45 protein-coding genes, 2 tRNA genes, 3 rRNA genes and 1 other RNA gene (2 of these 51 only partly in view) are annotated in these 57,671 nt (G+C 64.5%); 19 read left to right on the top strand and 32 right to left on the bottom strand.

The window, feature by feature from the left end; genetic code table 11:
• On the bottom strand, positions 1-1,451 hold the 5' portion of the coding sequence (acpA, locus tag BAU07_RS05930) for an acid phosphatase (RefSeq protein WP_066654948.1). The gene continues 253 nt to the left of window position 1, outside the view; the window shows 1,451 of its 1,704 coding nt (coding positions 1-1,451); the start codon lies at positions 1,449-1,451; the stop codon falls past the left edge of the window.
• Positions 1,452-1,711: 260 nt separating this feature from the next.
• On the opposite strand from acpA, the gene BAU07_RS05925 reads away from it, so the two are divergent.
• Entirely contained in the window at positions 1,712-3,040 is a 1,329-nt protein-coding gene (locus tag BAU07_RS05925) for a cytochrome-c peroxidase (RefSeq protein ID WP_084025397.1), read from the top strand.
• Between the two features lie 86 nt (positions 3,041-3,126).
• Positions 3,127-4,950: an ATP-binding cassette domain-containing protein gene (locus BAU07_RS05920; RefSeq protein ID WP_066654947.1), complete on the top strand. Its 1,824-nt coding sequence runs from the start codon at positions 3,127-3,129 to the stop codon at positions 4,948-4,950.
• 105 nt (positions 4,951-5,055) lie between these two features.
• Here BAU07_RS05920 and pyrC read toward each other — a convergent pair whose 3' ends face one another.
• On the bottom strand, positions 5,056-6,120 hold the full coding sequence (pyrC, locus tag BAU07_RS05915) for a dihydroorotase (protein WP_066654945.1): 1,065 nt from the start codon (positions 6,118-6,120) through the stop codon (positions 5,056-5,058).
• 40 nt (positions 6,121-6,160) lie between these two features.
• Entirely contained in the window at positions 6,161-7,354 is a 1,194-nt protein-coding gene (locus BAU07_RS05910; protein ID WP_066654942.1) for a M20 aminoacylase family protein, read from the bottom strand.
• A gap of 146 nt (positions 7,355-7,500) precedes the next feature.
• On the opposite strand from BAU07_RS05910, the gene BAU07_RS05905 reads away from it, so the two are divergent.
• Positions 7,501-7,779, top strand: coding sequence for an SWIB/MDM2 domain-containing protein (locus BAU07_RS05905; protein WP_066654940.1), 279 nt, complete (start codon positions 7,501-7,503; stop codon positions 7,777-7,779).
• Between the two features lie 312 nt (positions 7,780-8,091).
• On the opposite strand, the gene BAU07_RS05900 is transcribed toward BAU07_RS05905, so the two are convergent.
• The 7 genes from BAU07_RS05900 to BAU07_RS05870 all read right to left on the bottom strand — a co-directional run bounded on the left by BAU07_RS05900 (position 8,092) and on the right by BAU07_RS05870 (position 15,890).
• Positions 8,092-8,457: a DUF4870 family protein gene (locus BAU07_RS05900; protein WP_066654939.1), complete on the bottom strand. Its 366-nt coding sequence runs from the start codon at positions 8,455-8,457 to the stop codon at positions 8,092-8,094.
• A gap of 706 nt (positions 8,458-9,163) precedes the next feature.
• A 5S ribosomal RNA gene (gene rrf / locus BAU07_RS05895) occupies positions 9,164-9,276 on the bottom strand.
• 301 nt (positions 9,277-9,577) lie between these two features.
• A 23S ribosomal RNA gene (locus tag BAU07_RS05890) occupies positions 9,578-12,460 on the bottom strand.
• Positions 12,461-12,829: 369 nt separating this feature from the next.
• Positions 12,830-12,905 (bottom strand) — tRNA-Ala (locus tag BAU07_RS05885).
• A gap of 45 nt (positions 12,906-12,950) precedes the next feature.
• Positions 12,951-13,027 (bottom strand) — tRNA-Ile (locus BAU07_RS05880).
• 142 nt (positions 13,028-13,169) lie between these two features.
• Positions 13,170-14,700 (bottom strand): 16S ribosomal RNA (locus BAU07_RS05875).
• The 16S, 23S and 5S rRNA genes sit together here with 2 tRNA genes alongside, the layout of an rRNA operon.
• Before the next feature lie 713 nt (positions 14,701-15,413).
• On the bottom strand, positions 15,414-15,890 hold the full coding sequence (locus BAU07_RS05870; RefSeq protein ID WP_066654938.1) for an Lrp/AsnC family transcriptional regulator: 477 nt from the start codon (positions 15,888-15,890) through the stop codon (positions 15,414-15,416).
• 133 nt (positions 15,891-16,023) lie between these two features.
• Between BAU07_RS05870 and hppD the strand changes: the two genes are divergently transcribed.
• Positions 16,024-17,151 carry a 4-hydroxyphenylpyruvate dioxygenase gene (gene hppD / locus BAU07_RS05865; RefSeq protein WP_066654937.1) on the top strand — a complete coding sequence of 376 codons (1,128 nt, stop codon included), beginning with the start codon at positions 16,024-16,026 and terminating at the stop codon, positions 17,149-17,151.
• Between the two features lie 110 nt (positions 17,152-17,261).
• Here the strand turns inward: hppD and BAU07_RS05860 are convergent, their stop codons facing one another.
• On the bottom strand, positions 17,262-17,606 hold the full coding sequence (locus BAU07_RS05860) for a c-type cytochrome (protein ID WP_415830362.1): 345 nt from the start codon (positions 17,604-17,606) through the stop codon (positions 17,262-17,264).
• Complete coding sequence (gene ilvD / locus BAU07_RS05855) at positions 17,590-19,275, bottom strand: dihydroxy-acid dehydratase (RefSeq protein WP_066654935.1); 1,686 nt, start codon at positions 19,273-19,275, stop codon at positions 17,590-17,592. Before ilvD ends, BAU07_RS05860 begins: the two co-directional genes overlap by 17 nt.
• 86 nt (positions 19,276-19,361) lie before the next feature.
• Here ilvD and lgt point away from each other — a divergent pair, with 86 nt between their 5' ends.
• Entirely contained in the window at positions 19,362-20,153 is a 792-nt protein-coding gene (lgt, locus tag BAU07_RS05850; RefSeq protein WP_066654934.1) for a prolipoprotein diacylglyceryl transferase, read from the top strand.
• On the opposite strand, the gene BAU07_RS05845 is transcribed toward lgt, so the two are convergent.
• The 4 genes from BAU07_RS05845 to BAU07_RS05830 all read right to left on the bottom strand — a co-directional run bounded on the left by BAU07_RS05845 (position 20,128) and on the right by BAU07_RS05830 (position 22,305).
• Positions 20,128-20,904, bottom strand: a complete 777-nt coding sequence (locus tag BAU07_RS05845) for an SIMPL domain-containing protein (RefSeq protein ID WP_066654933.1) — start codon at positions 20,902-20,904, stop codon at positions 20,128-20,130. The genes lgt and BAU07_RS05845 overlap by 26 nt on opposite strands.
• Before the next feature lie 368 nt (positions 20,905-21,272).
• A non-coding RNA gene (gene ssrS / locus BAU07_RS05840) (6S RNA) lies at positions 21,273-21,458 on the bottom strand.
• Positions 21,459-21,543: 85 nt separating this feature from the next.
• Positions 21,544-21,855 (bottom strand): cell division protein ZapA, encoded by a 312-nt coding sequence (locus BAU07_RS05835; RefSeq protein WP_066654932.1) that lies wholly within the window; start codon positions 21,853-21,855, stop codon positions 21,544-21,546.
• Positions 21,856-21,858: 3 nt separating this feature from the next.
• Positions 21,859-22,305 carry a hypothetical protein gene (locus BAU07_RS05830; RefSeq protein ID WP_066664927.1) on the bottom strand — a complete coding sequence of 149 codons (447 nt, stop codon included), beginning with the start codon at positions 22,303-22,305 and terminating at the stop codon, positions 21,859-21,861.
• A 538-nt stretch (positions 22,306-22,843) separates the two neighbouring features.
• Here BAU07_RS05830 and BAU07_RS05825 point away from each other — a divergent pair.
• The 4 genes from BAU07_RS05825 to BAU07_RS05810 all read left to right on the top strand — a co-directional run bounded on the left by BAU07_RS05825 (position 22,844) and on the right by BAU07_RS05810 (position 27,618).
• Positions 22,844-23,308: a tripartite tricarboxylate transporter TctB family protein gene (locus BAU07_RS05825; RefSeq protein ID WP_066654930.1), complete on the top strand. Its 465-nt coding sequence runs from the start codon at positions 22,844-22,846 to the stop codon at positions 23,306-23,308.
• A 12-nt stretch (positions 23,309-23,320) separates the two neighbouring features.
• Positions 23,321-24,826, top strand: coding sequence for a tripartite tricarboxylate transporter permease (locus BAU07_RS05820; RefSeq protein ID WP_066654928.1), 1,506 nt, complete (start codon positions 23,321-23,323; stop codon positions 24,824-24,826).
• A gap of 200 nt (positions 24,827-25,026) precedes the next feature.
• Positions 25,027-26,631 (top strand): gamma-glutamyltransferase family protein, encoded by a 1,605-nt coding sequence (locus BAU07_RS05815; protein ID WP_066654926.1) that lies wholly within the window; start codon positions 25,027-25,029, stop codon positions 26,629-26,631.
• 81 nt (positions 26,632-26,712) lie between these two features.
• Positions 26,713-27,618 carry an NAD(P)-dependent oxidoreductase gene (locus tag BAU07_RS05810; protein ID WP_066654923.1) on the top strand — a complete coding sequence of 302 codons (906 nt, stop codon included), beginning with the start codon at positions 26,713-26,715 and terminating at the stop codon, positions 27,616-27,618.
• 93 nt (positions 27,619-27,711) lie between these two features.
• On the opposite strand, the gene BAU07_RS05805 is transcribed toward BAU07_RS05810, so the two are convergent.
• The 6 genes from BAU07_RS05805 to BAU07_RS05780 form a co-directional block, all read right to left on the bottom strand.
• Positions 27,712-28,641, bottom strand: coding sequence for a 2-hydroxyacid dehydrogenase (locus tag BAU07_RS05805; protein WP_066664925.1), 930 nt, complete (start codon positions 28,639-28,641; stop codon positions 27,712-27,714).
• 242 nt (positions 28,642-28,883) lie between these two features.
• Complete coding sequence (locus BAU07_RS05800) at positions 28,884-30,407, bottom strand: tripartite tricarboxylate transporter permease (protein WP_066654922.1); 1,524 nt, start codon at positions 30,405-30,407, stop codon at positions 28,884-28,886.
• A 6-nt stretch (positions 30,408-30,413) separates the two neighbouring features.
• Positions 30,414-30,848 carry a tripartite tricarboxylate transporter TctB family protein gene (locus BAU07_RS05795; RefSeq protein ID WP_066664923.1) on the bottom strand — a complete coding sequence of 145 codons (435 nt, stop codon included), beginning with the start codon at positions 30,846-30,848 and terminating at the stop codon, positions 30,414-30,416.
• Positions 30,849-31,008: 160 nt separating this feature from the next.
• A complete protein-coding gene (locus tag BAU07_RS05790; RefSeq protein ID WP_066664920.1) occupies positions 31,009-32,550 on the bottom strand; it encodes a sensor histidine kinase in 1,542 nt (513 codons plus the stop codon).
• A 52-nt stretch (positions 32,551-32,602) separates the two neighbouring features.
• Positions 32,603-33,289 carry a response regulator gene (locus tag BAU07_RS05785; RefSeq protein ID WP_066654920.1) on the bottom strand — a complete coding sequence of 229 codons (687 nt, stop codon included), beginning with the start codon at positions 33,287-33,289 and terminating at the stop codon, positions 32,603-32,605.
• A complete protein-coding gene (locus BAU07_RS05780) occupies positions 33,270-33,842 on the bottom strand; it encodes an RNA pyrophosphohydrolase (protein WP_066654918.1) in 573 nt (190 codons plus the stop codon). Before BAU07_RS05780 ends, BAU07_RS05785 begins: the two co-directional genes overlap by 20 nt.
• A gap of 66 nt (positions 33,843-33,908) precedes the next feature.
• Between BAU07_RS05780 and BAU07_RS05775 the strand changes: the two genes are divergently transcribed.
• From BAU07_RS05775 to BAU07_RS05730, 10 genes are all read left to right on the top strand, one after another.
• On the top strand, positions 33,909-35,642 hold the full coding sequence (locus BAU07_RS05775; protein ID WP_066654916.1) for a proline--tRNA ligase: 1,734 nt from the start codon (positions 33,909-33,911) through the stop codon (positions 35,640-35,642).
• Positions 35,643-35,644: 2 nt separating this feature from the next.
• Positions 35,645-36,061 carry a tol-pal system-associated acyl-CoA thioesterase gene (gene ybgC, locus BAU07_RS05770; protein WP_066664917.1) on the top strand — a complete coding sequence of 139 codons (417 nt, stop codon included), beginning with the start codon at positions 35,645-35,647 and terminating at the stop codon, positions 36,059-36,061.
• Between the two features lie 2 nt (positions 36,062-36,063).
• On the top strand, positions 36,064-36,741 hold the full coding sequence (gene tolQ, locus BAU07_RS05765) for a protein TolQ (RefSeq protein ID WP_066654914.1): 678 nt from the start codon (positions 36,064-36,066) through the stop codon (positions 36,739-36,741).
• Positions 36,741-37,232, top strand: coding sequence for an ExbD/TolR family protein (locus BAU07_RS05760; RefSeq protein WP_066654912.1), 492 nt, complete (start codon positions 36,741-36,743; stop codon positions 37,230-37,232). Before tolQ ends, BAU07_RS05760 begins: the two co-directional genes overlap by 1 nt.
• 27 nt (positions 37,233-37,259) lie before the next feature.
• Positions 37,260-38,429 carry a cell envelope integrity protein TolA gene (tolA, locus tag BAU07_RS05755; protein WP_066654910.1) on the top strand — a complete coding sequence of 390 codons (1,170 nt, stop codon included), beginning with the start codon at positions 37,260-37,262 and terminating at the stop codon, positions 38,427-38,429.
• 16 nt (positions 38,430-38,445) lie between these two features.
• The gene (gene tolB / locus BAU07_RS05750; protein ID WP_066654908.1) at positions 38,446-39,756 is read left to right on the top strand and encodes a Tol-Pal system beta propeller repeat protein TolB; all 1,311 of its coding nucleotides are present in this window, start codon (positions 38,446-38,448) and stop codon (positions 39,754-39,756) included.
• Between the two features lie 35 nt (positions 39,757-39,791).
• Positions 39,792-40,289, top strand: coding sequence for an OmpA family protein (locus BAU07_RS05745; protein WP_066654907.1), 498 nt, complete (start codon positions 39,792-39,794; stop codon positions 40,287-40,289).
• Between the two features lie 93 nt (positions 40,290-40,382).
• Entirely contained in the window at positions 40,383-41,069 is a 687-nt protein-coding gene (ybgF, locus tag BAU07_RS05740) for a tol-pal system protein YbgF (protein ID WP_066654906.1), read from the top strand.
• A 49-nt stretch (positions 41,070-41,118) separates the two neighbouring features.
• The gene (locus tag BAU07_RS05735) at positions 41,119-42,171 is read left to right on the top strand and encodes a FecCD family ABC transporter permease (RefSeq protein WP_066664914.1); all 1,053 of its coding nucleotides are present in this window, start codon (positions 41,119-41,121) and stop codon (positions 42,169-42,171) included.
• A 66-nt stretch (positions 42,172-42,237) separates the two neighbouring features.
• Entirely contained in the window at positions 42,238-43,071 is an 834-nt protein-coding gene (locus tag BAU07_RS05730) for an ABC transporter ATP-binding protein (protein WP_066654905.1), read from the top strand.
• Here the strand turns inward: BAU07_RS05730 and tssM are convergent.
• The 10 genes from tssM to tssG form a co-directional block, all read right to left on the bottom strand.
• Entirely contained in the window at positions 43,068-46,571 is a 3,504-nt protein-coding gene (gene tssM, locus BAU07_RS05725) for a type VI secretion system membrane subunit TssM (RefSeq protein WP_066654904.1), read from the bottom strand. The two genes, BAU07_RS05730 and tssM, sit on opposite strands and share 4 nt — an antisense overlap.
• A gap of 67 nt (positions 46,572-46,638) precedes the next feature.
• On the bottom strand, positions 46,639-47,940 hold the full coding sequence (icmH, locus tag BAU07_RS05720; RefSeq protein ID WP_066654902.1) for a type IVB secretion system protein IcmH/DotU: 1,302 nt from the start codon (positions 47,938-47,940) through the stop codon (positions 46,639-46,641).
• Complete coding sequence (gene tssK / locus BAU07_RS05715; protein ID WP_066654899.1) at positions 47,937-49,268, bottom strand: type VI secretion system baseplate subunit TssK; 1,332 nt, start codon at positions 49,266-49,268, stop codon at positions 47,937-47,939. The genes icmH and tssK overlap by 4 nt, the downstream gene beginning before the upstream one ends.
• Positions 49,252-49,890, bottom strand: a complete 639-nt coding sequence (gene tssJ, locus BAU07_RS05710) for a type VI secretion system lipoprotein TssJ (RefSeq protein WP_066654897.1) — start codon at positions 49,888-49,890, stop codon at positions 49,252-49,254. The genes tssK and tssJ overlap by 17 nt, the downstream gene beginning before the upstream one ends.
• A complete protein-coding gene (locus BAU07_RS27355) occupies positions 49,883-50,164 on the bottom strand; it encodes a hypothetical protein (RefSeq protein WP_198168876.1) in 282 nt (93 codons plus the stop codon). The genes tssJ and BAU07_RS27355 overlap by 8 nt, the downstream gene beginning before the upstream one ends.
• 86 nt (positions 50,165-50,250) lie before the next feature.
• The gene (locus BAU07_RS05700; protein ID WP_157122004.1) at positions 50,251-51,945 is read right to left on the bottom strand and encodes a hypothetical protein; all 1,695 of its coding nucleotides are present in this window, start codon (positions 51,943-51,945) and stop codon (positions 50,251-50,253) included.
• Between the two features lie 68 nt (positions 51,946-52,013).
• Positions 52,014-52,403: a DUF4280 domain-containing protein gene (locus BAU07_RS05695; protein ID WP_066654891.1), complete on the bottom strand. Its 390-nt coding sequence runs from the start codon at positions 52,401-52,403 to the stop codon at positions 52,014-52,016.
• Positions 52,404-52,658: 255 nt separating this feature from the next.
• Positions 52,659-54,716: a type VI secretion system Vgr family protein gene (locus BAU07_RS05690; RefSeq protein ID WP_084025393.1), complete on the bottom strand. Its 2,058-nt coding sequence runs from the start codon at positions 54,714-54,716 to the stop codon at positions 52,659-52,661.
• An 80-nt stretch (positions 54,717-54,796) separates the two neighbouring features.
• Positions 54,797-57,502: a type VI secretion system ATPase TssH gene (gene tssH, locus BAU07_RS05685; protein WP_066654889.1), complete on the bottom strand. Its 2,706-nt coding sequence runs from the start codon at positions 57,500-57,502 to the stop codon at positions 54,797-54,799.
• 14 nt (positions 57,503-57,516) lie between these two features.
• Positions 57,517-57,671: the 3' end of a type VI secretion system baseplate subunit TssG gene (gene tssG / locus BAU07_RS05680; RefSeq protein WP_066654887.1), read on the bottom strand. Its footprint extends 868 nt past the window's final position; the window shows 155 of its 1,023 coding nt (coding positions 869-1,023); its start codon lies off the right edge, out of view — the gene reads right to left on this strand; its stop codon occupies positions 57,517-57,519.

Genomic DNA, 57,671 nt, shown 5'->3' with positions numbered 1-57,671 from the left:
TGATCCCATATCCCGCCATTCTCGTCATAGGTGATGATCACCAGCATGTGCGGCCATTGCGGGCTTTTCTCCAGTTCTGCCATGACTTCGGCAATGTGCTGGTCGCCGCGCAGGACGTCGGCATAGCCGTTGTGCTCGTTGAGATTGCCCACCGGCTTGTAGAAGGACACAGGCGGCAGCGTGCCGGCGCGAACGTCCTGCACGAACTTTTCGCCATTCAGGCCGGCATCCCGCAGATGCGCCGCGCGTTCGGCCTGCCCCTGCGGCGTCGTGGGATCGTAGCGCTTGTAATAGTTGAAGGGCTGGTGATGAAACTGGAAGTTCACATAAGGCGTGCCGGCGTCCTGCATCCCGATATTCCCGTAGTCCGAGCCGGCCCAGCCGACGGCATTGGTGGCGCGCGCCGACTGAAACCCCCAACCGCCGGCGTACCAGGCCCATTGCACGCCCTTGGCGCTCAGGTAGTCCCCTATCGTGGCCTGCGTCTGCGGCGGCACGGTGGTCGGGTTGGCGGGATCGGCCAGCAGTCCGGCGACCACGCCCTGGGCATTGGGCCGCGGTTTGTTGGCGCTGGGCTGGTAAGGCGGCTGCATGGTATTCACCGCAAACCCGTCAGGCGTGAGCGTGGCGCCATTGGAGACGAAAATGGCGGTCGCCGGCCCCTGGAGGGCGGACTGCGCGCCGGGCGCGGACGGGTTCACCGCCAGATGAGAGCCGAGGGGGCCATCCGCGAGCACCGCGACCTTGGCCTTGTTGATGTCCGTGATCGCGACGCGCGGCGCCGCGGCGGCCACCAGATACTGGTGGTTCAGGAATGAGCCTCCGAAGGCGCCCATGAAGAAATGGTCGGCCATGGTGTACCGCCTGGCCACCTGCCACAAAGGCAGCACCTTGGCGTTTCCGGTGAAGCGGCCCATGACCAGGCCGCCCGCGTTGTCCGCCCAGGCGGCGAACATATCGTTGCGGCCGCCATTGATCTGCATCTGGTTCTGGTAGAAGTTGTGCCACAGGTCGGCGTTGACGGCCTTCAGGTCGACGCCGGGGTAGGTCTGGTTGATCGAGAAAGGTGCATTGGGCATCCCTTCGGTCATGGAGCGCGTGATGACGGGCACGTTGGGAGCGAACTGCGCGCGCGCCACCGTCAGGCCGCTCCATACGGGCGGCAGCGCTGCCAATACGGTCTTGCCATCACGGTCCACCTGCGGCGCGAACGACGCCTTGTCCAAGGGGTCGTCCTGGCCGGGGAAATCACTGTACAGGTTGTCGAAGCTGCGGTTCTCGGCGTAGATCACGACGACCGTCTGAATGTTCGCGACGGCGCGATCGACGGCCGCCGCGTGCACGGGCGCGGATTCCCGCGTGCCATCGCCGCCGCATGCGGCCAATCCGGCCAGCATCGCCAGCGCGAGCAGTGCGCGCAAGCCGCGCGTCGATCGATTGGGGTGCTTCATAACCGGCGGTTTCCTTTTGTGGGTTGTGGACGGACGCTGCCGACGCGCAAGCACGCGCCGCAATGACTCTGCCGCCATGGTCGGGGACAAGCATGTGAACTTCGTGAAGCTTCGCTGAAACCGACCTGAACTCCGCAATCCTCTATATCTAGTTCGTCTATATATAGGCACGCTTTATTCAGCCCGCCGTCAGCGCCGCGTCCCGGTGCTGACACATGCGGACGCTACGCTCGCCGCCATTCCGTCGCAGCGCCCCCGCCATGTCGCCTCCCGATCCCGCCGCCGATGCAAGCCGTATTCGCCTTTCGCGCCGGTGCCTGCCGGCCGTGGTGGTGTTGTTCCTGCTCATCGCCGTGCCGGCGCTTCAGAACGGCCAGGCAAGCGGACCGGCTGGCGCCGCAGACGCCCCGGCGCCACCGGCTTCCTACGACCGCGACCATGCCCGCCGCCGTGCGGCCGAGCTCGCCGCCCTCGGCCAGACATTGTTCATGGACCCGCGCCTGTCGGCCTCCGGCCGTCAGGCCTGCGCAAGTTGCCATAGCCCGGCCCACCACTTCGGTCCGCCGAACGACCTGGCTGTGCAACCGGGCGGCGCGAACATGACGCAAGCCGGCGTGCGCGCGGTGCCGTCCCTGATGTATCTGCAGGATGTCCCGCCGTTCGACGAGCACTTTGTCGATAGCGAGGAAGAAGGCGACAACAGCACCGACAACGGCCCCACCGGCGGACTGACGTGGGATGGCCGGGTCAATCGCGCGGACGCGCAGGCGCGCATTCCGCTGCTGGATCCCCGCGAGATGGGCAATGCCGATGCGGCAGCAGTCGTCGCACGTGTGCGGGCGGCGCCTTATGCCGACACGGTACGGCGCCTGTATGGCGGCCAGGTCTTCGACGACGTCGATCGTGCCTTCGACGCCATCGTACAGGCGCTGGCCTACTACCAGGACACGCCGGCGCTGTTCTTTCCCTATAGCAGCAAGTTCGACGCAGTCATGCAGGGACGGGCGCGCTTCAGCGAGCAGGAAGCGCGTGGCCTGCGCTTGTTTTCGGCGGAGGACAAGGGCAATTGCGCAAGCTGCCACCGCTTCGGCGTTCCAGGCACCCTGCCCGTCTTCAATGACTACGGGCTGATTGGGCTGGGTGTTCCACGCAACCCCGATATCCCCGCCAACGCGGATCCGCAGTATTTCGACCTGGGGCTGTGCGGCCCCTATCGCAAGGACCTGTCCGGACATGCCGAAGACTGCGGCCTGTTCCGTTCGCCCACGCTGCGCAACGTCGCCACGCGCCAAACGTTCTTCCACAACGGGGTATTCCACACACTGCGCCAGGTCGTCGATTTCTACGCCACGCGCGATGTCGAGCCGGAGCGCTGGTATCCGCGCGGCAAGGATGGCGGCGTCGAATCATTCGACGATGTGCCCGCGCAGTATCGCGGCAACATCAATATGGATCCCCCCTTCGGCGGCAAGCCCGGCGGCGTCCCGCCCCTGTCCCCGCGGGAAATCGACGATATCGTGGCGTTCCTTGGCACGCTGACCGACGGCTACTTCGATCCATCGTCGGCGCCGGCGCACGCCCAGCGCTGAGCAAGGGCCTCATATGCCGGCCGCGACGGCAGCCGGCGGGGCTTCCTGCGACAATACCGTTTTCCCCGGATCCGCACCGTCGCCTCATGGCCCCTGCCACCCTCATTACCTTCACCCGCGTTCAACTTGCCTATGGACATCATCCCTTGCTGGATGGCGCCGACTTCTCCATCCAGGGCGGCGAGCGCATCGGCCTGATCGGACGCAATGGAGCCGGCAAATCGTCCATGCTGCGGCTGCTGGACGGCCGCAGCGAACCGGACGACGGGGACATCTCCCGCGCCGCTGGACTCAAGGTTGCGACGGTGGAGCAGGAACCGGTGCTGGACGAAGACATGACGGTCTTCGACGCGGTATGCGGCCCGGATGACGGCGCGGAAGACTGGCAGCGGCCCGCACGAGTCCGGTCCCTGCTGGAGCGCTTGCGCCTGCCCACGGATGCGCGCGTCGCCGGCCTGTCCGGCGGCACCCGCAAGCGTGTCGCGCTGGCTCGCGCGCTGGCGGACCAGCCGGACCTGCTCCTGCTGGACGAACCGACCAACCATCTGGACTTCGAAGGCATCGCGTGGCTGGAAAAGCTGCTGGCCGACTGGAAGGGTAGCGCGGTAATCATCACCCACGACCGGCGCTTCCTGGACAACATTGCCACCCGCATCGTCGAACTGGACCGCGGCCGGCTGCTGAGCTTCCCCGGCAATTTTTCGCAATGGCAGGAACGCAAGGCCCAATGGCTGGAATCCGAGCGGCTGGACCAGGCGCGCTTCGACAAGCTGCTGGCGCAGGAAGAGGTGTGGATCCGCAAGGGCGTGGAAGCGCGCCGCACCCGCAACGAGGGCCGCGTGCGGCGCCTCGAACAGTTGCGTCGGGAACGCGCGGCACGGCGCGAGCGGCAAGGCAATGTCAACCTGGCGATCGCGGAAGGGCAGCGTTCCGGCAAGCTGGTTGCGGAGCTCGACCATGTGAGCAAGTCTTTTGGCGAACGCGTGGTGGTACGCGATTACTCCACCACGCTGCTGCGCGGCGATCGCATCGGGATCATCGGGCCCAACGGCGCCGGCAAGACCACGCTGCTGAGCCTGATCCTGGGCCGGCTCGAACCCGACACCGGCACGGTGCGCATGGGGACGAACGTCGCCGTGGCCTACTTCGACCAGATGCGCGCCCAGCTCAATGACACCGACACGCTGGCGGATGTGATCAGCCCGGGCAGCGAATGGGTGGAGATCGGCGGCACTCGCAAACACGTCATGAGCTACCTGGGAGACTTCCTGTTCTCGCCCGCCAGGGCCAATTCCCCGGTCAGCAGCCTTTCGGGTGGCGAGCGTGCCCGCCTGCTGCTTGCCCGCCTGTTCGCGCGTCCTGCCAACGTGTTGGTGCTGGATGAGCCCACCAACGACCTGGATATCGAAACCCTGGAATTGCTGGAATCGCTGCTCCAGGAGTATTCCGGGACGGTGTTATTGGTCAGCCACGACCGCGAATTCCTGAACAACGTGGTCACGCAAACCATCGCGAATGACGGTCCCGGGATCTGGAACGACTATGTGGGCGGCTATGACGACTGGCTGGCGCAGCGACCTGCCGCATCGGCGGCCCTGCCCGAACCGGGGCCCGACGTCGATGCTCCGGCCAAGCCCGCACAGACTCCCGTGCGCAGCAAGCCTGCCAAAGCCAGCCGCCTGAGCAGTTGGGAATTGCGCGAACTCGAGAGCCTGCCGGATGCCATTGCGGCGATCGAAGCGCAGCAGGCCGAATTATCGGCGCGGCTGGCTGACGGCAGCCTGTACCGTGAGGCGCCCGACGAAGTCGCCCGGATCAACGCTGAGCTGGCGTCCCTGGAGGCCGCCCTTCAGGAGAAATTCGCCCGCTGGGAGCAGATGGAAGCCCGCCGTGCCCAGGAAGGCGGCTAGGGCGCCTACGCCCCGGCGCGGTCCTGGCGATAGGCGGGCAGGCCTGGCTCGCTGGCCTGGAGCTCCCCTCGGGGCGTCTATGGCCACGCGGCGGGATGCCGGACGTCATGTGCGCACGCGCCACGCCAATGACTCGCCCGCGGCCAGCGGCACCAGGGTAGTCGAACCGTAGGGGATTTCCTCGGGGATCACATATTCCTGACGTACCAGCGTCAACGTATCGCGGTTGCGCGGCAGGCCGTAGAAATCCGGACCGTAATGGCTGGCAAAGCCCTCCAGCTTGTCCAGCGCCCCCACCTCTTCGAAAGCCTTGGCGTACAGCGACATCGCATGCAGCGCGGTATAGCACCCCGCGCAGCCGCACGCGTGCTCCTTCAGTCCGCGCGCGTGCGGCGCGCTGTCCGTACCGAGGAAGAAACGCGGGCTGCCACTGGTGGCGGCGGCGACCAGAGCCTGGCGGTGCACTTCGCGCTTGAGGATAGGCAGGCAATACATGTGCGGCCGCATGCCGCCTTGAAACAGCGCATTGCGGTTATAGAGAAGATGCTGCGGCGTGATGGTCGCTGCCACCGGGCCCTCCGCATCACGCACATACTCCGCTCCGTCCTTCGTCGTGATGTGCTCGAACACCACTTTCAGGGCGGGATAGGCTTTGCGCAATGGCCGCATGACGCGCTCGATGAACATCGCTTCGCGATCGAAGACGTCGACGTAGGGATCGGTCACCTCACCGTGCACGAGCAGCGGCATCCCGCAACGCTCGAGCGCGTCCAGCGCCGGCCGGCATTTTCCCAGGAGATCGGTGACCCCGGCATCCGAATTCGTCGTGGCGCCCGCGGGGTAAAGCTTAACCGCATGGACCCCGCCCGACTCGTGGGCCCGCTTGATCTCGTCGGCGGCCGTATTGTCGGTGAGATAAAGCGTCATCAGCGGCGAGAAGGCACCTGCCGGAACGCCGGCCGCCGCCAAGGCGGCCTCGATGCGCCCGCGGTACGCCAGCGCCTGCTCGGTCGTGGTGACGGGCGGCCGCAGGTTGGGCATGACGATGGCGCGCGCAAACTGGCGGGCCGTGTCGGCCGCGACCGCGGCAAGTGCCTCGCCATCACGCAAGTGCAGATGCCAATCGTCAGGCCGTGTGATGACCAGGGTATCGGAAGTTTGTGTGGACATGGGATGTACTGAAGGTGAATGGCCGGTGGTATGCGGCCGGCTATTCCGAAAGCGGCATACCGCGTTCCGCCAAGGCGCAGAACATCGCCGCCCCCAGTGGAATGACGGCATCGTTGAAGTCGAAATGACTGTTGTGGAGCGTGCAGCCGGACTCGGCGCCGCCCTGTCCCAGGCGGAAGTATGCACCGGGACGCGCCTGCAGCATGAATGAAAAATCCTCCGACCCCATCGAAGGCACCAGATCGCGAACGACGTTTTCCTTGCCGATCATTTCCGTCGCTATGTCCGCCACCAGGTTGGCATGTTGCGGGGTGTTCAGTGTGGCGGGGTAGATGCGTTCGTACTTCACCTCCGCCGTCGCGCCGAACGCACCGGCGATCGAGGTGGCCAGTTCGGTCATGCGCTTCTCCACCAGCTCCTGTACGGTCTTGCGAAATGTGCGGACGGTGCCCACCAGGCGTGCTTCGCGGGGGATGACGCTCATGCCCCCCGGATGACCGGCCTGCATGGAACCGATCGACACGACCGCCGAGTCCAGCGGGTTGACGTTGCGCGCCACGATGCTCTGGAGCGCCGTGATCAAATGGCCGGCCGTGAGTACCGGATCTATGGTCTGGTACGGATGCGCGCCGTGGCCGCCACGGCCGTTGATGACGATCTCGAAGCGATCTGCGGCGGCCATCATGGGACCGGGGTTGATGCCTATCGTGCCGGGCGGCAGGCCAGGCCAATTGTGCAAGGCATAGATCGCATCGCATGGGAAGGTGTCGAACAATCCATCTTCCATCATCGCCTTCGCGCCACCCCGCCCTTCTTCGGCCGGCTGGAATATCAGCACGGCCGTGCCGTCGAAGTTGCGCGTCTGCGCAAGATAGCGCGCAGCGCCCAGCAGCACGGCAGTGTGGCCATCGTGGCCACAGCCATGCATCAGTCCGGACTTGGTCGACTTGTGCGCGAAGGTGTTGTCCTCCGTCATGGGCAAGGCGTCCATGTCGGCGCGCAAACCTATCATGCGGCCGCTGTCTGTTCCGCGCCCGCGTATGACCCCCACGACGCCTGTCTTGCCGATGCCACGATGCACCTCGATGTCCAGGGCCTGCAATGCGCCGGCCACGATACCGGCGGTGCGCACCTCCTCGAAACCCAATTCGGGATGGGCGTGCAGGTCACGCCGCAACGCCGTCAGTTCATCGTGGAATAAGCGGATCGACTCAAGCGCTGTACGCGGATACATGGCCCGTCACGGTTTGCAAAGTGGCTGAGATTGATGGAGCATTTTAGTTGCTACAGACGATAAATGCCTTTGTCTTTGGGGCGCAGACACGTTATGCTCCGGCCGCAGGATCAATTTTCCAACACTCAGAGAAGGAGAGCCGCATTATGGCCACACCCTCCAAAACCGCGACTGCCCGTAAGCCGAATGCCGCCTTCATGAAGCCTCTCACTCCGAGCGCGGATCTGGCTGCGGTCATCGGTCCCGAGGCGGTGCCGCGCACCGAGGTCACCAAGAAGATCTGGGAATACATCAAAAAACATAACCTGCAAGATGCCAACAATAAGCGCAATATCAACGCGGATGACAAGCTGCGGCCGCTGTTTGGCAAGGAACAGGTTTCGATGTTCGAACTGACCAAGTTGGTCAATGCGCATCTGAAGTAAGCGGTTCTCATCGCCTCGAAGGCACGCGATCAGGCTCGCGGACCGGGCCATCCCTACACCGGCCCAGGCAAGAAGTCCTGACGGCGATCTCTGCATCAGCAGGCGCCGTGCCATGCGTCCTTCGCGCGGCTGACATGCGGACTCACCGCACCGGATAAAGAAACGGCTGGCATATGCCAGCCGTCTCCATTTCTGCGCACCCTTCTATACCGACCCGCGCACCCCACTTGTGCGGATTGGCGCCGGCTCTGGTCTCGCACCAGGCGGCATATGAGCCGTGCAGCACCACGGCCTGCCTCTTCGCTTATGCGATCAAGCGTAAGTCGTTGGCGACCGGGCTTCGAGCAAGGCCAGCCAACCCTTGATGAGCCGATAGAGCACCCAGATGACGGTAGCCGCGACACCGATCCAGCCGATGAAAATCAGCGTGGCGATGGCGCTGATGGCAAGCCACAACAACGCCCACCAGAAGGTGCGTAGCAACCAGTCGAAATGCCCGGCGTAGAAAGTGCCAGCAGCGTCCGCGCGTTTGACGTAGACCAGGACCACAGCGGCCAACGTTGCAATGCCCAGGAAGCCGCCGGTCAGAAAGCCCAGCGCGTAGAGGCCATAAGCAACATGCGTCAGCGTACGCAGGTCGGGGCCATTGCTGGAAACAGGGATCTGGGGATCACTCACGATAACCGCTCCTTCTAATCGATGCGGTCAATGTTACCGCACAACATCCGGCGTATCGGACCGGGAGCATGGCGATGCAGCGGAACGTTGTTATTTGCGGACGACTCCTCACTGAGGTTCCCGCCAGTCGCTCTGTGAAGGCGGGAGCGTGGCGACGCGAAGGCCAGACGTCGTAGTTGTCGCGACGCCGGGGCCAAGGGGTGTGGAACCCCCGGCGAGCAGGGGCTGCGGTTGTCTCGTAGTCACGTTCGCGAGTGCGTGGGGTACGCGCAACTTTGGCCGAGGCGCTCGATCACCGCAGCGGCAAGCGAAGTGGCACTTTGGACGACGACTTGCATGATTAAGTCTCGCCGCGGTACATGCGTTATGGAACGGGGTCCGCGGCTCACGGCGGGCCTCAGGCGACACAGGGAGTGGCTGCATTTCAGCGCGGCATTGCCCATTGCGTTGCGCCACTGCATTGCGCGCTGTATCGGTTGCGGCCTCGGGCGATGCATGCAGATGCTGCGTCGAGTCACCGTACTTACTGCGGCAATCGGCTGCCGTACCAGGTGCGGCACTCATTATGGGTCTTAGGCGGCCACATTGCGGCGCGCCGCTACGGTGCGGAACGCCGTATTCAAGGGCCAGCATGGGGGCGGCCGCATTTTTCGGCCCGCAAAAGCAAAACCCCGCCGTTTAGCACGGCGGGGTTTTGGGGATAAGAGCCTGACGATGACCTACTTTCACAGACGTCCGTCCACTATCATCGGCGCGAAGGCGTTTCACTGTCCTGTTCGGGATGGGAAGGAGTGGTACCACCTTGCTATGGTCGTCAGGCGTAAAGGGTTGCGCGGCCGCGCCAGGCGCTAGGCCTGGCGCGATGCGCCAATCTGGTCAAAGCACGTCCGAGGCGGCGGGCCGGCAGCGCCTGCCCGTAAGGGGCGGCGGTGCGCGGCACGCGCGTATCGAAGCGAGGAGTATGGGCGGTGTTGCAAGGCAGGCTCCCCTTCGGGGGCGGGCCGGTGCAACACGAGGGATTCGGGGTTGGGACTGCGCGTTATGTGGCACAGTTGGCAAGCATCAGAGGCTGTCAGGACAAGCCGCTTTGCTTTGGATGGGTTGCAACCATCAGGGTTATAGGATCAAGCCGCACGGGCAATTAGTATCGGTTAGCTTAACGCATTACTGCGCTTCCACACCCGACCTATCAACGTCCTGGTCTTGAACGACCCTTCAGGGGGCTCGAGGCCCCGGGATACCTTATCTTCAGACGAGTTTCCCGCTTAGATGCCTTCAGCGGTTATCTCTTCCGTACATAGCTACCCGGCAATGCCATTGGCATGACAACCGGTACACCAGAGGTACGTCCACTCCGGTCCTCTCGTACTAGGAGCAGGCTCCGTCAAGTATCCAACGCCCACGGCAGATAGGGACCAAACTGTCTCACGACGTTTTAAACCCAGCTCACGTACCTCTTTAAATGGCGAACAGCCATACCCTTGGGACCGGCTACAGCCCCAGGATGAGATGAGCCGACATCGAGGTGCCAAACACCGCCGTCGATATGAACTCTTGGGCGGTATCAGCCTGTTATCCCCAGAGTACCTTTTATCCGTTGAGCGATGGCCCTTCCATTCAGAACCACCGGATCACTATGTCCTGCTTTCGCACCTGTTCGACTTGTCAGTCTCACAGTCAAGCACGCTTATGCCATTGCACTATCAGCACGATTTCCGACCGTACCTAGCGTACCTTCGAACTCCTCCGTTACGCTTTGGGAGGAGACCGCCCCAGTCAAACTGCCCACCATGCACTGTCCCCAACCCGGATAACGGGCCAAGGTTAGAACCGCAAACAGACCAGGGTGGTATTTCAAGGTTGGCTCCACCGAATCTGGCGACTCGGTTTCCGCGCCTCCCACCTATCCTACACAGGCCGGTTCACAGTCCAATGCAAAGCTACAGTAAAGGTTCATGGGGTCTTTCCGTCTAGCCGCGGGTAGATTGCATCATCACAAACACTTCAACTTCGCTGAGTCTCGGGAGGAGACAGTGTGGCCATCGTTACGCCATTCGTGCAGGTCGGAACTTACCCGACAAGGAATTTCGCTACCTTAGGACCGTTATAGTTACGGCCGCCGTTTACCGGGGCTTCGATCAAGAGCTTGCACCCCATCACTTAACCTTCCGGCACCGGGCAGGCGTCACACCCTATACGTCGACTTTCGTCTTTGCAGAGTGCTGTGTTTTTAATAAACAGTCGCAGCCACCGATTATCTGCGACCCCATCATGCTCAGCGCGCAGGCGCCTCACACTACCGGGGCATACCTTCTCCCGAAGTTACGGTATCAATTTGCCGAGTTCCTTCTCCCGAGTTCTCTCAAGCGCCTTGGAATATTCATCCCGTCCACCTGTGTCGGTTTGCGGTACGGTCTCGTACAGCTGAAGCTTAGAGGCTTTTCTTGGAACCACTTCCAATCACTTCGCAAGCCATGCTCGCTCGTGCCACACCCTTGAGTCACGCGCCCGGATTTGCCTAAGCGCCCTCTTCAATGCAGCAACAGGGACTTCCAACACCCTGATGATCTTCCGCGATCCGTCCCCCCATCGCACTGTACGACGGTGCTGGAATATTAACCAGCTTCCCATCAGCTACGCATCTCTGCCTCGCCTTAGGGGCCGACTCACCCTGCGCCGATGAACGTTGCGCAGGAAACCTTGGACTTACGGCGAGGGGGCTTTTCACCCCCTTTATCGCTACTCATGTCAGCATTCGCACTTCTGATACCTCCAGCAACCCTTACGAGTCACCTTCACAGGCTTACAGAACGCTCTCCTACCGCGTGTAGTTGCCTACACACCCGCAGCTTCGGTTTACCGCTTAGCCCCGTTACATCTTCCGCGCAGGACGACTCGATCAGTGAGCTATTACGCTTTCTTTAAAGGATGGCTGCTTCTAAGCCAACCTCCTGACTGTCTAAGCCTTCCCACTTCGTTTCCCACTTAGCGGTAATTTGGGACCTTAGCTGGCGGTCTGGGTTGTTTCCCTCTTGAGTCCGGACGTTAGCACCCGGTGCTCTGTCTCCCAAGCTGGACTTGCGGGTATTCGGAGTTTGCCATGGTTTGGTAAGTCGCCATGACCCCCTAGCCATAACAGTGCTCTACCCCCCGCAGTCATACTTGAGGCACTACCTAAATAGTTTTCGGAGAGAACCAGCTATTTCCAGATTTGTTTAGCCTTTCACCCCTATCCACAGCTCATCCCCTAGTTTTTCAACACTAGTGGGTTCGGTCCTCCAGCACGTGTTACCGTGCCTTCAACCTGGCCATGGATAGATCATCTGGTTTCGGGTCTACACCCAGCGACTGAATCGCCCTATTCGGACTCGCTTTCGCTACGCCTTCCCTATCCGGTTAAGCTTGCCACTGAATGTAAGTCGCTGACCCATTATACAAAAGGTACGCCGTCACCCCACAAGGAGGCTCCGACTGTTTGTATGCATACGGTTTCAGGATCTATTTCACTCCCCTTCCGGGGTTCTTTTCGCCTTTCCCTCACGGTACTGGTTCACTATCGGTCGATCACGAGTATTTAGCCTTGGAGGATGGTCCCCCCATCTTCAGACAGGATTTCACGTGTCCCGCCCTACTTCTCTTACGCCTAGTTCCACGCAATGCATTTCGTCTACAGGGCTATCACCTGCTACGGCCGGACTTTCCATTCCGTTCGACTATGCAATGCGCTAAATCGTAAAGGCTGTTCCGATTTCGCTCGCCACTACTTTCGGAATCTCGGTTGATTTCTGTTCCTCGAGTTACTGAGATGTTTCAGTTCACCCGGTTCGCCTCCTGGACCTATGTATTCAGACCAGGATACCGCCTTGCGGCGGTGGGTTTCCCCATTCGGATATCTGCGGATCAATGCTTGTTTGCCAGCTCCCCGCAGCTTTTCGCAGGCTACAACGTCCTTCATCGCCTGTGATCGCCAAGGCATCCACCATATGCACTTAGTCGCTTGATCCTATAACGCTAATGGCTATAAAACCTTCCAAGCAACCGTCTTGCTCTGACATGATACTTGCGTGTTTGTGCCGTCCAATCCTCAATCACTTGAGTTTGAACTAATCATGCAATCACAACCCGTATCCACAACATACCCATATCGTCGCCGATATCAGCATGCTGCCAATACTTCTCGTTGTGCTTCTTCCAGATTGTTAAAGAACGAATACTGCTGTCGAGTCAAAAACCCAACGCTCAATCCACGCCAGGACGCTACCGCCCCTGCATGACACTGACCGTTGAACTCTCAAACGCGGATCCCTCTGTGCGCGCCCCCATCCCCGCTTGCCCGCCCCCGCAGTACCTGCCTGCAGACGCCTAAAGGAAATGGTGGAGGTGAACGGGATCGAACCGATGACATCCTGCTTGCAAAGCAGGCGCTCTCCCAGCTGAGCTACACCCCCGGCAAACCAAGACACCCGCCCCTAAGCGCGCGCGCCTCAATCTCGTGGTGGGTCTGGTTGGATTCGAACCAACGACCCCCGCCTTATCAAGACGGTGCTCTAACCGACTGAGCTACAGACCCAATTCGCATCGGATCCGCGCGTGAACAGTGGCCTCGCGTCCCACAGGCTTGCCGCCCCCAGGACCCTCGCACCAGCGTCACCGATCCAGCCTGACAACAACCGATAAGTGTGGCCGCTTGACGCCCGCGGGCGCTCGCTCTGAAAGGAGGTGATCCAGCCGCACCTTCCGATACGGCTACCTTGTTACGACTTCACCCCAGTCATGAATCCTACCGTGGTAATCGCCCTCCTTGCGGTTAGGCTAACTACTTCTGGTAAAACCCACTCCCATGGTGTGACGGGCGGTGTGTACAAGACCCGGGAACGTATTCACCGCGACATGCTGATCCGCGATTACTAGCGATTCCGACTTCACGCAGTCGAGTTGCAGACTGCGATCCGGACTACGATCGGGTTTCTGGGATTGGCTCCCCCTCGCGGGTTGGCGACCCTCTGTCCCGACCATTGTATGACGTGTGAAGCCCTACCCATAAGGGCCATGAGGACTTGACGTCATCCCCACCTTCCTCCGGTTTGTCACCGGCAGTCTCATTAGAGTGCCCTTTCGTAGCAACTAATGACAAGGGTTGCGCTCGTTGCGGGACTTAACCCAACATCTCACGACACGAGCTGACGACAGCCATGCAGCACCTGTGTTCCGGTTCTCTTGCGAGCACTCCCAAATCTCTTCGGGATTCCAGACATGTCAAGGGTAGGTAAGGTTTTTCGCGTTGCATCGAATTAATCCACATCATCCACCGCTTGTGCGGGTCCCCGTCAATTCCTTTGAGTTTTAATCTTGCGACCGTACTCCCCAGGCGGTCAACTTCACGCGTTAGCTGCGCTACCAAGGCCCGAAGGCCCCAACAGCTAGTTGACATCGTTTAGGGCGTGGACTACCAGGGTATCTAATCCTGTTTGCTCCCCACGCTTTCGTGCATGAGCGTCAGTGTTATCCCAGGGGGCTGCCTTCGCCATCGGTGTTCCTCCACATATCTACGCATTTCACTGCTACACGTGGAATTCCACCCCCCTCTGACACACTCTAGCCCGGTAGTTAAAAATGCAGTTCCAAGGTTAAGCCCTGGGATTTCACATCTTTCTTTCCGAACCGCCTGCGCACGCTTTACGCCCAGTAATTCCGATTAACGCTTGCACCCTACGTATTACCGCGGCTGCTGGCACGTAGTTAGCCGGTGCTTATTCTGCAGGTACCGTCAGTTGCGCCAGGTATTAACCAGCGCCGTTTCTTTCCTGCCAAAAGTGCTTTACAACCCGAAGGCCTTCATCGCACACGCGGGATGGCTGGATCAGGGTTGCCCCCATTGTCCAAAATTCCCCACTGCTGCCTCCCGTAGGAGTCTGGGCCGTGTCTCAGTCCCAGTGTGGCTGGTCGTCCTCTCAAACCAGCTACGGATCGTCGCCTTGGTGAGCCGTTACCCCACCAACTAGCTAATCCGATATCGGCCGCTCCAATAGTGCGAGGTCCGAAGATCCCCCGCTTTCCCCCGTAGGGCGTATGCGGTATTAGCTACGCTTTCGCGTAGTTATCCCCCGCTACTGGGCACGTTCCGATACATTACTCACCCGTTCGCCACTCGCCGCCAGACCGAAGTCCGCGCTGCCGTTCGACTTGCATGTGTAAGGCATCCCGCCAGCGTTCAATCTGAGCCAGGATCAAACTCTTCAGTTCAATCTCTGTTCGTACGAAACTCCAGACCCATCGCTGGACCTGAAAGCTTCGTCTTTCGCTTTGCGCTTTCTCAAAGGAAGTGAGAACCCAGGCAGATCGCTCCGCCTGATTTCCTACTTACTTCAATGAGCACTTGATTTCGTAAGCCCCACCATCCCGCACGGACGTTTGCACATCCACGCAGAACCGGCAGGTACGCCTTCGAACATCAAGCGCCCACACTTATCGGTTGTTTCGTTTTTAAAGAGCAATTCCGCCGTTATCCCGACACCGCCGCAGCGCCTTAGGGAGTTAACCCCTGGGGTTTCACCCCCGGCTCACCTTTCGGTTTGCGTTTTTGCTGTGTCAGCAGCAGAGAAACGAGATTATGAAGGCTTTTTTTAGGGCTGTCAAACCGGTCGAAGTCCGCTGCTTTCGCTTGGCACTTCGTGCTTGCCGCCGCACCAACCTCGGGCTTTGACACCCGCTTTGACTCGACCGCGCGCCCTGCGGCGACGCCCCTGTCCATCACAACCATCCAGCCGGCTGAGGCATGCGGCCCTTTATTGGTCCGCCGCTCTACACACGTTCTATAGAGCCCCCGACCATCCGGGCGCCGCCCTGCCGAATCGCAGCACCCTGGCTTACTTGCATCAACCTGGTTCAATAATGCGACTGGACCTTGAATATTAGCACTTTGGGCCGCGGACTTGAAGAGCCGCCGACCGAGGCCACTAGAGCGCGAGCTCCGTCGTTTCCTTGATTTTCTGCAGGGCAAAACTTGATCGCATGTCGATCACGGAGGCGTGCTGCATCAACGTGTCCATGGCGAAGCGAGAGAAATGGGCCAGATCCTGAACCTGGATGCGAAGCAGGTAGTCCATGTCGCCCGTCATCGCGTAACAGGCAACCACCTCCGGCCAAGCCTGCACGTCACGCGCGAAGTCGGACATGGGTGCATGGCTGGAGCCACTGTGCTTGTTGAGGCGAATAGTGACATAGGCGACCAGCCCGAAGCCCACCTTGTCGGCGTCGACCAAGGCCACATAGCGGCGGATGTAGCCTTCGTCCTCCAGGCGGCGGACACGGCGCAGGCAGGGGCTGGGCGACAGCGAGACGCGATCGGCCAACTCCTGGTTGGTCAAGCGCCCATCACGCTGCAACTCCGCCAGGATTCTCCGATCGGTCCGATCTAACGCTTCCTTTGGCATATTTCACCCGTGTTTATTCATTCGAGGCATTTTATTGCCCCTTAGCGTAGCTCCGCGGCCATTTTTGCAATTAGCTGCCCGCCCTTCTTTCCTACAATTTGCGGGTAATCGGCCTACAAGAAAGGACAACGCCATGACTGCAGCATTTGAGCCCTGGGACAACCCCATGGGCACCGCAGGCTTCGAATTCATCGAGTACGCGGCGCCTGATCCCGCCGCGCTGCGCCGGGTATTCGAACTGTTGGGATTCAAGGCCATCGCGCGACACCGCCACAAGGATGTCATCCTCTACCGCCAGGGCGGCATCAACTTCCTGGTGAACGCCGAGCCCGACTCATTCGCGCAGCGCTTCGCCCGCCTGCACGGGCCCTCGATCTGCGCCATCGCCTTCCGCGTCCAGGATGCGGCCACGGCGTATCGGCGCGCCCTCGAACTGGGGGCATGGGGCTTCGATTCCCATAGCGGGCCGATGGAGCTGAACATCCCGGCCATCAAGGGCATCGGTGATTCCCTGATCTACCTGGTTGACCGCTGGCGCGGCAAGGCGGGACACGGCGGCATTGGCGACATCAGCATTTACGACGTCGACTTCGAGCCCATCGATCCCCTGACCGCCCAGACCGACATGACCCACGCCGGCGCCGGCCTGACCATGGTCGATCACCTTACGCATAACGTGTACAAGGGTCGCATGGCCGAATGGGCGGATTTCTACACGCGGTTCTTCAACTTCCGCGAAATCCGCTACTTCGACATCGAAGGCAAGGTGACAGGCGTGAAGTCCAAGGCGATGACCTCGCCATGCGGCAACATCCGCATTCCCATCAACGAGGAAGGGACCGAAGAAAAAGGCCAGATCCAGGAGTATCTGGACCTTTACCATGGCGAAGGCATCCAGCATATCGCCCTTGGCACGGATGACATCCATGCGACCGTGGAAGCGTTGCGCGCCAACGGGGTACGTTTCCTGGATACGCCCGACACGTATTATGAATTGCTTGACCGTCGCATCCCGGGCCACGGCGAAGACGCACACCGCCTGTCGAAGAACCGTATCCTGCTGGACGGCGCCCCTGGCGGCGGCCTGCTGCTGCAGATCTTCACGGAAAATCAGATCGGCCCCATCTTCTTCGAGATCATCCAGCGCAAGGGCAACGATGGTTTCGGCGAAGGCAACTTCAAGGCACTGTTCGAATCCATCGAGCTGGACCAGATGCGCCGCGGCGTGCTCAAGCCTGCGGAAGGCGCGGTGAAGTCATAGAACACGGGCCGGGCCTCTTCCCCTTGAAGCACCCATGGACACGATGAATGGAAGCCATGTCCATGCCGGTGACAATAGGGCCGTAAAGCCCGGCCAGCCCGGTGCCTGCGCTATTTCTTCGCAGGCAGGGACAATATCCAGCGCGCGATTTCGCGTGCTTCCTCCGGGCTGACCTGCGGCTGTGCCGCCATGGAGAGCTTGCCCCAACGCAGGCGACCACCATTGCGTATGGAGTTGGCCAGATACTCCTCGGCGCCGGGCTGGCCGGCATAACGGTGGGCCACCGCGGTGAAAGGGGGGCCGACGCGCGGACTATCCACCTGATGACAGCCCAGACACACCTTGTCTTTCAGCAAGGCTTCACCGGTGGACTGCGCCGCGGCTCCCTGCGTCAAGGTCATTGCGAATGCGGCCAGCGCCGCCATCTTCCACTTCTTATCAATCTTCAAAGGCATCGGTTACGGCTCCGCGACTGGCGCTGCCGGCCAGCTTGCCAAACTTGGCGAGCACGCCCCGCGTATAGCGCAGACGGGGCGGCGTCCAGGCCCGGCGGCGTTCGGCCATTTCATCGTCGCTGATGTTCAATTGCAGCAAAAGTGTGTGGGCGTCGATGGTAACCGAATCGCCCTCGCGGATCAGGGCGATCGGCCCTCCGACATAAGCCTCGGGCGCGACATGGCCCACCACCATGCCCCAAGTCCCCCCAGAGAAACGTCCGTCCGTGATCAGCCCGACGCTTTCGCCCAGCCCCTGGCCGATGAGGGCGGATGTGGGCGCCAGCATTTCGCGCATGCCGGGACCGCCCTTGGGTCCCTCATAGCGGATGACGACGATGTCCCCATGCTTTATGGATTGCGCCATGATGGCGCGCATGGCGTCGTCTTCCGAGTCGAACACCCGCGCGGGGCCGGTAATCACCGGGTTCTTCAATCCTGTGATCTTGGCCACGCACCCTTCCGGCGCCAGGTTTCCTTTCAGGATGGCGAGGTGCCCCTGCGCATACATTGGTTTGTCGACGGGACGGATCACATCCTGCCCGGCCGGCGGAACATCCGGTATATCGCGCAACGTTTCGGCGATCGTCTTGCCCGTGATGGTCGGACAGTCCCCGTGCAGCAGGCCCGCATTCAGAAGCAGCTTCATGACCTGGGGAATGCCGCCTGCGCGATGCAGATCGGTGGCAACGTATCGCCCCGACGGCTTCAGATCACAGATAACCGGCACGCGCTGCCGCACACGCTCGAAATCGTCGATGGTCCATTCCACTTCGGCGGCATGGGCGATGGCCAGGAAGTGCAGGACGGCGTTCGTCGAGCCGCCCGTCGCCATGATGACCGACACGGCGTTCTCGATCGACCGGCGAGTGATCAAGTCGCGCGGACGGATCTGCTTGCGCACCGCTTCGACCAGGACCCGCGCGGACTCGGCTGCAGACTGGGTTTTCTCCGCGTCCTCGTTGGCCATCGTGCTGGAATACGGCAGGCTGATGCCCATCGCCTCGAAAGAGGCGCTCATCGTGTTCGCGGTATACATGCCGCCGCAGGAGCCCGAACCCGGGACAGCGCATTTTTCGATCTGCTTGAAGTCGGTTTCGTCCATCCGACCCATCGTGTATTCGCCCACGGCCTCGAAGACCGACACCACGGTCAGATCCTTGCCCTTGTAGTGCCCGGGCTTGATCGTGCCGCCATAAACATAGATGGCGGGCACATTCATGCGCGCCATGGCGATAAGTCCGCCCGGCATGTTTTTGTCGCAGCCTCCGACGACGACCACGCCGTCCATCCATTGGCCTTGCACGGCAGTTTCGATGCAGTCGGCGATAACCTCGCGCGAAACCAGCGAGTATTTCATGCCCTCCGTACCCATGGACATGCCGTCGGATATCGTGGGCGTGCCGAAGATCTGCGGGTTGGCGCCGGACTCCCGTATGGCCTGAACGGCGGCGTCAGCCAGTGACTGCAGGCCGCTATTGCATGGCGTGATGGTGGAATGGCCGTTGGCCACGCCGATCATGGGATTGTCGAAATCGCTCTCGCGGTATCCCAGCGCGTAATACATGGCCCGATTCGGCGCGCGTGCCACGCCTTGGGTGATGTGCCGGGAACGTTCATTCGCTGCCATGGTCTGCTCCTTGCGGCGCCACGCACGCCGCCATACGCCTGCCCTGGGCGGTTATGATCGGGCCACCTTGTTTTATACATCCAACCATGCTTCGCTACCCTCAATTCGATCCTGTCGCCATCCAAATCGGGCCGCTCGCCGTGCATTGGTATGGGCTCATGTACCTGTTCGGGTTCGGACTCGTGTATGTGCTGGGCCGCTGGCGCATTTCGCATGGGAAGGTGGCGGGCGGCTTTACGCCGCGTGACCTGGAAGACCTGATTTTCTACAGCGTAATCGGCGTGGTCGCGGGCGGGCGCTTGGGCTATGTACTGTTCTACAAGCCCTACTACTACTTCGCGCATCCCCTGGAGATCTTCTATTTGTGGGAGGGCGGCATGTCCTTTCACGGCGGCCTGCTCGGCGTCATCCTGGTGATGCTGTTCTTTGCCCGCAAGCGCGGCATGTCCTTCTTTACGGTAAGCGACTTCATCGCGCCGCTCATTCCCCTTGGGTTAGCCATGGGGCGTCTGGGCAATTTCATCAACGGCGAACTGTGGGGCCGGCCCAGCACCCTGCCCTGGGCGATGGTGTTTCCACAGACGGGCGACGGCATTCCCCGCCATCCTTCGCAGCTCTATGAACTGGGACTGGAAGGCATCACCCTGTTCATCCTGATGTGGTGGTTTGCTCGCAAGCCGCGGCCCACCGGGCAGGTCAGCGCGATGTTCCTGATCGGCTACGGGACGTTCCGCTTTCTGGTCGAATTCACGCGCGAACCCGATAACTTCCTGGGCCTGCTGGCCGGCGGCCTGAGCATGGGACAATGGCTGTCCATCCCCATGGTCGTGCTCGGCCTCCTGATCTTCGTGCTTACTGCAAAACGATCGTCCCCGTGACATCGACGCTGACAGTAATCATGTCTGGCACCAGCGGCACATCCGCGCGCGCCTCCGCCATGGCCCCTTTCGCCATCGCCATATAGGGGCGCGGCGGCATGGCGCCCGCGCCGCCGAGCTCCAGTTTCTGGATGCGATATCCCGAAAAACCGAAGGCCGAGGCGGCCGCCAGGGCGCGCTCGCGGAAGGCCTGCGCCGCCTGATTCAGCAAGCGGCGCTCGGCCGCTTCCCTGCCTTTGCGAGACAGGGTGAAAGCAATGTTGGAAATGGCGCTTTTGTCGCCCAGGTCGCCCGCAAGCGCCGAGGCCGCTGCGAAATCCATGGACTCCAGCACGATGGAGCCTTCGCCGTGCCAGTTGACCACCTTGCCCTTGCCGTTGTTGTTGGGCCAGACGCGGTAGTTACCAGTGCGCGCGGTGACCTCGGGCATGCCCTTGGCGCGCTTCATCAGATCGTCGAGCAGTGCATTGAGCTTCTTGCCGGCCGACGCCTGATCGGGCGTTTCGACCTCCGCGCTGATTGTGATGACGACGGTATCCTGCTTGAGCTCTTCGTAGGCGTTGGCCTGCAAGGTCATCTGCGGACCGGCAGGCGCGGCAGCGCCCTCCGCCGTGCTTCCCGAAGATGCGCTCGAGGACGATGCCGGGTTGGGCTGCGCCGCGACCTGGACGCAGGCAAGCGCCGCAGCCAACGCGACGGCACCGCACATGGAACCACGCCGAAGAGAAGAGATCAGCAAGCGTTTGGACATCTGGAACGACCTCGGTATCGGAAAGACTGTGAGAAAAGGATATGCGGTCGCGGCATGTGCGCATGGCCGCAGCGGCGCTGCCGAGTGTAGGCCAAGGGACAGGGCGGCGAAAGCCGAAGACGAGACAAAACGATACCGTACAGCCCCGGGCGTGCGCGCCGTCGAAGCGGGCATGCCGGAAACCGGGCGCGAAGCCGTCAGCAAGGAATTGAACCGAGGAAGAAAAAGAGAGCGAAGAAAGAGAAGGCATGCAGGGCGAAGAAACGCACTGCGGAAGAATGCCGTGAAGGAGCGCCGCCGAAGAACAATGAATGCAGGTGCGAGCGGCGTGTCCGTCGCGGACCTGCGCGTAGGCAGGTCCGCCGGATAAATGCCCCGCCTGTGCCGTCAGGACCGGCATCTCGAACCCTCAGGTTCAAGGTGGTCGCGATCGGAAGGACCTCGGGTTCGTCTGACTAGAGACGATCACACCAGCCCCACATTCACGCAACCTGTATGCCAAAAAGCATAGGTTCAGAGAATGTATGGTCCAGTCACGAACACGGCAGGGACAAACTGGGAAACCGTGCGAAGAACGATGCAAACCAGCCAGGCGAACCAACGCGCAAAGCTTCGCGGCGGTTCGGACTTGCCGGCGCTCTACAGGAGCTTCTCCTGCCCTGAGAGCGCATCGTCCAGCATTGAATTCATGTCCTCGATTCTACTCTTGAACTCGCCCACCGCCAACCCGCCGAGCGGCCCGTCTGGCGCTTTCATGGAAAGCAATTCCCCCGCCACCTGCAGCGCGGCCATGACGGCGATGCGTTCGTTGCTGGAGACCTTGCCGGTGGCCTGTATGCGTTGCATGAGCTGGTCCACATGGCGTACGGCGGCGACCAGCGTTGGCTTTTCGTCGACCGAGCAGGCCAGCGAGTATTCGCGCCCAAGGATGTTGACGTCTACGCGTTCCATAACTTATTGGTGCTCCTCGACAGGCGCGCCTGGAAGCCGTGCAAGCACCGCATCGATGCGTTCGCGCGCCGCCACCGCGGCAACACGCAAGCGCTGCAGATCGGTTTCACGGGCGTTGAGCCGGGACTGCCATTCGCTTTCGCGCGCCGCCAATTGCGTCTCCAGCGCCTGATACTGCGCGGCTTGTCTTTCAAGTTCGGCACGCAACCGCGCCTCGCCTTCTTCGGACTGCGCCAGTTTGGCCGCAAGTTCGCTATCGTGACTCTGCAGCCGCTCCTGCAGCGCATGCAGGCGCGATTCCGCCTCGTCGCAGCGTTCACGCAGTTTGCGGTTTTCCTGCTCTGTCTGGCCCAGGCGGGATCGCAAGGCATCCCGTTCGCCGTGGAGCTGGCGGGTGCGTTGCACCAATTGCCCGATACGGGCGGAGAGTTGGTCGAGGTCTTGCAGCATGGGCGCTATCGTAAACCATTCGACGCCCAGCCACACCGTGATATGCACGATGTGATACCTGGCAATATTCGGTAGAACCCGCGACACTGCGCGGTATCGCGCCGCGTGTACGTCCTTCGGCCGGCGCTACGACCTACCTTCGCGAAAAGACCATCGCCGCCGCGAAGGCTCCGGTGCGCTGTGGCGCGGACCGCCGGCATGGGGCATCGGCATAGGCAAACCGGACGCGGCACGGACCATCCCGCTGGCCCCCTGTTGTTTTAATGCGGCGCGGGAAAGGCGCTGCTTTCCCTTGTCTTTCTATCAACTTTCAAAAAGCTTTCATCAGGCTGCCATACGGGCCCTGTCGTTACAAATGAAGGGGCGAAGACCCCTCATTCTAGGGAAAACCATAGGCATTCAGCCAAATTACAGGGTTTCATCCCTCCATGGGCTCCATTACCATGCAGCCATTCCAAGAACTTTGAATTTACTTTCACAAAGCACACTGCCCGCTGAACGTTTTTTCTATCACATGCTGTATTAGGAGCAGACAATCATGCAGCTACGCAACAAGCAGGACTTCTGGTCCGGGGCGATGTTCATCGCGCTCGGCTTGGGGTTCGCCTGGCAAGCGACCAGCTACCAAATGGGTACCGCTGCGCGCATGGGCCCGGGATACTTCCCTTTCTGGCTTGGCATCGTCCTCGCGCTACTCGGCGCCATCGTTCTGATGGGCTCCTTGATGCCCAAGGCCACTGAAACGCACATAGACCGCTTTGACTGGCGCGTCGTCTTCCTCGTCATCGGCTCGGTCGTGCTGTATGGCGTGGTGCTGAAGTTCCTCGGCGTCTATCTGTCGGTTTTCCTGCTGGTGGTCATCAGCAGCCTGGCCAGCCACGAGTTCAATTGGAAGGTGGCCGCGGCCAACGGCATTTTTCTGGTGGTATTCGTCTATCTGGCCTTCATCAAGGGCCTCGGGTTGATCTTTCCGCTTTGGCCGTCCTTCATTGGCGCGAATTAAGGAATACCGGTCATGGAATTGATTGAACACCTGATGATGGGTTTCTCGGTGGCGATTTCGCCCGAGAACCTCGCCTACGCCCTGTTGGGCTGCCTGCTCGGCACGCTGATCGGCGTGCTGCCGGGTATCGGTCCCGTACCGACGATCGCGATGCTGTTGCCGATCACCTACGTGCTGCCGCCTGTGGCGGGCCTGATCATGCTGGCCGGCATTTACTATGGCGCGCAGTACGGGGGCTCCACCACGGCCATCCTGGTTGCGCTCCCCGGTGAAACGTCCGCGGTCGTGACCGTGCTGGACGGCCACCAGATGGCCCGAAACGGTCGCGCCGGCGCGGCCTTGGCCATCGCGGCCCTGGGCTCCTTCTTCGCCGGCTGCGTCGCCACGCTGTTGCTCGCAGCCTTTGCGCCGCCCCTGGCGGAGGTCGCCTTCAAGTTCGGCCCGGCGGAGTACTTCTCGCTGATGGTGCTGGGCCTGGTCGGCGCCGTGGTGCTGGCTTCCGGCTCTCTGCCGAAAGCCATCGCGATGATTTTGCTGGGACTGTTGCTCGGCATGGTGGGCACGGACGTCAATTCCGGTGTGGCCCGCTACGACTTCGGCATTCCGGAACTGCAGGACGGCATCGACTTCGCCATCGTGGCGATGGGCGTCTTCGGCTTCGCCGAAATCATGACCAATCTGGAGCAGAAGGAAAACCGCGTCGATATCACCGACAAGATCGGCAGCCTCTACCCCAACAAGGCGGAGTTCAAGGAAGCCTATCCCGCCGTCCTGCGCGGCACCGCGCTGGGATCGGCGCTGGGCATCCTGCCGGGCGGCGGCGCGGTACTGTCGTCCTTCGCGTCGTACACCCTGGAAAAGAAGATCTCGCGCAATCCCGAGCGCTTCGGCAAGGGACACCCCGCCGGCCTGGCCGGCCCGGAATCGGCGAACAACGCCGCCGCGCAGACATCCTTCATCCCGCTGCTGACGCTGGGTATCCCGGGCAACGCCGTGATGGCGCTGATGGTCGGTGCCATGACCATCCACAACATCCAGCCTGGTCCGCAGGTGATGACCAGCCACCCCGAGCTGTTCTGGGGCCTGATCGCATCGATGTGGCTGGGCAACCTGATGCTGGTGGTGCTGAACCTGCCGTTGATCGGACTGTGGGTGAAGCTGCTGAAGGTGCCCTACCGCGTGCTGTTCCCGGCCATCCTGGTCTTCTGCACGATCGGCGTTTACTCGCTGAACTACAACACGTTCGACATCTTCACCACGGCGGCCTTCGGTGTGGTCGGCTACGTGTGGGCCAAGCTGAAGTGCGAAGGCGCCCCCCTGCTTCTTGGCCTGGTGCTGGGTCCGATGATGGAAGAGAACTTCCGCCGCGCGCTGCTGCTGTCCCGAGGCGATTTCGGCACCTTCGTCACGCGTCCGCTGTCGGCGACCTTGCTCGGCATGGCTGCCGTGCTGGTGCTGATCGTAGCCCTGCCGGCCATCCGCAAAAAGCGCGAGGAAACCTTCGTCGAAGAAGAATGATGCCCATGTGCCGGACCGGAGTTCAAGCGGTCCGGCATGCAGAGTCAAGCGCCCTCCGGGGCGCTTTTTTTTCGCCTTGACCGGCTTGCCGGTGCGCTGCCGCATGGCGGTATCCAGACGGGCTAGATAGAGATATGGTGCAGTGCACACAATCTCTTACGTTAAAGTCGGGGTTTACCCGTCCTGAGCGCCGTTCCCTTATGACTTTCAATTGGCAGAATCCCTACAGGACTGTGCGCACCCCCGTGTTCGCGCGCAATGTCGTCGCCACGTCGCAGCCCCTGGCCGCGCAGGCCGGCTTGCGCGTGCTCGCGGCCGGCGGTAATGCCGTGGACGCCGCCATTGCGGCGGCAGCCACGTTGACCTTGACCGAGCCCGTGAGCAACGGGCTTGGTTCTGACTGTTTCGCCATCGTGTGGGATGGGTCGCGGCTGCATGGCCTTAACGCTTCGGGCACGGCGCCCGCGGCGTGGAACCCCGATTACTTCAGGCGCAAGCACAACGGGGCGATCCCCATGCGCGGCTGGGACAGCGTCACCGTGCCGGGCTGTGTGGCAGGCTGGGCCGCCCTGCACGAGAAGATGGGAACCCTGTCGTTCGAAGAGGTGCTCGCGCCCGCGATCGACTACGCCGAGCGTGGCTTCGCCATCAGCCCGGTGGTGCAGCAGAAGTGGGCGGCGCAGGCCGATCTGCTCCAGACCGTTCCCGGATTCGCCGAACATTTCCTGCCGCGCGGCCGGGCGCCCGCCGTGGGCGAGCATTTTGTCCTCAAAGGTGCGGCCAGTACGCTCAAGCGAATAGCCGCGACCGGCGGGCGCGACTTCTATGAAGGAGAGACGGCCCATAAGCTGGTGGCGCATGCACAGGCCCACGACGCCGCGATGAGCCTGGCGGACCTGCGCGATTACCAGCCGGAATGGGTTACGCCCCTGAGCCAGCCATACCGCGGCTACACGCTGCACCAGATCCCGCCCAACGGCCAGGGCATCGCGGCCTTGATTGCACTGGGCATCCTGCAGAACTTCGACGTTGCGGGACGGCCGGTGGACCACCCCGACACCCAGCATCTGCTGATCGAAGCGATGAAGCTGGCATTCGCCGACGTCTACGCGCATGTCGGCGATGCGCGCCACATGAATGTGTCGGCGGCGGACATGTTGTCTCCGGCCTACCTCGAGGAACGCGCCAAGCTGATCGACATGCGGCGCGCAAAACTGTTCACTACCGGGCATGCCCCCACCGGCGGCACGATCTACCTGACCGTGGCGGATCGCAATGGCATGATGGTGAGCTTTATCCAGTCCAACTACATGGGGTTCGGCTCCGGCATCGTCGTGCCCGGCACCGGCGTCAGCCTGCAGAACCGCGGACATGGTTTTACGCTGGATCCGGCGCACCCCAACGTGGTCGGCGGCGGCAAGAGGCCCTTCCACACCATCATCCCGGGGTTCCTGATGAAGGAAGGCGCACCCGTCATGAGCTTCGGCGTGATGGGCGGCAACATGCAGCCGCAGGGCCACCTGCAAACGCTGGTTCGCATGCTCGATTTCGGCCAGCAGCCGCAAGCAGCCTGCGACGCCCCGCGCTGGAAATGGAATCACGGCATATCGGTGGACATCGAGCCCGAGATGCCGCAACAGGTGCTCGACGCGCTGCGCGCACGCGGGCACCTGCTGGAGGGCCTGGACGATCCCTATATGGACTACGGGTCCGGGCAGTTCATCTGGCGTCTGGGCGACCCGGCCGTCGATGGCTACGTGGCCGCCAGCGACAGCCGTCGCGACGGCTTGGCCGCGGGCTTCTAGCGCGCGCCGGCGGACCTCGCGGCCCGCGTTCAGCGCGCCACCCACATTGCTCTACTCCCTACTCTGCAACCGGAGATCTGCATGGCTTCCATCGGCAGCAAAACCTACGACGCGACCACCCCAAAAAAAGTGGCTTTTCTTGGCCTGGGCGTCATGGGCTTTCCCATGGCGGGACACCTGGCCCGTGCCGGGCACCAGGTGACGGTCTACAACCGCACCACATCCAAGGCCCAGGACTGGGCCAGGGAATTCGGCGGCAAGGCAGCGGCCACGCCGCGCGAGGCCGCTGCCGGTGCGGAGATCGTGTTCTGCTGCGTCGGCAACGACGACGACTTGCGCGGCGTCGTGCTGGGCGACGATGGCGCATTCGCCGGGATGGACAAAGGCGCAACCTTCGTCGACCACACGACGGCGTCGGCGCGCGTCGCCCGCGAATTGCATGCCGAGGCGCAGCGCCGCGGCATGCACTTTATCGACGCCCCCGTATCGGGCGGCCAGGCGGGTGCGGTCAATGGTGTCCTTACGGTCATGTGCGGCGGCGAACCGGAAGTCTTCGACAAGATCAAGCCCGTCGCACAGTGCTACGGCCGTGCCGTCACGCTGGTAGGTGCGCCGGGCGCGGGCCAATTGGCCAAGATGGTGAACCAGATCTGCATCGCCGGCCTGGTACAGGGCCTGTCGGAGGGCATCGCGTTCGGCCAGGCCGCCGGCCTGGACATGAAACTCGTGCTGGACGTGATCAGCAAGGGCGCCGCGCAGAGCTGGCAGATGGAGAACCGCGGCGCCACCATGGTCGACGACAAGTTCGACTTCGGCTTTGCCGTGAACTGGATGCGCAAGGACCTGGGCCTGGTGCTGGAGGAAGCGCGTGCCAACGGCGCGCGCGTGCCCGTGACGGCGCTGGTGGATCAGTTCTACGGCGATGTGCAGAAGATGGGCGGCGAGCGCTGGGACACCTCCAGCCTGATCAAGCGCCTGCGCGACTGAAGCCCTGCGCAAGCCTGTGCGCGCGTTCGGCCCGCCAGGGGCGGCGGGCCGTGTCCGGGTGACCCCGCCGCACCTCCGGCGGACAGCCGGCGCTCAGTAGCCTTTCTGCGGCGTCACCACGCCGCTGATCGGCTCGCCGCGGGCCAACTTGCGTATCTTGCCCGCGATCTGTGCGATGGCCTCGTCCCGCAAGGTGCTCGCGGCGATATGCGGGGTGACATGGACCCGCGGGTGGCGCCACAAGGCATGTGACACCGGCAGCGGTTCGGTTTCGAATACGTCCAGGGTGGCGCCTTCGAGCCGCCCGGCATCCAGCAAGGCGAGGAGGTCGTCCTCGTTGAGATGGCCGCCGCGGCCGACGTTGATGAGGTGCGCCCCCGGCAGCAACTGGGAAAGCGTCTGCCGGTTCAGGATGCCGGTCGTTTCGGGCGTGAGCGGCAGCACATTCACCAGCACGCGGGTACGCGCCAGGAACTCCGGCAACTGCTCGCTTCCCGCGTAGGTCCGTACGCCATCGACCGCGTGCGCGCTGCGCGACCAGCCCGCCACGGGATAATCGAAGGCCGCGATCGCCTGCGCGACGCGCGCCCCCATGGCGCCCAACCCCAACACGCCCACCGGCCATTGCGCGCGGCGCAGGCCCGGCATGGGCGCCCACTTCGACTGCGCCTGATCGCGCTCGTATTGGCCGAACCCCCGGGAAGCGCGCAGCAAGGCATAGAGCGCATATTCGGCCATCTGCACGGCCATGCCGGCATCCTCCAGCCTGACGATCTGTATCCCGGGCGGCAGCTCGTCCATCTGCAACAGCGCGTCGACGCCCGCGCCAAGATTGAACAAGGCCTTGAGCCGGGTTTCATGCGCGAACAGCGCAGCCGGCGGCTTCCACACCAGGGCAACATCCGCACCGGACGGCGGCCCCGCAGGGTCCCATACGGAAATCCGGCAATCCGGCAATTCCGCGGCCAGGCCCGGCAGCCAGTCGTCGGGATTGTTGTGAGGGCAGGCAAAAAGAACGTGCATGGCGTCCAACCGTGTGAATGAGGACAAAACCTTAGCACGGCAGCGGCTTAACGGCGCGGCGGCCCGGCCCGCCGGCGGAAGAAAACCGTGCAATGCCGCCGGTGAAAGTTCGGCCATGGCACGGCGGCGGCACGCCGCCCGAAGAACAGGTGCGCGCCGCGCCCCGGGCGCCTGTCCCGCGCGCCTGAAAAAAAACCGCCGCGCCCTCGCGGGTCGCGGCGGTTGTGCTGACGCCGTAGGCGTCAGGCGGCCTTGGGCATCATGGGCTTGCCGCGCTTCTTGAACTTGCGGCGCGCATGCGCGAAGACCTGGATCAGGATCAGTAGCGTGGACGCGCCCACGAACCATGCGCTGATGGGACGCTGCACGAAGATCATCATGTCGCCTCGTGACAGCAGGAGCGCACGGCGGAAGTTCTCCTCCACCATGGGTCCGAGCACGAAGCCCAGAAGAATGGGGGCGACGGAGAAGTCCAACAGCATGAACACCGCACCGATCACGCCGAAGGCCAATGCTTCCCAGATCTGGAACAGGCTGTTTTGCGTACTGAACACGCCCACCGCGATGAAGAACAAGGCGGACGGGAACAGATAGCGGTAAGGCACCTGCAGCAGCTTCACCCAGATGCCGATAAGCGGCACGTTCAGGATGACCAGCAACACGTTGCCGACCCAGAAGCTTGCGATCAGGCCCCAGAAGATATCCGGATGCTCGGTGATGAGCTGCGGTCCCGGCTGGATGCCCTGGATCAACAGGCCGCCCAGAATCAGCGCCATCACCGCGTCGCCCGGGATACCGAGACTCATGGTCGGGATGAAGTCGACCTGGGTCTTGGAGTGCGAGGCAGCTTCGGGCGACGCGACGCCTGCGAGCATACCGGTGCCGAAGCGTTCCGGCGTCTTCGATATCTTGCGTTCCAGCGCGTACGCGATGAAGGTCGTGATGGTCGGGCCGGTGCCGGGCATGGCGCCGAAGAGCGTGCCGACCAGCGTACCGCGCACCAGGGGCAGGAAGGACTGCTTGAGTTCCGCCGCCGACGGACGCATATCGCGCAGGCGCAGCTTGGCGCCCGTACCGATGATGGTCATGCGGTTGACGTTCATCAGGAAGTCCGCCACGCCGAACAGGCCCATGGCGATGGCGACCAGTTCCAGACCGTCCGACAGATCGAGCAGGCCGAAGGACAGCCGGATCGTACCGGTGTTGACGTCCGTCCCGACCACACCGCACAGCAGCCCGAACAGCGTCATGGCGATGCCTTTCAGCGGCGAGCCGCGCGACATCGTGGAACCAGCGATCAAGCCCAGCAGCATGATGGAGAAGATCTCCGTCGGGCCGAACTTGAACGCGACCTCCACCAGCAGCGGCGAGAAGAACACCATGACCAGAATACCGACCGACGCAGCGAAGAAGGATGCGATCATGGTGATGCCTAGCGCGGTACCGCCCTTGCCCTGCTTGGTAAGCGGATAGCCGTCCAGGCAGGTGACCGCATGGGGCGGGTGCGACGGCAAATTCAGCAGGATGGCGCCGATGGCGCCGCCATACTGCGAGCCATAGAAAATGCCCGCCAGCATCATGATTGCGGGCACGGGATGCATCACGTATGTCAGCGGCAGCAGAATGGAGATCGCCGACAACGCCCCCATGCCAGGCAGCACGCCGATGAGGTTGCCCACCAGCACGCCGAAGAACGACCACATCAGGTTATGGAGCTCGAAGGCGACGCCAAAACCGTACCAAAGATCAGTTAGTGCTTGATGCATGGCGTATCAACCCCACTGGAACAGCGGCAGCTGCAATTGCAGCCCCCACCAGAACACGACCACGGCGATGAAAACCATGCCGACCGAAAGAACCAGCGCCTGCTTCACCGTATTCGTGCGATCTCCCAATGCGGAGATGAACGTAATGGCGAAGGTCGCGGGCAACAAGCCACCGTATTGGCCAATGATGATGAAAGCCAGGATTCCCAGGAGGATGCAGATGCCGCCACGCATATCGGGCATGCCGTGCGGGTGCATCGAAGGGATCGCCGAACCCTCGTCTTCCTTGTCCGGCGAGCGGGCGCCGATGGCGATAAGCAAGCCGGTGATGGCCAGCAGCGTTCCAACCGAAGCCGGGAAGAACCCCGGCCCCATGTGACTGAGCGAGCCGATCTGGTAATTCAGACCGCCGTATATCGCCCCCAGACCTATCAGGACCATCAGCGCGCCGCCGTAATAGTCCTTCTTGTATTTTTTGAGTGTTTCCACCGAATCCTCCGAGTACTAGGCTTACACCAGCCTTTACGAGTCACGCTCGGGGTGAGCGAACCCCTCTCACAAAGCAACGTGAGCCTGGGAGGCAGAATAAGGAGGCAAGCTGCTAATCCGCTTTCTTTAGACTGTCGGGCTCCTGAATCCCAGGGTTATCCCCTAACAGGGGTATCCATAGGATGGCGCAAAGGCCGACGCCGCCTTGCGCGTTGGGTTCACCATCGGCGAGGAGGATGTCGCCGCCGTTGCGGCGCGCATAGGCCTGCGCGATGGCCAGGCCCAATCCGGAACCGGAGGTCGGCATGCCGCCGGCTTCGACGCCGGCACGGTCGAAACGCGCGAAGGCCCGCGTGCGCAAGGCACGGCTCAGGCCGGGGCCGTTGTCGGATACCCTGACTTCCATGCGCGTTTCCGTACGCACCACCGACACGGTGATGCGCGCCCCGGCAGGCGCGTAGTTCACCGCATTGTGGACGAGGTTGGCGATCGCCTCGTGCAGCTCGATTTCCGAGCCCGCCACGTCGGCGCTTTTGCCTGTCATGTCGCTTTCGCCGCCTTCGCGCACGTCGCCCCAGCCCAGGTCCTGCTGTTTTTCATGGGCCAGCGGCAGGTATTGCAGGACAACCTCGCGGGCGACCTCGTTCAGATCGAGCACCTGGTGGGGCGAGCCTCCGCCCTGGCTGGCGTGGGCGAGTTGCAGCAGTTGCTCCGTCAGGCGTCGGGTGCGGCCCAGCTGTGCCACGATGCCGCGCAAGCCATCGCGCATGAGCGCCGGATCGCGCTCCCGCAGCGCGTACTGCGCCTGCGTCAACATGATGGCGAGCGGCGTGCGGATCTGATGGGAGGCATCGTCGAGAAACCGCGACTGTTCCTCCAGCATATGGCGATGGCGGGCGACGTGGTAATTGACAGCCTCGACCAGGGGTGCCACTTCGGACGGCACGCGTCCAGCGTCCAGCGGACGAAGGTCATCGGCCGAGCGCGCGTGGATCTCGTTGCGCAGGCGTGCCAGCGGCCGCAAGGCCCAGGCGACGCCCCACCACACCATCAGCACGACCAGGGCCAGCATACGGCCGTCACGCAGCACCTCCTTGCGCCGCGCCGCGTCTTCGGCTTCGATGCGCTTGCCGGTGCTTTCGCCCACCACCACCAGCACCTGGCGGTGGGTGCCGCGGTAGTACAGATCGCGCACGAGGGCCACCAGCCTTACGGGGTCGTTGCGGTACACGCCGTCATAGAACACCGGCTGGCCATCGCTGCGCGGCCAGGCAGGTGGCCGTGGAATATCCGGCATGCCGAGCAAGGCGACGCCGGCCCCGCGGGGCGCCTGCCCCGACGGCAAGGGCGGGTCGATTTCCTCGATGCGGAAGTATTTGCGCAAGCCGGCGCGCGACTCCAGCATGACCTGCGCGTACAGCGGCGTGACCACCTGCAATGCGCCGTCGGGGGTGAACTCGATGCTGCTTTCGAGCACGCGGGCCGGTTCCAGCAGCGCGCTGTCGTAGGCGTCGTTGGTGATATCGGCCAGCGTCTGGTAGTCGTTCCAGCTGTCGATAACCAGGAGCGCGATGACGCCGGGGAGCAGCAGGGAAATGAGCAGCGCGCGGATGCCGACGCGGGATCCCCAGGGGCGGCGCGTTTCATCGCCTATCGAGGCGCTGCGCGGCGAGGGAGAAGCGGACACGGGAGGCGGAGACCGGGCGCTACGCGCCCGCGGACTCGCTGGCCACGCTTTCGAGCATGTATCCCAGCCCGCGTACCGTGACGATGCGGATATCGCTACCCGCGAGCTTCTTGCGCAAGCGGTGCAGGACCACTTCGATGGCGTCCGGGTTCGCTTCGCTGTCGTGATTGAACACCTTGCCGAACAACTGCGACTTGTCCACGGGGTAGCCGCTGCGCGTAAGCAGGGCCGCCAGCGCGGCGTGTTCCCGCGGGGTCAGGAATAGCAGGGAACCGTCCAGCGTGAATGCCCGGCTTTCGCTATCGTAGGCAAGCGAGCCGCATTGCAGCCGCGGATGCTGGCGGCCGCGGCTGCGGCGCACGAGGGCCGTCAGCCGTGCTTCCAGTTCTTCCAGTGCAAACGGCTTGGTGAGGAAATCGTCGGCGCCCAGGTTCAGGCCGCGCACGCGGTCCTGCAGCGCGCCCTGTGCCGTCAGCACCAGGACGGGGGTGCGATCGTCGCGATTGCGCATCTCGCGCAGGACCACCAGGCCATGCTTGTCCGGCAAACGCAGGTCCATGACGATGGCGTCGTATTCCGTGCCCGCCATGAACGCTTCGGCCGTCCGTGCATCCGGCGCGTGATCCGGCACGAAGCCGCTCTGGGCCAGTGCGCGCACCAGCCAGGATGCCATGTCCCTTTCGTCTTCAACCAACAATATGCGCATGGCCGTCAGCTCCTCCAGCCAGATTTTCGGCCGTACGCTGCCCGTGCACGCGTTGGCGCAGGTAGCGGGTTTCATGATGCCGCTTGAACAGGATGGCCGACAGCTCGTTCAACGCCTGCGTGTAGACATCGCGCTTGAATTCGATGACGGCGTCCAGCGGCACCCAGTACTCGCTCCAACGCCATGCGTCGAATTCCGGGTGCTGCGTCGCGCGCAGGCAGACATCGCTGTCGCGCCCGACCAGCCGCAGCAGGAACCAGATCTGCTTTTGTCCTTTGTAATGGCCACGCCACTCCCGGCGGACGAAGTGATCCGGGACGTTATAGCGCAGCCAGTCACGTGTGCGCCCCAAAATGCGGACATGCTCGGGCTTCAAGCCCACTTCTTCATGGAGTTCGCGGTACATGGCCTGCACGGGGCTTTCGCCGTACTTGATGCCGCCCTGCGGGAACTGCCACGCATGTTCCCGGATCCGCTTACCCCAAAAGACCTCGTTTTTGGTGTTGACGAGAATGATGCCGACATTGGGACGGTAGCCTTCGCGGTCCAGCATGGGCCACCCCCACCAAATTCAATACAATTACGCCTGATTATACGTACCTGACGCCTCCTGGAAACCATGCGCGCCGCCAACTATCACATCAATACTCTCAAAGAAGCGCCCGCCGAGGCCGAAATTGTCAGCCACCAGCTCATGACCCGGGCTGGCATGATCCGCAAGCTGGCGGGAGGTATCTATACCTATATGCCGCTGGGCCTGCGCGTGGTGCGCAAGATCGAAGCCATCGTGCGCGAGGAAATGAATGCCGCCGGCGCGATGGAGCTGCTGATGCCGGTCGTGCAGCCGGCTGAGCTGTGGCAGGAATCCGGCCGCTGGGAGCAGTACGGCCCGGAACTGCTGCGTATCAAGGACCGCCACCAGCGGGATTTCGTGCTGCAGCCGACCTCCGAGGAAGTCATTACGGATATCGCGCGCAACGAGATCCACAGCTGGCGCCAGTTGCCGCTGAACTTCTACCATATCCAGACCAAGTTCCGCGACGAGCGCCGCCCGCGCTTTGGGCTGATGCGAGGCCGGGAATTCACCATGAAGGACGCGTACTCCTTCGACCGCGACGAAGCGGGGGCCCTGCGCAGCTACCAGGTCATGTACGACGCCTATGTGCGCATCTTTACGCGGCTGGGATTGGAATTCCGCGCCGTGGCCGCCGATACGGGATCCATCGGCGGCAGCCGCAGCCATGAATTCCAGGTGATCGCCGACACCGGCGAGGACTTGATCGTATACAACCCGGAAACCCAATACGCGGCGAACATCGAACTGGCCGAGGCGGCCCCGCTCCTGGCCCAGCGACCGGCTGCCACGCGCAGCCTGGAAGCCGTGCCGACGCCGGGCGCAGCCAAATGCGAGGACGTCGCCGCGTTGCTGGACATCCCGCTGGAGACGACCGTCAAGTCCATCGTGCTGGCTACGGAACCGGAGCCCGGCCAAGTGCGCATCTGGCTGCTGCTGCTGCGCGGGGACCATACGCTGAACGAAATCAAGACCGCCAAGGTGCCGGGGCTGGACAAGGGCTACCGTTTCGCGACCGAAGACGAAATTCTTGCGCACTTCGGCTGCAAGCCGGGGTATCTGGGCCCGATCGACACCCGGCAACCCGTCCAGGTGGTGGCGGACCGCACGGTGGCCAACATGCACGACTTCGTGTGCGGGGCCAACCGCGAGGACTACCATTACGTGGGGGTAAATTGGGGACGGGATATCCCGGAACCCGCCGACGTCGCCGACCTGCGCAATGTGGTGGCGGGCGATCCGGCGCCGGACGGGCGCGGCACGCTGGCGATCCAACGCGGGATCGAGGTCGGGCATGTCTTCTACCTCGGCACCAAATATTCGTCGGCGCTCAAGGCGACGTTCCTGGACGAGACCGGCAAGCCCGCGATGCTGGAGATGGGGTGCTACGGCATCGGCATCACCCGTATCGCCGCGGCGGCGATCGAACAGAACCATGACGAGCGCGGCGTGGTGTGGCCGCGGCCCATCGCCCCGTTCGAAGTGGTGATCTGCCCGGTGGGGTGGGGTAAAAATGAAACTGTTCGTGACAAGGCGGAGGCGCTGTACGCCGCCCTGCGCGCGCGCGGGATCGACGTTATCCTGGACGACCGGGATATCCGGCCGGGGGTCATGTTCGCGGAGTGGGAGCTTATCGGCATCCCCTTGCGCGTAACAGTTGGAGAGCGCGGCCTGAAGGACGGTGTGCTCGAATTGCAGGCCCGCAGCGAGGTCGAGGCCGCCAAGGTGCCCGTCGATCTCGCGCTGGAGCAGGTGCTGGCCAAGCTGGAAACCCTTTGACCCTGTCGTCCCCATTCGCCGAATCCACCGTCGATGTCCGTGTCTATTACGAAGACACGGACGCCGGCGGCGTAGTGTTCTACGCGAATTACCTTAAGTACATGGAGCGCGGGCGCACGGAATGGCTGCGTGCGCTCGGCTTCGATCAATCCCGGCTGGCCCGTGAAAGCGGCCTGCTGTTTGTCGTCCGGAACCTGGACATGGCCTATCGCAGGCCCGCCCGTCTGGATGATGTCCTTACCATACGATCGCGTGTCACACGAGTGGGCCGCGCTTCGATACACTTCGCGCAGCGGGCGGAGCGCAGCGGGGAACTGCTGGCCGAAGGCAATATCCAAGTGTGCTGTGTGGATGTGGTCATGAAGCCGGCCGAGCTGCCTGCGGAATTGCGCGCAACACTCGAATCTATTCAGGGATAAAAATGCAAGTCTCCAACGACCTGTCGTTGTTTGCACTGATCGCGCACGCGAGCGTGCCGGTTCAGTTGATCATGCTGCTGCTCCTGGGCATTTCCATCATGTCCTGGACCTATATCTTCGGCAAGCGCTACGCAATAAAGAAAGCCCACCAGCAGACGCGCCGCTTCGAGGACGACTTCTGGTCGGGTGGGGATTTGTCCATGCTGCAACAGGCGGTGGCCAGCCGCCGCGCCGAACAAGGCGCGCTGGCGCGCATCTTCGACGCCGGCATGACGGAATTCCTGAAGGCGCGCCGCGCCGCGGCCAGCGACGCCAATGCCGTGCTCGATGGTGCACGCCGCGCCATGCGGGCCGCATACCAACGGGAAATGGATGCCCTGGAAGCGCACTTGAACTTCCTGGCATCGGCGGGTTCCGTCAGCCCCTACATCGGCCTGCTCGGTACGGTATGGGGCATCATGCACGCCTTCATCGGGCTGTCCAATATGCAGCAGGCCACGCTGGCCTCGGTGGCGCCCGGCATCGCCGAGGCCTTGATCGCCACGGCGATCGGCCTGTTCGCGGCGATCCCGGCGGTCGTGGCGTATAACCGCTTCACCAACGACATCGACCGCTTGTCCATCCGTTTCGACAGCTTCGTCGACGAGTTCCTGAATATTCTGCAACGGCAGGTGCGCTAATGCCCTCGGTACGCTCGGGCGGCCGCGCCGGCCGCCGCATGAAGGCCGACATCAACGTGGTGCCGTATATCGACGTGATGCTGGTGCTGCTGGTGATCTTCATGGTCACGGCGCCGCTGATCACGCCCGGCCTGATCAACCTGCCCTCCGTGGGCCAGGCCTCGGACGTGCCCGTCAAGCCGCTGGAAGTGCAGATATCGCAGAACGGCGACATCGCCTTGCGCCTGCGCGAACCGGGGGCGAACCCGGAGACCATCGGACGTGCTGAACTGGTCAGCCAGGTGCGTTCGCGCATCACCGCCGATACGCCGGTCGTCATTGCCGCGGACGGCAAAGTGCCTTACGAATCGGTCGTCAAGGTGATGGATGAACTGCGCACCAATGGCATCACGCGGCTCGGGCTGCTGGTCGACCAGCAATCTTCGACCGGGGCGGCTGCCGCCGCGGCCGGGCAACCGCAGCGGCCGACCCCTGCCGCCCCCAAGCGATAGCCGTCGCCCAGACCCGCTTGCCATTCCATGACGCCGCCACTTATCAAGCACCATAGCCGCCCTCCCGAAGCGCCCCCTGTGCAGGACAACCGCAAGGCGCTCGGCCTTGCCGTCCTGGTCCACCTGATTCTTGTGCTCGTGCTTGTGCTGGGCGTGAACTGGCGTACCGAAAACCCGGGGCCCGTCCAGGTGCAGTTGTGGGCCAACGGCGATTCGCCCGTGTCGCCGCCGCCGCAACCCCAGCCCGACCCCACCCCGCCGCAACCGCAACCCAAGCCGCAGCCCGAACCGCCGCCGCCGCCCCCCCCGCCGCAGCCGCAGCCGGCACCCCCTCCTCCTCCGCCGCCGCCCCAGGCCCAGCCCAAGGATGAGCCGGACCCGGAGATCGCGCTGAACGAAGCCCGCAAGAAAAAAGAGCAGGAAGAAAAGGACCGCCAGGCCGCGGAAGCGGAAAAGGCGCGGCTGGAGAAAGAGCGCCAGCAAGCGGCGCTCGAGGAAAAACAACGCCTGGAAAAGCAACGCCAGGAAGCGGAGAAAGCCGCCGCCGCCAAGGCGGCCGCTGAAAAAGCCGCGGCTGACAAGGCCGCGGCGGAAAAGGCGGCTGCGGAAAAGGCAGCGGCCGAAAAGGCAGCGGCCGAGAAAGCCGCAGCCGACAAGGCCGCGGCAGAGAAAAAAGCACGCGACGATGCCGCCAAGAAAGCGGCAGCCGAAAAAGCCGCAGCGGACAAAGCGGCGGCCGAAAAAGCAGCCGCCGAAAAGGCGGCGGCGGAAAAAGCCGCCGCTGAAAAGAAAGCCAAGGAAGACGCGGCCAAGAAGGCCGCGGCCGATCGGGCCCTGAAAGAAGCGTTCCGCAACGATGCGCTGGGTGCGGCCGGTATCCCCGGCGGCACGGCGGACCGCAACCAGGCCGGTGGCGGCCGCGACGATGGCTATGGGGCCAAGGTGCGCGCGTGCATCCAGCCCGGCGTGTCCTATCCGACCCCGCCCAGGGCCGGCTCGGCCAACCCCACCGCGCAATACCGGGTACAGTTACGTTCTGATGGCACGGTTTCGGCGGTCACGCTGACCTCGTCGTCGGGCAACCGGGGCTTCGATAGTGCCGTGGAAACCGGCATCCGTCGGTGCAACCCCTTCCCGAAGCCGTCGACGGGACGTTACGAACCGGTGATCGACGTTATTTACCGCATGTATGACTGACAGGAGATTGCTCACCATGACTCCCGCTTCCCGCCGATCCCCGCTGGCTTCATGGCGGACCTACGGGTTCGGTCTGCTGGCATTGTTGGCAGTCCTGGCGACCGGCCGCCCCGCGCACGCCCAATTGCGCGTCGACATCTCGGGTACGGGCGCCACCCAGTACCCCGTGGCCATTGCCGATTTCGGCGGTGACGCCACCCGCGGCCAGGCGCTGGCCGACGTGATCCGCGCCGACCTGGGCCGCACCGGCCAGTTCCGTCTGGTGGACGCCACGAACGCCGGCCTGACGGTGGACAGTGCGGTCAACTATGACGACTGGCGCGGCAAGGGTGCCGACTTCCTGGCGTACGGCAGCGTCAACCCCACGCCGGACGGCCGCTACGACATCCGCTATCGCCTGGGCGACACCGTGAAGCGGGCGCAACTCGACGGCGTGGCGTTTTCCGGTTCCCAACAGGAACTGCGCCGCGTGGCGCACCAGATCGCGGACCGTATCTACGAAAAGATTACGGGCGTGCGCGGCGTGTTCTCCACCCGCATCGCCTATGTATTGAAGCAGGGCAGCACCTACGAACTGCAGGTCGCCGATGCCGATGGGCAGAATCCGCAAGTGGCCCTGCGGTCGCGCGAGCCGATCATTTCACCGCGCTGGTCCCCGGACGGCAGCCGCCTGGCCTATGTGAGCTTCGAGTCGGGCAAGCCCGTGGTGTATGTGCACACGCTCGCCACGAGCGCCCGGGTGCCGGTTGCCAATTACAAGGGCAACAACAGTGCGCCGGCATGGTCGCCCGACGGCAGCATGCTGGCCATCGTGCTGACGCGGGATGGACTGTCGCAGATTTACACCATCGGCGCGGATGGTTCGAACCTGCGCCGGATCACCCGTTCGCCCGGCATCGACACCGAACCGACGTTCACGCCGGACGGACGCTCCATTATTTTCACCAGCGACCGCAGCGGTGGCCCGCAGATTTACCAAGTGGGGCTCGATGGCGGCGAAGCGCGCCGGCTGACATTTAACGGTAGTTACAACGTCTCACCCCGTATTTCCCCCGACGGTCAGACGCTGCTGTACGTTGCAAGACGCGACGGAGCATTTCGCATCGCTTCGCTCAATTTGTCCAGCGGAACCGAAACCTTGCTGACTGCAGGCAACGACGACCAGTCTCCCAGTTTTGCTCCGAATGGAATGCAAGTACTATACGCGGCGATCCAAGGCGGCCGTAATGTTCTTGCAGTGGTATCGAGCGACGGACGCGTTCGTCAGACGCTTTCGGTATTGAATGGTCAGATCAATGAACCGACTTGGGGTCCATTTACCCGCTAACACGTGTGACTCACTCAATCAATAAAGGAACCATCATGAAGTCGCGCATTGCCAAAAGCCTAACCATCGCAGCGCTTGCCACCACCCTGGCTGCCTGCAGCTCCGTCCCTCTCGACGACAAGGCTGGTCAGGGGACGGGCACCAGCCAAGGTACGGCTGGTACGGGGGGTCAGATCCTTGATCCGTTCAACCCGAACAGCATCCTGGCGCAACAGAAGTCGGTGTATTTCGACTTCGACAGCTATGCGGTGGCGGACCAGTACAAGTCGCTGGTGAACACCCACGCCGGCTACCTGGCCAGCCATGCCTCGCAGAAGGTGCGCCTGGAAGGCAACACCGACCCGCGCGGCAGCTCCGAATACAACCTGGCGCTCGGTACGCGTCGCGGCAACGCCGTCGCCGACCTGATGAAGCTGAGCGGCGTGAGCCCGAGCCAAATCGAAGTGACCAGCTTCGGCAAGGAGCACGCCACGGGTACCGACGAAGCAGGCTGGGCGCAAGACCGTCGTGTGGACATCAGCTATCAGCGTTGATCCATACGGCCGACAGGCTTAGTGCTCTACCCATGCGTCGGGATGGCCTGTCGGCCGCCCGACGCTTGTTTTTATCTTGACCCAGGAATTCCCATGAGCGATCGCGTTCCGTACCTGCGCACCCTGATGGCGGCGGCCGGCCTGGCCTGCGCCGTCCTGTCCTCCACCGCCCACGCGTTTTCGGACGATGAGGCACGCAACGCGATCCTGGATCTGCGCAAGCAATTGCAGCAGATGAACGACATCAACAACCGCGCACGCATGCAGTTGAACGACCAGATCCAGTCGCTGCAGCAGCAGGTGACTGAACTGCGCAACCAGATCGAGCAGGTGACGCACCAGGCCGTGCCGCGTGCGCCGGCCAACGGTTCGCAGTCCGATACCGGCGGCGCGACCGCTGGGGATCCGCAGGAGCAGGCCACCTACGATGGCGCCATCGAACGTTTCCGCGCTGGCCAGTACAAGGATGCGGCCGAAGCCTTGACGGCCTTTCTGGCCTTGTATCCGAACAGTCAGTTGGCACCCACCGCGCAGTTCTACCTGGGCAGCAGCCGCTACGCAACCAAGGATTACCGCGGGGCGATCGAGCAACTGCAGACCATGATCAAGAACGCGCCGGACAATCCGCGCGCACCGGATGCGCTGCTGGTGATCGCCGGCAGCCAGATCGAGATGAACAACCGCACGGGCGCCAAGGCGACGTTGCAGCGTATCGTCAAGGATTACCCGTCCACGCCGGCCGCCGATACGGCCAAGAACCGCCTGCAACTGCTGCAATAGCGGCTTGATCGGGCCGCCCCGCATGTCGGACCGGGCCCACGGCGCGCGCATGGCCCCGCATGCGGATATAGACCCGTTGCCGGCCTACCGGCGTATCCTCCGCCGGCGGCGATGGCTGTTGCTCGGACTGGTCGCCCTGCTTGCCATCGCCGTGGTGGCGGACCTCCTGGCCGGCACATCGTCCCTGTCCCCCGCGGCCTTGCGCCAGGCGCTGCTGCATCCCGACACCGCCGCGCCGGCCGATCGCGCCATCGTCTGGGCGATACGGCTGCCTTATGCCTGCGCCGCGGTGGTGGTCGGCATGGCGCTGGGACTGGCCGGCGCCGAAATGCAGACGGTCCTCAACAATCCCCTGGGCAGCCCCGATACCTTGGGCGTGACGGCGGCGGCCGCGCTCGGCGCCTCCCTGGCCATTGTTTTCGATGCCTGGCTGCCCGCCGCGGTGCCGGCGGACTGGGCAATCGCCGCCAGCGCCTTTGTGTTCGCCGCGGCAGGCGCCCTGTTGCTGGATGCCGTCGCCCGTTGGAGCGGGATGCAGACCAGCGGCGTCGTCCTGTTCGGCATCGCCGTGGTGTTTCTGTGCAATGCGCTCGTCTCCGGTATCCAGTTCGTGGCCAGCCCCCAGGCGTTGCAAAACCTGGTGTTCTGGACGATGGGCAGCCTCGGCCGCGCGAGTTGGACGCGCCTGGCCGTGCTTGCGGCTGCCCTGGCGCTGGTCCTGCCATTTTCCTTGCGCGCCGCATGGCGGCTGACGGCCTTGCGGCTCGGCGAGGAGCGCGCCGCGAGCTTCGGCGTGGACGTGCGGGCAGTACGTTTGGCTGCGCTCGCCCGCATCAGTCTGCTGTCGGCGCTGACGGTGTCCGCGGTGGGGGTGATCGGCTTCGTCGGGCTGGTGGCGCCGCATATGGCCCGTCGCCTGTTCGGCGAAGACCACCGCTTTTACCTTGCTGCGAGCGCGCTGATCGGCGCGGTTGTACTTTCGTTCGCGTCGCTCGTATCCAAGCGCATCGTGGACGGCCTTGTGATTCCGATAGGTATCGTGACCGCCTTCGTGGGCCTGCCTTTCTTCCTGGCCGTGGTGCTGCGGCGCCGGCTGCCCTGAACGAACCCGAACGATCCTGAACCAGATCCGCCGAACGGCTCCCGCCGTGCGCGCTTGCCACCGACCATGAACCCCATAGCTCCCGGCACGAACGACACGCCTCTCGCGATTTCCGGGCTGCACGTCGCCTATGGCAAACAGGACGTCATACGGGGTTTGTCCTTGCCGGCGTTGCCGGCCGGCCGGCTGACGGCGCTGCTCGGACCCAACGGTAGCGGCAAGTCCACGCTGCTGAAAGCGATTGCGGGCCTGGTGCCGGCCCGTCGCGGGCAACTGGCGGTAGACGGGCAGGACCTGGGTCATCTGGCGCCCGCGGCGCGGTCACGGCTTATTGCGTATATGCCGCAGAGCCTGCCCGCGGCCGTGCACCTGCGGGTGTTGGAATCCGTCCTGGTGGCCGCCCGCGCCCATGCGCGCGGCTCCGTGGAGACTGACGCGGATGCCGCAATGGCCCTGCTCTCGCGGCTGGGCATCGGCGATCTGGCGCTGTGCTATCTCGACGAACTATCGGGAGGCCAGAAGCAGTTGGCAGGACTGGCGCAGGCCCTGATACGCGAGCCGCGCGTACTGTTGCTGGACGAGCCCCTGTCGGCGCTCGACCTGCATCACCGGTTCCAGGTCATGGCCTTGCTCAAGCGCGAAACGGCGGCGCGCGGATTGGTCACGCTCATCGTGCTGCACGACCTGGACATGGCGCTGCGGCACACCGACCATGCCGTGCTCATCCACGAAGGCCGGATGGCCGCGGAAGGATCCCCCGTGGATGTCATCACACCGGCGACACTGGCAGGGGTATACGGCGTTTCGGCGCGCATCGAGCGCTGTACCCTGGGGCAGCCGCACCTGATCATCGATAACGTGATCGACGATGAGCGCGCGCCGGACTGCGGGTCCGGCTAGCCCGCGGCGGCCTCGCGCCGCGCGGTTTCCGGCGATTCCGCGCCTTCTCGACCAGGTAGCTGCCGATGGCCGCCAGGCGTGCCCGCACGCGTTCGGGTGGCGGCCATCGCCCGCGTGTCCTGCAGGGTGCCCACACAGCGGAACCGATGCAGCGCCGCGAGGGCGAATGGATTGATGACACTGCTGGCGTCCACTTCCAGCGACACCGGTTTTCCGGACAGTTGCAGTTTGAGGATGAAGCGATCCGGGCGCACCTGTTGCAGCGTACCCATGTCCATCAGCCGAAACAGGGCCCAGGGTCCATTCAGCAGCATGCCGCTGCGCCCGTCCGGTCCGGCCGGCTCGTAATCGATGCGCGCGACCGGCGCCGCGCCCATGGATGGCCACTGGAAGGCCATCGCCCGCGCCGGCCCATGGGCGTATTGCAAGGTCTGGTTCCCCAAGGTCAAGGCGAAGCGGTCGAAGTAGTCGTCCAGGGACAAGGGCAGCAGTTCGAAGCGGACGGACATCGTTTTCGCGCCGTCGGGGAAGAAGGCATCGCGGATTGTCGCGGCGTCCTCGAACGCCTGCAGGGCCGCGCGCGAGAAATGCAGCTTGGCGGCGCCGGGACGCCAGCGCCACGGCCGGACCGTCATGTCGACATACGGGGCGAGATTGGCCTGGAAGAACGTATTGATCAGCCCATTCGGCGCGAACAGGCGGCTGAAATCGTCTTCGGTCATGTCCACGGCGGATCGCGCGTCGACCGGGTAGCGGCCATCCATGGCGGCGTGGCAGAACGGGACCACATTGCCTCGCCACAGATCATCCAGCCGTTGGCGCACATCCTGCAGCGCCAGCGTACCGCCCTCGGCGGCCAGGCTGTCCAGGATATCGGCCAAGGGCGCGGGCTGGTCTTGCGCCTGCGTCCTGAGGGCCGCCAGGGCATCCCCGGCGGGAGGGGGCATGCCGCGCTGGCGTGCCGCGTCCACCGCGTCGAGGAAGACGGAGACCTCGGCCAATTTGTCCTGGATCGCGGCGTAAGGCGCGTGCCCACCTTGCGGGGCGACGAACAGTCGATGCAGGGCGTCGAAATGCTGGTCCACCGGCGTAGCGGGAGAGCCCGTGGCGTCGTTCACGGCTGCCAGCGTGGTCTGCACGGCGGCAGCCTGCAGCAGCCGCCGCAGCGGGGAATCGCTCCCGGCAAGCAGGCGGACCAGGGCCGCGCCGTCCTGCGCCTGCGCGAGGGACACGGCCCGGATGTCGCCAAGCAGCGCATCCCAGGCCTGCATATAGCGGGAAAAGTAGGCCGCATCGATCTGCGCCTTCAACTGCCCGGCCGTGGGCCGCGGGCCGGCCTCCGCGCCCATCACCCATTGGTCCTGCCGCACGGCCGCGACCGCGGCATCCCGCAGCGCCCGATAACGTGCGTAGCCGTCGCGCGTGTACGGCGCCGGCACGCCCTTCGACAAAGGTTCTCCGCTCGCACGGCGCAGCACCAGGGCGGCCTCGGGACCGGCCAGCTGCGCGACCGACAGGGTGGCGGGGAATTCCGCCCGCAACCGCGGCATGAGCGCGCCGAACAGCCGGTCGGCCAGCGGCTGCGCCGCGATATCCGCCCGCGCCTGCGCGACCGCCGGCGCGTCCGACGCCAGTTCCGGCAGAAATCCGCGCATCCCGAACAGGACCTGCGCATGCCGCAACAGGTCCGCCCGTTGCGCGTCGTTCACGGGCCAGGCGCGCGCGTCGGCACGCACCCAGTCCATCACGGTGGCCGCGCGATAGTGGCCCGCATCGCCCAGCATGAGGTAAACACGCAAGGCATCGAACCGGTCGTCTTCATCTCGTTGCCGGTCCAGCATGACCGCGTGCGCGCGCGCCTGCACGAATGGCAGGACGGTCTCGCGCAGCAAAGCCCGATAGTTGGCCTGCGCCGCGCGGTCCAGGGGCTGGCCCTGGTACAGACCGAATCCCCGCAGCAAGAACCCCGCGCCACCCACGGGCCATCCGGCCGCGTCGAGTAAAGCGACCATCGCGGCCGGATCGGTGCTGCCGCCGGCCTGGGCGGCCAGTTCGGCGAGCCGGGCGTTGCCTTCCTGCACGCGGGCGACCCATTCGGCGTTGTGTCGATAGCTCGATACCAGGCCAGCGCCGGCCAGCGCCACGGCGCCCATCAGGATCATCGCGATTGCATAACCCGCCGCCCGGCCGTACCGCGAAACCGGGCTCCCGCGGCCCGCCAGCCCGGGTTCCCTGAAGATCACCTGCCGCAGCAAATGACTGACGAAATAGCCATGCCGCGCGGCCATGGCCGTGGCCGGCGGGCGCGCTCCGGCATGCAGGGCTGCCGCGAGCGGGCTGGCGCAGCGCAGCGGCTCGCCACCATCCTGCGCCGCGCTCGTGAAGTAGACGCCGCGCAGCCATGGCGTGACGGCATAGGGCGACGCCGTGAAGGCCTCGTGGAGCATGGCGCCCAGGGGCTGTCCCAGCGCTTCGAACTGCGCGGGAAATCCATAGGCCTGGCCCGCCCGGGCGGCATCGCCGCATGCCGCCAGCGCATCCACGACGCGGTCCTGCAGGCGCCGCACCAGTGCGGCGAACTGCGCCGGGAACATCGCCAGGGCATGCTGCCCGCGGCCGTCCGCCCCGGCGGGCAGCGTGACGCCCCAGACCTGGTCGGCCGACCGGCGGTCCAATTGCTGGAAGAACGCGTCGAATCCGTCCAGGCGGTCGCAGTGCGTGATGATGACGTAAACGGGAAACCGCACGCGCAGGCGGCCCTGCATCGCTTCGAGCTGGGCACGCATGGCCGCCGCCCGGGCGACAACTTCCTCGCCGGCCGCCAATAGACGCGCCGCATCCACCACGACGATGGCCCCGTTCACCGGACAGCGTCTGCGCGCCCGCCGCAGGCGCGTCAGTACACGCTGCCACGCGGAATGAGAGGCGGTGCCCGTCAAGGAAGCGTCCGTCTCGACCAGCACCGCCTGGTCGCCAAGCCAGAACCGGCAGGGGTCACCGGGCTGCCAGGCCGCCTCCTCCCTGGCGTGCAGGAAGGCCAGGCGCGACGAGGATAGCAGCGAGGTCTTGCCGCTCCCGGTTTCGCCCAGCACCACGTACCACGGCAGGCGATAAAGGCTATGGCGCCCCAACCTCCACAGCGGACCGCCCTTGCGCAACACCGCCTGGGCGCAGCGAAAAAGATGGTCCACCCGGGCCAGCGCGATCGCCGTCGCACGCGCCTCGCCGGATGTATCGATCGCGGGGGCGGACGGCGCGGGCTCCCAACTGATGCGTACGCGCGAGACACGGCGTACCAGCAGGCCGATGCCCCAGCACAGCAGCCACAAGCCGAGCAGGCCCAGCGTCAACCACGCCCTGCCCGTGGGAGTTTGGAAGGGCGCATAGCCGGCGTAGGCAAAGCGCGGCGACTGGTGGACCACCAGGCCGATGCCCAGCAGTACCAGCAGCGCCGTCACGACGCCACGCAGCGTCAGCCGGGGAAGAACGTTCCGGATCATAGGCGAGAGTCCCGATACAGGAATGGCATGGAGGCGGGCGTGGGCACGGACATGGCGCGGCCGGCCGCTACAGGGCCGCGCCGGGCGCCAGCACGGTGATCACGACGCGCCGATTGCGGGCCTGGCCAGCAGGCGTATCGTTGGGCGCGACGGGATCGGCGTCGGCCCTGCCCTGCGCCAGGAAGCGCCCCGGCTGCGCGGTCTCTTCGCGCAGCAGGTCGACCACATGGGTCGCGCGCGCCAGCGACAGGGCCCAGTTCGAGGGCGTGCCCGGCGCGGGCGGCTGGTTGTCCGTGTGGCCGACCACGATGACCTGCCCCGGTACGTCCCGCAGCGCCGCCCCGATGCGGCGTATCAAGGCCACATAGGAAGGCCTGACCCGGGCGCTTCCGGAGGCGAAGATGCCGTCCGTATGCAGCGTCAGGATGGCGCGGTCCGCGGACAGGCCCACGGATAGCCGGTGCGCGGCGATATCGGCGGCCAGCAGATCGCGCAGTTGCGGCGCGAAAGTCGACGGCGCAGGCAGGGATGGCACGGCCGGCGCATGCACCGGTCCGGCGATGGCCGGCGCCTGGGGCGGCGCCGGCGCGATGGCGGCAGGCCGGAGCACGTGCACGGCTTCGCGCGCCAGCGCCACGGGCCGCGCCTGCCGGCGCAGGCGCGCGTCCAGGACCGTATACAGCATGGCGCACATGCAAACGACGCCGAACAGCAGCCATGCCGTCGAGGCCGCCGACCGCGCCCGGCCGCGCCGTGCCGCCTCCCCGCGGGCATGCGGTGACAGGACCGCATCGGTTCTGCCGCGCGTCGCGCGGATCAGGGCATGCAGCCGCTCCCGCACCTGGACCAGCGCGGCGCCACCGCCAGCGGTCAGGCGATAGCGCCCTTCCATACCCAGAGCCAGGATCACGTATAGCAGTTCCAGCGCGTCGATATTGGCGGCCGGGTTCTGCGACAGCTTGTGCAGGATCGTGAAGACGCGTTCCCCGCCGGAGGTTTCCCCATGGAACAGGACCAGCAAGCTGCGCGTGGACCATGCCTGCCCGCCCCATGCCGTGGCCCCGATGGCTTCGTCGACAAAGGTGCACAGGCAATAGCGCGCGGCCGCGACGGTTTCCGTATCGATGGAGGGGCACGCAGCGACGAAGTCGCGCACCATGCCGGCCAGTTGCATGCGCAGCGCCTCCAGGTCCATGGGGGGCTGGGCCTGGACATGGCGCAGCAGGCTGCCCACTTCCAGCAAAGGATGGGCCGCCTGGACCAGCGGATTCAAGCCATGGCTGGGCCTGAATACCGCCAGTACTGGCGTCGCGGTCCCGGCGGGCAAGCCGGGGACCAGTTCCGTCAAGGCAGGATCGATTATGTTCATTGCCGTATGGCCCACAATTCCAGGCTCAGTTCGGGGAAGTCGCCGGCCAGGTGCAGCGCGATGCCGGCGGACGTCGCCAGCTCGCTCCACAGCTCGCTCGTGGCATCCAGCGCGAAATAGCTGCGGCCCGCGTGAAACGGCAACTGCCGTGGCGCCACGGGCAAGGGCCGGACGGCGATGCCGGGCAGCTGCAACGTGACGAGATCGTGGATCTTCTCCACGGGACCGACTTTCAGCTGGGCTGGCAGGCCGGCCCACAGGGCGTCGGGCGGCAGGTCGGCGCTGACCGCCAGCACGAAGCTCGCGGTGCGCAGCAATGCGGGTTCCGGGACCCGCCCGACGCGCGTGCCGAACCGGTCTTCTTCGAGCGCGATGGCGATGGCCTGTGGATCGATCACCGATGAAAGCGCGCGCCGCAGGTTGTCCATCAGCGGCTGGAAGGTGCCATCCAGGTCGTCGTGGCGATAAGGTGCGAATACCGCAGGCCGCTTGTCCCCCGTGGTGAAGCATGACAACTCGGCTGCCAACTGGACCAGCTCGCGGTAGAGGTCGCGGGGATGTACGCCGCCAAGGGCGGACAGGTGGCGGTAGAGCGCTTCGGCGCGGTTGACCAACTGCAGCAGCAGGAACTCGGCGAGCTCCGCGGCGCCATGCGTATGCGGCCGCGTCAGGCGGTTCGCCAGCGCCGCGCCACGCTGGCCGAGCAGCCCGACCAGTTCGTCCATGAAGCGAGCCAGCCGCGGGGCGGCCCGGCAATCGAGCGAGGGAGGACAATACGAGCGGTCCAGCACCACCGTGTTGTCGGCCCGGCGTTCCACCACGCGCGCGACGCCCATGCTGACGTAGCCCTGCGCGACATCTTCCCGCAAGGCAAGGCGCAAGCGCAGCCGGCCCACATGCATGACCGCTTCCTGCTCCTCGGCAACGTTGTTGTCGCGTACGGCGCACTCCACCGACCGGTACCGCACGTGCTCGGTGTCCGGTCCCTCCGCGCCGGCTTCCGGAGCGCCCGGCCGGATCAGCGGCAAGGCCAGGACCACGACCGCATCGCGCGCGTCTTCGGGTATATCCAGCGCCAGCGGCAAGTCGTCATCAGCGGGCAGCGACAGGGGTGTTCCATCCGGCATGACGCCTTCGCACGCCAGCAGCGCCAGCTTGCCCAACGCCAATTGGTGCTCGTCCAGCTCCAGCCGGAAAAAGCCCCACCCTGCGGTCCCGCGCCCGCAGCGCGACTCGATATAGTTCCGCCAATAGCGATCCTGCTGCTGCAAATGCTGTTGCTGCAGCAACATGCCTTCGGACCACACCACCTTACTGTTCCAGTACATGGGCTTGTCCCTTCAGCATGGCCGGCGGCTGGATGGGGCGAGCCGACCCCGCCACCGATCCGATCGCGCCACTCAATTTGCTCCAGTACGGCTGGAGCTTCCTGGCGGCGGACGTGCCGGTCGCTGCGTCGGGGCCGGTACCTGGCTGGATCGCGACGCTGTCAGGACCCAGGACGACGGTCCAGGCGCTGTCCGCCGACGGCGGCAAGGTCACCACGCCGCGCCACCGGGCGCGATAGATGTCGCGATAGGCCACCATCACGGCCAGGTGGCGGCTGCCCGGTTCCAGTGCATGGCACAGCGCCAGCCGTTCGCCGGGACGGACGGCGACAACCATGCGTGCGAGCGCGTTCGCGCCCAGCACCTCCTTATCATGGTCCGACAGATCGAAGAATCCGGCCTGCTGGAAGCCGTCGGTGTCGGCCAGCTCGTAAAGGCGCACCATCACCGGCGATGGACGGCCGTCGCCGTCGGGATTCAATGCCGGCGAGGCAAGCACCGTGATGCGTACCGTGCGCTGCGGCGCCGGCGCCGTGGCGCAAGCCGAGAGGAAAGCGCCCACGCAAGCCGCCAGGCATGCCGCCAGCAACGCTCGTCCGAGCCGCCGCGCGCGGTCAGGCATCGGTCTCTTTGCTCCGCGCGCCATCCCCGCCGGCAGGCATGGGGATGGGATACGCCTGCCGCTCCGGCGATGCGGTGTCCCGCATCCAGACTGGTCCACCCAAGCCAGCCGCGCGGCGCGGAATCCGCAGGCCCAGCGGATCGGCGTCCGCCAGTACCGCGAAGCGGCGGTCCAGCGCGGGATCGCCGGACAGCAGGTCGGCGCGCGCCAAGGCATCCAGCATCCCGCGAGGCGCATCCCTGCGGTCAAGCTCGTAGAAGTCCATCAAGTCCATGATTGCAATAGCCGTCTTGTCGGAGATGTAGGCCGGCGCCATCGCCCTGGACGACCGTGCCGGCCCGGGCGCGCGCGGCGGAAGGGTCAACGCATGGCGAAATAATTGGCATGCAGCGCCCGGGTCGCCGCCAGCTTCCGCGCCTTGGCCTGCTCATCCTCGCGCGGCGGCAGCGCCAGCATCGCGGCGGCCTTGACGTCGGCGGGTGCTTCCCATCTTCCCGTGATCGCGCTCGGCTTGCCGATCGTGGCCGTGTGCAGGCCGGCGCTGCCCAGATACGCCTGCGCCGCGGCCTGGAAGCGGTCCAGGCGCACCTGGGCGGCCACGTAGGAATGGTGTTGAACGTATCCGCGGTTGTCGAACACCCAGAAAAAGGCGGCAGGGTCGCATACCTTGTGCTTCAGGACGAGCGCGCCCACGGCCGGCGCCCGCAGGTGGCCCAGGAACCATTCGTCGAACTCCGCCGCGCGGCGCGCCGCCGCCACCTCTTTCTGTCCCGCGTCTTCCACGTCGACATTGATGAAGGCCGCGTTGAGATGTCCGCTTTCGCTCAGCCTGGCCCGCGCCTCGCCGATGAGCGCGCGCAAATGGCCGCGCTCCCAGCGGCGCACGATCAGCCGGACGATGATATCGACCAGCCCGACAGCGGTCCTCGCGAGTTTTGCCGGGATGGCGTGGGCGACATGCAGCGCGCCTGTCACCGCCTGCACGGTTCCCAGCACCACGCTTTCCCATGCCTTCCAGTACAGCCCCCGGTTCACGCTCTCAAGGATGCCGGCGTGCAGGTCGTTATTTACGGCAAGGGCGTGCCCGCCGGCGTTGGATCCTCGCTCCAGCAGCGTGGACGCGATGGGCGTCCAAAGCCGGATGGCATTCTGGAACGGAACGCTGTATCCCGGCACGCCGGGCACCAGCGCTTCGAGCAGCAATTGCGAAAGTTCGCGGCTGAACCCCATGGGGTCTTCCAGATACGCGAACATCTTTTCGGCGAAGATGCCGAACGTGCGGCGCGCGCAGTCACGCACGCAATTCCAGATCTTCGTGACCAGCGCCTGCAGCTTCTGCAACAGCGCCGCCTTTTCCGCATGTCCCCCACGTTCCGCCACCTTCCCTGCCTTCATGGACAGGGCCTCGTGCTTCTGCTCGATCCAGGCCTTCTCCGCCGATCCGATCAACACGTTCGCCTTGTATCCGGACACCGCCTTTTCCATTACATCGGTGGCAAGGGGTGCGGGCGCGCCCTTGGAAGTCAACGGCGCAATGAGTTTTTCGCCAGCGGGACTGGCATCCAGGCCCAAGGTGAGTCCCGTGATCGCGGATTCGAAGAGATCCGCGGTCACGCTCATGTCGACATGCATGTTGGCGAACAGCGCCAGCACGCCGACACGGGTTTCGTAAGCCAGCCGCCGCACCAGGTGCGCGGGGTCGCCCCATTGCATGCCCAGCGTCCGCTTCACCTGGTCGTAAAGGTCCACCGTGGGGTCGGTGATGGACACGGGTCCGGACTGCCACTGGCGGTGCCACCGCGCCAGCGCATCGCCGAGTTGCTTCAGCGTTTGGCCCTTCGGATCATTCGTGTACGCCTGCAGTGCGTTCGCGATCGCGATCATCGTTTCGCCGCGGGGCGCTGCCTGTCCGCTCTTGCCCAGCCGCCCCAGCCATTGCTGGTACGACATGATGACGGGTGCGGGGCCCGGGGCAACGCCGCCGCGTCCGAACAGCGGCGGGGCGGGACGCGTGATACTGCCGCCCGCGCTGGAATCCTTTTTGGTGATCATCATCTTCCTTTCTCACTACCTGCAAGTTGTCCAGACCGGGATGCAGCCGGAACACCGGAAAATCCCGGCCGTCATGGCACCATCGTCCGCACGCTGCCGGCCATCGCGATCGACACCACGCCTTCCCACATGCACATGCAGCGGGAAAGGTTATCCAGCGCCGGCTGGCCGCCTATCAGGACGGTCGGGGCGCCTGGCAGCCATGGCGTAACGGTGGCCGGCACGCAGGGCATGGGCGTCAGCACGCCCATCGCCGCCGCCGTCGCCGCCGCAACCTCCGGGTTGGCGGGCGAGGCGCACATCCCGAAGGTCGGAATGTTGACGATGGGTTCGTGGTCCATGATGGTGGCGGCGGGCCGCTCTTCCACCATGACGCGCGACTCCGGCAGGACCGCCAGGACGGCGGGCATGGTTCCGAAGGTGCACAGAAGCTGCGCGCCCATCACGACTTGCTGAGACATTCAAGCCTCTCCCTACGCGAACGCCAGAAACCGAAACCTGGCCGAGCCTTGCGCGCGTCGCGCCACGACGGGCGGACGTGCCAAGAGATCCAGGTATGCAGAATGGCACTATTGCCGCGCCAGCACATTGGGAAAATTCGCATACCGATCGCAGCGGGAACTCGCCGGCCGCTGGCACCGGTTCAACGCTCCGGCGCCTTCCAGGCATCCGCGCGCACGCGCGCCACCGTGGACATGCGCCGCCGCACGCGAGTGTCATTTGACGGACGATCCGTCGTCGGCCTGCTCGGGCTGCTCCGGCGACGCCGGCGAGCCGCCCGGCCCGGTTCCGGCCGCGCCTCCGCTGTTCAGCATGACCATCGGGCCGGAGATCTGCACCCCTTCGGGGGTTACCGTCACGAAGCTCGCACCGACCTTCAGGGAAATCTGCGCATTGGCCTCGATCACGACCTTCTCCAGCGCCTTGATATGCGCGACCAGGCCTTCGACGACGTAGTTCTCGTCGACCTTCTGTGTCAGGCTTTGCCCGGCCTGTACGGAAATGCTTTGCCCGACCTTGATCCTGTGATCGCCCTGCACGGTAATGTGCTGGGACCCCGCCTCGACCAGTTGCCGCTCCTTGACGATGGTGTGCGCGTCCTTGCCGATCCAGGCCAGCCCACTGCCCTTCACATAGTTGTCGTAGCGCCCATCCGTGTAGAGCAGCACCTGCAGCTTCTCGTCGTTGAACCGCAGCTCATTGCGCTCGCCGTCCTGCGTGCCGGTTCCTCTGGTCCGGATCGTCGATACGGCGCCCGCCCCGGGCAAGGTGTACGGCGGCTTGTTGCTGCTGTTGTAAAGGCCTCCCACCACCACTGGCACGTCCGGGTCGCCATTGAGGAAGTCCACCAGGACTTCCTGCCCTTCGCGCGGCAGGAACATGGCTCCCCAGCCCTTGCCCGCCCAGGCCTGCGCCACGCGCACCCAGCATCGCTGCATCCGCTGGCTCGCGCCGGGCGGATTGAACTGTTCCCAATGAAACTGGACCTTGATGCGGCCGTGCGCATCGGTGGCGAAATCGTCGCCAGATGCGGCGACCACGACTGCGGTCTGCGGACCGATGGTCGGCACGGGCGCCCAGCAGGACCCGCGAAAGCGGCAGCCCTTCGGAATGGCGCGAAACGTGCAGTCGAATAGGCTGTTCTTCCTGCGCTTCCTGGCCGGGATGCCGGCAAACGCCCCCGGGACGGTCCGCTCCGCAGCGCCGGCCGGCGCCGACGCGACGGCGCGCACACGGCTGCCCGCGATGGGATCGCCGGCACTCATGCGGTACTTCATTTCGGTGACGAGATACTCGCCATCCGGATCTTTGTAGGGATGGCCGCCAAGCCGGAAGACGCCGCCCGTACACATCCGCGCGGCGCTCGACCTGCCCGCGACCGGTGCCGCGCGGCCGAGCCAGGAATCGAGGCGACCCTGCGCATAGCGCCGGCCATCCGCCTCGTCGACATACCAAAGCCCCGGTTCCTCGATCACATAGGACGGGGTTTCCTGCTGCGGCGAGGTGGCGCGCGCCAGCAGCCCCTGGCTTGTACTGCGGGCGACATTCAGGAAATCGAAGGCGTTGGTTTCGCTCTTGCCCGGCACGATGCGGCGATGCGACTTCCAGCGGTAGACCACATCGCCGAAAGGTATGCCGTTCTCGTCCAGCACGGGATTGTAGGGAACGTCCGCGTCCCCGGAGATGGGCGCATGCTGCTGCGGGTCGTCGACCAATACCAGCCGGTCGCCGTGGGCCGTGTATTCGAAGTAGTAATAGATCCCTTCCCGCTGCAGCAGCCGGTTCAGGAAATCGAAGTCCGTCTCCCGATACTGCGTGCAGTTGTCCCGCTTCGGATAATTGGCGGTACAGGCGACGCGGTAGTCGACCTCCTGCTCGTCCAGCAGCAGTTTCACGATATCCAGCACGCTCTTGTCGTAGAAAAAGCGGCTGTGCGAGGACCACGTCAGGCGCCACAGCCGTGGCCGTATGACGACGCGGTAACGCGTCCGGGCGGGAACGGCGTCCTTGGTCAGGCCGCCCACGCCCAGGAAGCTGAACCGGGCGACGATGCCGGCGAAGATGCGGTCGCCGTGCCTGTCCTTCAGCTTGATGGTGACGGGACTGCCCAGCACCGTATCGGGCGACAGGTCGGACCGGGCGCTGGAGAAAAGAACCTTGAAGTTGAAGGCGCGTCCCAGCCGTTCACGCCCCCGGAATTCGTGCAGCCGGGCATCCTGCGGAAGCTGTGGGCCGCCGATCTGCAGCGGGCGCGCGTCCCCGATGTCAGACATCAGGCATATCTCCCTGCAGCGGATGGTGACGGCGCCAGCCCAGCGGATTCACTTTCATGCCTGCCCTCCTGGCCACGCGATCATGCATGGACAGGCGCATCGCTCAGTTCGAAACGGAAATCGCCAAGTACGGCGTCCAGCCGTACCGACCTGGGAATGCGACGCTGCTTGCGCCATTCCAGCATCTCGCGGCCGATATCGGGCAGCACCGACTGCATAAGCACCGCATCGATCAGGCGGGCACCGCTCTGCCGTTCGTCGCATCGCGCGGCGATGGCGCTCACCACGGCGTCGGAGTATTCGAGTGACAGCTCCTGCTCCCGGCGCAGGCGGTGGCCCAGGCGGTCCAGCTGCAGGCGCACGATGGCGTCGAGGATGTTCCCGTCCAGCGGGTAGTAAGGGATCGTGGTCATCCTGCCCAGCAGCGCCGGCGGAAAAACCCGGCTCAATGGCGCGCGCAGCGCCGCCTTGATCTCATCCGCCGGCGGCCGGGCGGCATCCGGCGCACACAGCCGTTCGATCACATCGGAGCCGGCGTTCGTCGTCAACAGGATCAGGCAGTTGCGGAAATCGATGACCCGTCCTTCCCCGTCCTCCATCCAGCCCTTGTCGAACACCTGATAGAAAACCTCGTGCACGTCCGGATGAGCCTTTTCCACCTCGTCGAGCAGCACGACGCTGTACGGCCGCCGGCGCACCGCCTCCGTCAGGACACCGCCTTCCCCGTAGCCGACGTAGCCCGGCGGGGCGCCCTTCAGGGTGGAGATCGTATGGCGCTCCTGGTATTCGCTCATGTTGAGAGTGATAACGTTGTGCTCGCCGCCGTATAGCGCGTCGGCCAGCGCCAGCGCCGTTTCGGTCTTCCCCACGCCGGACGGCCCGGCCAACAGGAATACGCCCACCGGGCGCCCCGGCCGGTCCAGCCCCGCCCTGGCCGTCTGGATGCAACGCGCGATGCAGGCCGTCGCCGTCGATTGACCCACGATGCGTTCCCGCAGTTTCCGGTCGAGGTCCAGCACGCTGTCGATTTCGTCGTTCACCATGCGGCCCACCGGGATGCCGGTCCAGTCCTGCACCACCTGCGCGACGGCGTTCCGGTCCACGGCGGGCAGCGCCAAGGGCTGCTCCGCCTGGCATGCCGCCAGTTCCTGCTCCAGCCGCGCGAGCTCCGCCCTGGGGTCGCGCGCCCGGGCTCCGCCGGCGTCCGGCGGAACGGCATGGGTCGCTCCTGTTGTCCCGTCGTGGCCGTCCGCCTGTTGCGGATAGAGGGCCAGGCGCTGGCGCGTGATGGCGGCGACCAGCGCCCTTTCCTTGTCCCATCGGCGTTCCAACGCCGCACGCGCATGTTCCTCGACGGCCAGGTCGCGGGCGATCCGAGCCGCGCGGGCACCGTCCTGCACCCCGATGGCGGTCTCGCGCTCGACCAATGCAAGCTCGCCACGCAATGCCGCAATGCTGGCCAGGCTGCGGTCCATGGCCGCGGGCCGGGCATGCTGGCTGACGGCGACGCGCGCGCATACCGTATCCAGCAGGCTGACCGCCTTGTCCGGCAGTTGCCGGTCCGCGATATAGCGCTGGCTGAGCTGCACGGCCGCCCGCAAGGCGTCATCCATCACCTGCACTCCATGATGCGACTCCATCGAGGACACCAGGCTGCGCAGCATGCAAAGCGCTTTCGACTCGTTGGGTTCGCTCACCTGCACGGGCTGGAAGCGCCGTGTCAGCGCCGGGTCTTTCTCGATATGGCGCTTGTACTCGGACCACGTCGTGGCGGCGATGGTCCTCAGCGTTCCCCTGGCCAGCGCGGGCTTGAGCAGATTGGCGGCGTCCCCCGTGCCCGCGGCGCCGCCGGCGCCCACCAGCGTATGCGCTTCGTCCACGAAAAGGATGACCGGCCGGTCCGACGCCTGCACTTCCTCGATCACCTGCCGCAGCCGCTGTTCGAACTCGCCTTTCATGCTCGCGCCGGCCTGCAGCAGCCCGACGTCCAGCGTGCGCAGCACGACCTCGCGCAGCGCAGGCGGCACGTCGCCGTGGACGATGCGTTGCGCCAGCCCCTCCACCACCGCGGTCTTTCCCACGCCGGCCTCGCCGGTCAGGATGGGATTGTTCTGGCGCCGCCGCAGCAGGATGTCGATGACCTGCCGGACTTCGTCGTCGCGGCCGACGACGGGATCGAGTTTGCCTTCCCGCGCCAGCGCCGTCAGGTCGACGGTATAGCGATCCAGCGCCTGTCGCCGCCCTGCGCCGGGTATCGCGCCGGCGATATCGTCCGGCGGCGTCGCGCCGGCCGGATCGATCGGGCTTTCCTCGGGGGAGCCGTGCAGCCAGGTCGCGAAACCCTCGCTCAAGCGGGCGGGATCGACCTGGGCGAACTGGCGTGATATGCCGATCAGGGCGCGACGCAGGGCCGGGGTGCGCAACATGCCCAGCAATAGATGGCCGGTGCGCACGCGCGTGGCCCCGTACTGCAGCGACGCGTACATCCAGCCGCGCTCCACGGCTTCCTCGACCTGGCTCGACAGGTCCATCGCACCGCTGCTGCCGCGCGGTAGCCGGTCGAGTGCATCGGTCAGGTCGCGCGCCAGCGCGGACGTGTCGACCTCGAAATGACGCAGGATGCGATGCAGGTCCGAGTCCTGCGCTTGCAGGATCTGGTGGATCCAGTGTTCCAGTTCCACGTTGGAATGCCCGCGCAGCTTGCAGAATGTGGTCGCGCTGTCGATCGCGCGGTATCCCAGCGGGGCAAGTTTGCCGAACAATGCGGCGCGGCTGATTTCTGCCATTTATCCAGTGTCCTTCAAAGCGTTGTACGAACATGGCTGCGCAGGCGGACGCACGGCGCAGCGGGCTTGTCGGCGGTTCTTCGATGCCCGAGCCAGCCGACGCGCGACAGGCGCGCGCTGCCGTCGAGCCGCAGGCACGGCGCCTCTTCGGGTTTCACCCGCAGTTCCA

The sequence above is a fragment of the Bordetella flabilis genome, assembly GCF_001676725.1.
In the GTDB taxonomy this organism is placed as follows: Bacteria; Pseudomonadota; Gammaproteobacteria; order Burkholderiales; family Burkholderiaceae_B; genus Bordetella_C; species Bordetella_C flabilis.
Note: the sequence above shows the minus strand (reverse complement) of the source record. Positions and strands in the feature narration are given on the sequence as shown.

What these genes read in the sequence shown, in the direction of transcription:
- pyrC (WP_066654945.1), bottom strand. Translation starts at nt 6,120, where the DNA reads ATGTCCACACAAACTTCCGATACCCTGGTCATCACACGGCCTGACGAT.
- BAU07_RS05780 (WP_066654918.1), bottom strand. Translation starts at nt 33,842, where the DNA reads ATGCTGGACCGCGAAGGCTACCGTCCCAATGTCGGCATCATTCTCGTC.
- hppD (WP_066654937.1), top strand. Translation starts at nt 16,024, where the DNA reads ATGACTGCAGCATTTGAGCCCTGGGACAACCCCATGGGCACCGCAGGC.
- BAU07_RS05735 (WP_066664914.1), top strand. Translation starts at nt 41,119, where the DNA reads ATGGCCCCGCATGCGGATATAGACCCGTTGCCGGCCTACCGGCGTATC.
- BAU07_RS05810 (WP_066654923.1), top strand. Translation starts at nt 26,713, where the DNA reads ATGGCTTCCATCGGCAGCAAAACCTACGACGCGACCACCCCAAAAAAA.
- BAU07_RS05795 (WP_066664923.1), bottom strand. Translation starts at nt 30,848, where the DNA reads ATGGTCCTGATAGGTCTGGGGGCGATATACGGCGGTCTGAATTACCAG.
- BAU07_RS05695 (WP_066654891.1), bottom strand. Translation starts at nt 52,403, where the DNA reads ATGTCTCAGCAAGTCGTGATGGGCGCGCAGCTTCTGTGCACCTTCGGA.
- BAU07_RS05825 (WP_066654930.1), top strand. Translation starts at nt 22,844, where the DNA reads ATGCAGCTACGCAACAAGCAGGACTTCTGGTCCGGGGCGATGTTCATC.
- BAU07_RS05775 (WP_066654916.1), top strand. Translation starts at nt 33,909, where the DNA reads ATGCGCGCCGCCAACTATCACATCAATACTCTCAAAGAAGCGCCCGCC.
- icmH (WP_066654902.1), bottom strand. Translation starts at nt 47,940, where the DNA reads ATGAACATAATCGATCCTGCCTTGACGGAACTGGTCCCCGGCTTGCCC.
- BAU07_RS05860 (WP_415830362.1), bottom strand. Translation starts at nt 17,606, where the DNA reads ATGCCTTTGAAGATTGATAAGAAGTGGAAGATGGCGGCGCTGGCCGCA.
- ybgF (WP_066654906.1), top strand. Translation starts at nt 40,383, where the DNA reads ATGAGCGATCGCGTTCCGTACCTGCGCACCCTGATGGCGGCGGCCGGC.
- tolA (WP_066654910.1), top strand. Translation starts at nt 37,260, where the DNA reads ATGACGCCGCCACTTATCAAGCACCATAGCCGCCCTCCCGAAGCGCCC.
- BAU07_RS05760 (WP_066654912.1), top strand. Translation starts at nt 36,741, where the DNA reads ATGCCCTCGGTACGCTCGGGCGGCCGCGCCGGCCGCCGCATGAAGGCC.
- tssJ (WP_066654897.1), bottom strand. Translation starts at nt 49,890, where the DNA reads ATGCCTGACCGCGCGCGGCGGCTCGGACGAGCGTTGCTGGCGGCATGC.
- tolQ (WP_066654914.1), top strand. Translation starts at nt 36,064, where the DNA reads ATGCAAGTCTCCAACGACCTGTCGTTGTTTGCACTGATCGCGCACGCG.
- BAU07_RS27355 (WP_198168876.1), bottom strand. Translation starts at nt 50,164, where the DNA reads ATGGACTTGATGGACTTCTACGAGCTTGACCGCAGGGATGCGCCTCGC.
- BAU07_RS05805 (WP_066664925.1), bottom strand. Translation starts at nt 28,641, where the DNA reads ATGCACGTTCTTTTTGCCTGCCCTCACAACAATCCCGACGACTGGCTG.
- BAU07_RS05730 (WP_066654905.1), top strand. Translation starts at nt 42,238, where the DNA reads ATGAACCCCATAGCTCCCGGCACGAACGACACGCCTCTCGCGATTTCC.
- BAU07_RS05700 (WP_157122004.1), bottom strand. Translation starts at nt 51,945, where the DNA reads ATGATGATCACCAAAAAGGATTCCAGCGCGGGCGGCAGTATCACGCGT.
- BAU07_RS05745 (WP_066654907.1), top strand. Translation starts at nt 39,792, where the DNA reads ATGAAGTCGCGCATTGCCAAAAGCCTAACCATCGCAGCGCTTGCCACC.
- tolB (WP_066654908.1), top strand. Translation starts at nt 38,446, where the DNA reads ATGACTCCCGCTTCCCGCCGATCCCCGCTGGCTTCATGGCGGACCTAC.
- BAU07_RS05785 (WP_066654920.1), bottom strand. Translation starts at nt 33,289, where the DNA reads ATGCGCATATTGTTGGTTGAAGACGAAAGGGACATGGCATCCTGGCTG.
- tssK (WP_066654899.1), bottom strand. Translation starts at nt 49,268, where the DNA reads ATGTACTGGAACAGTAAGGTGGTGTGGTCCGAAGGCATGTTGCTGCAG.
- BAU07_RS05870 (WP_066654938.1), bottom strand. Translation starts at nt 15,890, where the DNA reads ATGCCAAAGGAAGCGTTAGATCGGACCGATCGGAGAATCCTGGCGGAG.
- lgt (WP_066654934.1), top strand. Translation starts at nt 19,362, where the DNA reads ATGCTTCGCTACCCTCAATTCGATCCTGTCGCCATCCAAATCGGGCCG.
- BAU07_RS05925 (WP_084025397.1), top strand. Translation starts at nt 1,712, where the DNA reads ATGTCGCCTCCCGATCCCGCCGCCGATGCAAGCCGTATTCGCCTTTCG.
- tssH (WP_066654889.1), bottom strand. Translation starts at nt 57,502, where the DNA reads ATGGCAGAAATCAGCCGCGCCGCATTGTTCGGCAAACTTGCCCCGCTG.
- BAU07_RS05920 (WP_066654947.1), top strand. Translation starts at nt 3,127, where the DNA reads ATGGCCCCTGCCACCCTCATTACCTTCACCCGCGTTCAACTTGCCTAT.
- tssM (WP_066654904.1), bottom strand. Translation starts at nt 46,571, where the DNA reads ATGATCCGGAACGTTCTTCCCCGGCTGACGCTGCGTGGCGTCGTGACG.
- BAU07_RS05835 (WP_066654932.1), bottom strand. Translation starts at nt 21,855, where the DNA reads ATGGAACGCGTAGACGTCAACATCCTTGGGCGCGAATACTCGCTGGCC.
- BAU07_RS05800 (WP_066654922.1), bottom strand. Translation starts at nt 30,407, where the DNA reads ATGCATCAAGCACTAACTGATCTTTGGTACGGTTTTGGCGTCGCCTTC.
- BAU07_RS05830 (WP_066664927.1), bottom strand. Translation starts at nt 22,305, where the DNA reads ATGCTGCAAGACCTCGACCAACTCTCCGCCCGTATCGGGCAATTGGTG.
- BAU07_RS05820 (WP_066654928.1), top strand. Translation starts at nt 23,321, where the DNA reads ATGGAATTGATTGAACACCTGATGATGGGTTTCTCGGTGGCGATTTCG.
- BAU07_RS05845 (WP_066654933.1), bottom strand. Translation starts at nt 20,904, where the DNA reads ATGTCCAAACGCTTGCTGATCTCTTCTCTTCGGCGTGGTTCCATGTGC.
- BAU07_RS05690 (WP_084025393.1), bottom strand. Translation starts at nt 54,716, where the DNA reads ATGTCTGACATCGGGGACGCGCGCCCGCTGCAGATCGGCGGCCCACAG.
- BAU07_RS05815 (WP_066654926.1), top strand. Translation starts at nt 25,027, where the DNA reads ATGACTTTCAATTGGCAGAATCCCTACAGGACTGTGCGCACCCCCGTG.
- ilvD (WP_066654935.1), bottom strand. Translation starts at nt 19,275, where the DNA reads ATGGCAGCGAATGAACGTTCCCGGCACATCACCCAAGGCGTGGCACGC.
- BAU07_RS05910 (WP_066654942.1), bottom strand. Translation starts at nt 7,354, where the DNA reads ATGTATCCGCGTACAGCGCTTGAGTCGATCCGCTTATTCCACGATGAA.
- BAU07_RS05905 (WP_066654940.1), top strand. Translation starts at nt 7,501, where the DNA reads ATGGCCACACCCTCCAAAACCGCGACTGCCCGTAAGCCGAATGCCGCC.